The 57,441-nt window shown below is 37.0% G+C and carries 57 protein-coding genes and 1 pseudogene; 55 read left to right on the top strand and 3 right to left on the bottom strand.

What is annotated here, in order from left to right; translation table 11 throughout:
* Positions 1–133: pseudogene (locus HMPREF9969_RS13125) on the bottom strand (Arm DNA-binding domain-containing protein); the annotation flags it as partial.
* Positions 134–856: 723 nt separating this feature from the next.
* On the opposite strand from HMPREF9969_RS13125, the gene HMPREF9969_RS02505 reads away from it, so the two are divergent.
* The 36 genes from HMPREF9969_RS02505 to HMPREF9969_RS02330 all read left to right on the top strand — a co-directional run bounded on the left by HMPREF9969_RS02505 (position 857) and on the right by HMPREF9969_RS02330 (position 28,385).
* Complete coding sequence (locus HMPREF9969_RS02505; RefSeq protein WP_036894727.1) at positions 857–2,167, top strand: site-specific integrase; 1,311 nt, start codon at positions 857–859, stop codon at positions 2,165–2,167.
* A gap of 177 nt (positions 2,168–2,344) precedes the next feature.
* Positions 2,345–2,650: a DUF3853 family protein gene (locus tag HMPREF9969_RS02500; protein ID WP_009434293.1), complete on the top strand. Its 306-nt coding sequence runs from the start codon at positions 2,345–2,347 to the stop codon at positions 2,648–2,650.
* Between the two features lie 222 nt (positions 2,651–2,872).
* A complete protein-coding gene (locus HMPREF9969_RS02495; RefSeq protein ID WP_018911217.1) occupies positions 2,873–3,109 on the top strand; it encodes a hypothetical protein in 237 nt (78 codons plus the stop codon).
* Between the two features lie 106 nt (positions 3,110–3,215).
* Positions 3,216–3,503, top strand: a complete 288-nt coding sequence (locus tag HMPREF9969_RS02490) for a hypothetical protein (protein ID WP_232212640.1) — start codon at positions 3,216–3,218, stop codon at positions 3,501–3,503.
* Between the two features lie 27 nt (positions 3,504–3,530).
* On the top strand, positions 3,531–3,842 hold the full coding sequence (locus HMPREF9969_RS02485; protein ID WP_036894719.1) for an HNH endonuclease: 312 nt from the start codon (positions 3,531–3,533) through the stop codon (positions 3,840–3,842).
* Positions 3,843–3,847: 5 nt separating this feature from the next.
* Positions 3,848–4,141, top strand: coding sequence for a hypothetical protein (locus HMPREF9969_RS02480; protein ID WP_036894717.1), 294 nt, complete (start codon positions 3,848–3,850; stop codon positions 4,139–4,141).
* Between the two features lie 124 nt (positions 4,142–4,265).
* Entirely contained in the window at positions 4,266–4,607 is a 342-nt protein-coding gene (locus HMPREF9969_RS02470; RefSeq protein WP_018911214.1) for a hypothetical protein, read from the top strand.
* A 3-nt stretch (positions 4,608–4,610) separates the two neighbouring features.
* Positions 4,611–6,206, top strand: coding sequence for a DNA cytosine methyltransferase (locus HMPREF9969_RS02465; RefSeq protein WP_009434248.1), 1,596 nt, complete (start codon positions 4,611–4,613; stop codon positions 6,204–6,206).
* 25 nt (positions 6,207–6,231) lie between these two features.
* On the top strand, positions 6,232–6,399 hold the full coding sequence (locus HMPREF9969_RS12980) for a hypothetical protein (RefSeq protein ID WP_004377534.1): 168 nt from the start codon (positions 6,232–6,234) through the stop codon (positions 6,397–6,399).
* A 253-nt stretch (positions 6,400–6,652) separates the two neighbouring features.
* Positions 6,653–6,886 carry a hypothetical protein gene (locus tag HMPREF9969_RS02460; protein WP_009434270.1) on the top strand — a complete coding sequence of 78 codons (234 nt, stop codon included), beginning with the start codon at positions 6,653–6,655 and terminating at the stop codon, positions 6,884–6,886.
* A gap of 109 nt (positions 6,887–6,995) precedes the next feature.
* Complete coding sequence (locus HMPREF9969_RS02455; protein WP_156787932.1) at positions 6,996–7,625, top strand: hypothetical protein; 630 nt, start codon at positions 6,996–6,998, stop codon at positions 7,623–7,625.
* Positions 7,626–7,690: 65 nt separating this feature from the next.
* Positions 7,691–8,008, top strand: a complete 318-nt coding sequence (locus HMPREF9969_RS02450; RefSeq protein WP_009434262.1) for a helix-turn-helix domain-containing protein — start codon at positions 7,691–7,693, stop codon at positions 8,006–8,008.
* 3 nt (positions 8,009–8,011) lie between these two features.
* Complete coding sequence (locus tag HMPREF9969_RS02445) at positions 8,012–9,286, top strand: type II toxin-antitoxin system HipA family toxin (RefSeq protein ID WP_009434280.1); 1,275 nt, start codon at positions 8,012–8,014, stop codon at positions 9,284–9,286.
* Positions 9,287–9,799: 513 nt separating this feature from the next.
* Positions 9,800–10,303 (top strand): hypothetical protein, encoded by a 504-nt coding sequence (locus tag HMPREF9969_RS02440; RefSeq protein WP_232212639.1) that lies wholly within the window; start codon positions 9,800–9,802, stop codon positions 10,301–10,303.
* A gap of 11 nt (positions 10,304–10,314) precedes the next feature.
* Positions 10,315–11,019 (top strand): ParA family protein, encoded by a 705-nt coding sequence (locus HMPREF9969_RS02435; RefSeq protein ID WP_009434249.1) that lies wholly within the window; start codon positions 10,315–10,317, stop codon positions 11,017–11,019.
* Positions 11,012–11,473, top strand: coding sequence for a hypothetical protein (locus tag HMPREF9969_RS02430; RefSeq protein WP_009434260.1), 462 nt, complete (start codon positions 11,012–11,014; stop codon positions 11,471–11,473). Before HMPREF9969_RS02435 ends, HMPREF9969_RS02430 begins: the two co-directional genes overlap by 8 nt.
* 11 nt (positions 11,474–11,484) lie before the next feature.
* Entirely contained in the window at positions 11,485–11,739 is a 255-nt protein-coding gene (locus HMPREF9969_RS02425; RefSeq protein WP_018911205.1) for a hypothetical protein, read from the top strand.
* Positions 11,736–12,395: a hypothetical protein gene (locus HMPREF9969_RS02420; protein WP_009434267.1), complete on the top strand. Its 660-nt coding sequence runs from the start codon at positions 11,736–11,738 to the stop codon at positions 12,393–12,395. The genes HMPREF9969_RS02425 and HMPREF9969_RS02420 overlap by 4 nt, the downstream gene beginning before the upstream one ends.
* Before the next feature lie 33 nt (positions 12,396–12,428).
* Positions 12,429–12,707 carry a DUF3127 domain-containing protein gene (locus tag HMPREF9969_RS02415; protein ID WP_009434258.1) on the top strand — a complete coding sequence of 93 codons (279 nt, stop codon included), beginning with the start codon at positions 12,429–12,431 and terminating at the stop codon, positions 12,705–12,707.
* A 255-nt stretch (positions 12,708–12,962) separates the two neighbouring features.
* On the top strand, positions 12,963–13,376 hold the full coding sequence (locus HMPREF9969_RS02410) for a hypothetical protein (RefSeq protein WP_009434251.1): 414 nt from the start codon (positions 12,963–12,965) through the stop codon (positions 13,374–13,376).
* A 122-nt stretch (positions 13,377–13,498) separates the two neighbouring features.
* Positions 13,499–13,858, top strand: coding sequence for a DUF4134 domain-containing protein (locus tag HMPREF9969_RS02405; RefSeq protein WP_009434294.1), 360 nt, complete (start codon positions 13,499–13,501; stop codon positions 13,856–13,858).
* 80 nt (positions 13,859–13,938) lie between these two features.
* Positions 13,939–14,223 carry a hypothetical protein gene (locus tag HMPREF9969_RS02400; RefSeq protein WP_009434256.1) on the top strand — a complete coding sequence of 95 codons (285 nt, stop codon included), beginning with the start codon at positions 13,939–13,941 and terminating at the stop codon, positions 14,221–14,223.
* A 2-nt stretch (positions 14,224–14,225) separates the two neighbouring features.
* On the top strand, positions 14,226–17,144 hold the full coding sequence (locus HMPREF9969_RS02395) for a TraG family conjugative transposon ATPase (protein ID WP_009434252.1): 2,919 nt from the start codon (positions 14,226–14,228) through the stop codon (positions 17,142–17,144).
* A gap of 62 nt (positions 17,145–17,206) precedes the next feature.
* Complete coding sequence (locus tag HMPREF9969_RS02390; protein ID WP_232212638.1) at positions 17,207–17,911, top strand: hypothetical protein; 705 nt, start codon at positions 17,207–17,209, stop codon at positions 17,909–17,911.
* Between the two features lie 34 nt (positions 17,912–17,945).
* Entirely contained in the window at positions 17,946–18,635 is a 690-nt protein-coding gene (locus HMPREF9969_RS02385) for a hypothetical protein (protein ID WP_036894711.1), read from the top strand.
* Positions 18,632–19,303 (top strand): DUF5045 domain-containing protein, encoded by a 672-nt coding sequence (locus HMPREF9969_RS02380; RefSeq protein WP_009434269.1) that lies wholly within the window; start codon positions 18,632–18,634, stop codon positions 19,301–19,303. Before HMPREF9969_RS02385 ends, HMPREF9969_RS02380 begins: the two co-directional genes overlap by 4 nt.
* Positions 19,304–19,321: 18 nt before the next feature.
* Positions 19,322–20,635, top strand: coding sequence for a membrane protein (locus HMPREF9969_RS02375; RefSeq protein ID WP_009434288.1), 1,314 nt, complete (start codon positions 19,322–19,324; stop codon positions 20,633–20,635).
* Between the two features lie 6 nt (positions 20,636–20,641).
* The gene (gene traK, locus HMPREF9969_RS02370; protein WP_009434292.1) at positions 20,642–21,238 is read left to right on the top strand and encodes a conjugative transposon protein TraK; all 597 of its coding nucleotides are present in this window, start codon (positions 20,642–20,644) and stop codon (positions 21,236–21,238) included.
* Entirely contained in the window at positions 21,228–21,737 is a 510-nt protein-coding gene (locus HMPREF9969_RS02365) for a hypothetical protein (RefSeq protein WP_009434291.1), read from the top strand. The genes traK and HMPREF9969_RS02365 overlap by 11 nt, the downstream gene beginning before the upstream one ends.
* A complete protein-coding gene (traM, locus tag HMPREF9969_RS02360; protein ID WP_009434295.1) occupies positions 21,737–22,990 on the top strand; it encodes a conjugative transposon protein TraM in 1,254 nt (417 codons plus the stop codon). Before HMPREF9969_RS02365 ends, traM begins: the two co-directional genes overlap by 1 nt.
* A gap of 19 nt (positions 22,991–23,009) precedes the next feature.
* On the top strand, positions 23,010–23,936 hold the full coding sequence (gene traN / locus HMPREF9969_RS02355) for a conjugative transposon protein TraN (RefSeq protein WP_009434298.1): 927 nt from the start codon (positions 23,010–23,012) through the stop codon (positions 23,934–23,936).
* A gap of 22 nt (positions 23,937–23,958) precedes the next feature.
* Entirely contained in the window at positions 23,959–24,459 is a 501-nt protein-coding gene (locus tag HMPREF9969_RS02350; protein WP_024985821.1) for a hypothetical protein, read from the top strand.
* A 5-nt stretch (positions 24,460–24,464) separates the two neighbouring features.
* Entirely contained in the window at positions 24,465–24,974 is a 510-nt protein-coding gene (locus HMPREF9969_RS02345; RefSeq protein WP_156787929.1) for a hypothetical protein, read from the top strand.
* Positions 24,971–25,618, top strand: coding sequence for a hypothetical protein (locus HMPREF9969_RS02340; RefSeq protein ID WP_156787928.1), 648 nt, complete (start codon positions 24,971–24,973; stop codon positions 25,616–25,618). The genes HMPREF9969_RS02345 and HMPREF9969_RS02340 overlap by 4 nt, the downstream gene beginning before the upstream one ends.
* 20 nt (positions 25,619–25,638) lie before the next feature.
* A complete protein-coding gene (locus HMPREF9969_RS02335; protein ID WP_009434275.1) occupies positions 25,639–27,987 on the top strand; it encodes a type IV secretory system conjugative DNA transfer family protein in 2,349 nt (782 codons plus the stop codon).
* The gene (locus tag HMPREF9969_RS02330; protein WP_018911191.1) at positions 27,987–28,385 is read left to right on the top strand and encodes a helix-turn-helix domain-containing protein; all 399 of its coding nucleotides are present in this window, start codon (positions 27,987–27,989) and stop codon (positions 28,383–28,385) included. The genes HMPREF9969_RS02335 and HMPREF9969_RS02330 overlap by 1 nt, the downstream gene beginning before the upstream one ends.
* 488 nt (positions 28,386–28,873) lie before the next feature.
* Here the strand turns inward: HMPREF9969_RS02330 and HMPREF9969_RS02320 are convergent, their stop codons facing one another.
* Positions 28,874–29,980 (bottom strand): peptidoglycan DD-metalloendopeptidase family protein, encoded by a 1,107-nt coding sequence (locus HMPREF9969_RS02320; protein WP_009434274.1) that lies wholly within the window; start codon positions 29,978–29,980, stop codon positions 28,874–28,876.
* Positions 29,981–30,032: 52 nt separating this feature from the next.
* Between HMPREF9969_RS02320 and HMPREF9969_RS02315 the strand changes: the two genes are divergently transcribed.
* From HMPREF9969_RS02315 to HMPREF9969_RS02255, 13 genes are all read left to right on the top strand, one after another.
* Positions 30,033–30,803 (top strand): DUF4099 domain-containing protein, encoded by a 771-nt coding sequence (locus tag HMPREF9969_RS02315; protein WP_232212637.1) that lies wholly within the window; start codon positions 30,033–30,035, stop codon positions 30,801–30,803.
* Between the two features lie 191 nt (positions 30,804–30,994).
* A complete protein-coding gene (locus HMPREF9969_RS02310) occupies positions 30,995–31,495 on the top strand; it encodes a hypothetical protein (protein ID WP_009434259.1) in 501 nt (166 codons plus the stop codon).
* On the top strand, positions 31,480–33,321 hold the full coding sequence (locus HMPREF9969_RS02305) for a DNA mismatch repair protein MutS (protein WP_036894704.1): 1,842 nt from the start codon (positions 31,480–31,482) through the stop codon (positions 33,319–33,321). The genes HMPREF9969_RS02310 and HMPREF9969_RS02305 overlap by 16 nt, the downstream gene beginning before the upstream one ends.
* 91 nt (positions 33,322–33,412) lie before the next feature.
* Positions 33,413–33,619 carry a hypothetical protein gene (locus HMPREF9969_RS02300; protein ID WP_009434277.1) on the top strand — a complete coding sequence of 69 codons (207 nt, stop codon included), beginning with the start codon at positions 33,413–33,415 and terminating at the stop codon, positions 33,617–33,619.
* Positions 33,620–33,624: 5 nt separating this feature from the next.
* Positions 33,625–35,325, top strand: coding sequence for an ArdC family protein (locus tag HMPREF9969_RS02295; RefSeq protein WP_009434278.1), 1,701 nt, complete (start codon positions 33,625–33,627; stop codon positions 35,323–35,325).
* 7 nt (positions 35,326–35,332) lie between these two features.
* Positions 35,333–36,532 (top strand): DUF3991 domain-containing protein, encoded by a 1,200-nt coding sequence (locus tag HMPREF9969_RS02290; RefSeq protein WP_009434289.1) that lies wholly within the window; start codon positions 35,333–35,335, stop codon positions 36,530–36,532.
* A gap of 7 nt (positions 36,533–36,539) precedes the next feature.
* A complete protein-coding gene (locus HMPREF9969_RS02285; RefSeq protein ID WP_024985819.1) occupies positions 36,540–37,019 on the top strand; it encodes a PH domain-containing protein in 480 nt (159 codons plus the stop codon).
* Complete coding sequence (locus HMPREF9969_RS02280) at positions 37,000–37,773, top strand: hypothetical protein (RefSeq protein ID WP_009434285.1); 774 nt, start codon at positions 37,000–37,002, stop codon at positions 37,771–37,773. Before HMPREF9969_RS02285 ends, HMPREF9969_RS02280 begins: the two co-directional genes overlap by 20 nt.
* 25 nt (positions 37,774–37,798) lie before the next feature.
* Positions 37,799–38,626: a topoisomerase gene (locus tag HMPREF9969_RS02275; RefSeq protein ID WP_036894701.1), complete on the top strand. Its 828-nt coding sequence runs from the start codon at positions 37,799–37,801 to the stop codon at positions 38,624–38,626.
* Positions 38,627–38,635: 9 nt separating this feature from the next.
* The gene (locus HMPREF9969_RS02270) at positions 38,636–38,932 is read left to right on the top strand and encodes an HU family DNA-binding protein (RefSeq protein ID WP_009434266.1); all 297 of its coding nucleotides are present in this window, start codon (positions 38,636–38,638) and stop codon (positions 38,930–38,932) included.
* A 5-nt stretch (positions 38,933–38,937) separates the two neighbouring features.
* Positions 38,938–39,441, top strand: a complete 504-nt coding sequence (locus tag HMPREF9969_RS02265; protein WP_009434257.1) for a hypothetical protein — start codon at positions 38,938–38,940, stop codon at positions 39,439–39,441.
* A complete protein-coding gene (locus HMPREF9969_RS02260; RefSeq protein WP_009434271.1) occupies positions 39,441–40,604 on the top strand; it encodes a hypothetical protein in 1,164 nt (387 codons plus the stop codon). The genes HMPREF9969_RS02265 and HMPREF9969_RS02260 overlap by 1 nt, the downstream gene beginning before the upstream one ends.
* Before the next feature lie 215 nt (positions 40,605–40,819).
* Positions 40,820–41,617, top strand: a complete 798-nt coding sequence (locus HMPREF9969_RS02255; protein WP_232212636.1) for a hypothetical protein — start codon at positions 40,820–40,822, stop codon at positions 41,615–41,617.
* 4 nt (positions 41,618–41,621) lie between these two features.
* On the opposite strand, the gene HMPREF9969_RS02250 is transcribed toward HMPREF9969_RS02255, so the two are convergent.
* Positions 41,622–43,223, bottom strand: coding sequence for a relaxase/mobilization nuclease domain-containing protein (locus HMPREF9969_RS02250; protein WP_009434297.1), 1,602 nt, complete (start codon positions 43,221–43,223; stop codon positions 41,622–41,624).
* Positions 43,224–43,408: 185 nt separating this feature from the next.
* On the opposite strand from HMPREF9969_RS02250, the gene HMPREF9969_RS02245 reads away from it, so the two are divergent.
* From HMPREF9969_RS02245 to HMPREF9969_RS02215, 6 genes are all read left to right on the top strand, one after another.
* Positions 43,409–43,798, top strand: a complete 390-nt coding sequence (locus HMPREF9969_RS02245; RefSeq protein WP_018911175.1) for a plasmid mobilization relaxosome protein MobC — start codon at positions 43,409–43,411, stop codon at positions 43,796–43,798.
* A 1,264-nt stretch (positions 43,799–45,062) separates the two neighbouring features.
* Complete coding sequence (locus tag HMPREF9969_RS02235; protein WP_009434250.1) at positions 45,063–46,319, top strand: replication initiation protein; 1,257 nt, start codon at positions 45,063–45,065, stop codon at positions 46,317–46,319.
* A gap of 288 nt (positions 46,320–46,607) precedes the next feature.
* Positions 46,608–47,330, top strand: coding sequence for an outer membrane beta-barrel protein (locus tag HMPREF9969_RS02230; protein ID WP_009434263.1), 723 nt, complete (start codon positions 46,608–46,610; stop codon positions 47,328–47,330).
* 99 nt (positions 47,331–47,429) lie between these two features.
* On the top strand, positions 47,430–48,536 hold the full coding sequence (locus HMPREF9969_RS02225) for a PorT family protein (RefSeq protein WP_232212635.1): 1,107 nt from the start codon (positions 47,430–47,432) through the stop codon (positions 48,534–48,536).
* Positions 48,537–48,572: 36 nt separating this feature from the next.
* Positions 48,573–50,132, top strand: a complete 1,560-nt coding sequence (locus tag HMPREF9969_RS02220; protein WP_009434299.1) for a T9SS type A sorting domain-containing protein — start codon at positions 48,573–48,575, stop codon at positions 50,130–50,132.
* Positions 50,133–50,214: 82 nt separating this feature from the next.
* Positions 50,215–57,441 (top strand): SpvB/TcaC N-terminal domain-containing protein (locus tag HMPREF9969_RS02215; protein ID WP_009434255.1); only part of this gene is annotated, 7,227 nt, incomplete at its 3' end.

The raw sequence follows: 57,441 nt of genomic DNA, 5'->3' as shown, positions 1-57,441 counted from the left end.
GAACGGCAATGCCTGTTGATCCAATGGAAAGTCGTTCGTTGTTGAGATAGATTCTCAACATCACGGGTGTTTTACCCTCCTTGTTCACATAGTTGCTTCTTAAATAGAAGACTGCTCTGAAAATGGTTTTCATTTGCGCTGCTGTTGTTTAATTGTAGCCATGGCAAGGAAAGTTGTAGCCAAAATTCAATAATTGTAGCCAGCTTCTGATAGAATTGTAGCCAAAAGATTGAATTGTTAGCGAGATAAACTTCTGTAACCACGCTGCAAAGTTCGACATATTTATTTGAATAACAGCAATTTGCGTGTACTCTATGCGTACTCTGTACGAACTCTTGGCTACAATTTTTATTTTGCCTCAAAAAGTGTAGCCAGATTGTAGCCATTGTAGAGTATTTTGGGAGTATTTACCCCCTCTGTACGTACTCTGAGAAGAAGAATGGATATAAAAGAAAAGTATCATAACTACTTGTAGCTATGATACTTACGTTTTTGTTAGGATTTCTCTGTTGGTCTGTTCAGAGCACCTAAAGCGGAGAGAGAGGGAAGTGGACTTCTATACAAAATCATTAAAGATTTATATCAAATAATATCAAAAATCACTGAGTAACAAAAAGTTGCTGATATTATTTGAAATGATATTTTATATTTTGATAATTATAGTTCAAATACTCCGTGAAGAAAAGAGGGGCAAAAAGTGGGGCAACTTTGGGGCAATATAAAGGGGGTTCAAAAATACCAATAAAAAACAGTTCTTCGCCAGCAAAGTGTTTTTATTTTACAAATGGGAAATATTGGGGCAAAAAGTGGGGCAAAACTGTATATTTGATTAACTTTGAAATAAAGATTATCAAATATGATTATAAAAAGAACTATAAAATTTTCAATACGTAATTATAGAAACGCTGGTTACAGGATTCGTATGCGTGTATCATATGATGGGAATCGACTGGATTTCCAGACAGGACTTGTAATTCAAAAAGAGAATTGGGACGATAGGCAACAGCGTATAATGTCCCTAAATAGCAATACAACTGTGACTAACGAGTTTAATGAGCATTTGTCCCAGATGAGAGCATGTATGGTTACTGTTTTTCGTGAATTTGAGTTACGACAGGTCATACCATCGCCTAAAGAATTGCGTAATGCCTTTCATGTTAAGACCAATCCACAGCCTCTAACCACGGAAGAATCATTTAAAAAAGATAGTACTATAAATGTGCACCAAGTGGATATTAATAAACCTAAAAAGAAGAAAAACGATTTTTGGAAGTGTTTTGATGAGTTTGTGAAAGTTAATGGCAAACTCAATGATTGGACTCCAGCGACCTATGAAAAATTTGCAGCTTTACGTAACCATTTACAAGACTTTAATAAAAAATTGAACTTTGAAGATTTTAATGAAGACGGTATCGCTGACTTCATAAACTATATGGGAAAGAAAGGTATGAAGAATAGCACGATTAATAAACAGCTTGGATTCTTACGTTGGTATCTTCGTTGGTGTTATGAGAAAGACTACCATACTAATCATACTTTTGAACACTTCAAGCCTAAATTGAAGAGTGCAAGTAAGCGTGTCATATTCTTAACACAAGAGGAATTGGAGAAAGTAGAAAACCTTAAAATCCCAGAGAAATATACATCACTTGAAGCAGTGCGTGATGTATTTCTATTCTGCTGTTATACAGGATTAAGATATTCTGATGTCAATAATCTGACATGGGAAGACATTCACAATAGAAAGATTGAAATTGTTACTGTAAAAACAGCAGATAGAATAATCATAGAGATAAATAGTAAATCACAAGCTATCTTAGACAAGTATTCTGATATTCATTTCCCTGATAAAAAAGTACTGCCTATTATAAGTAATCAGAAGATGAATAAGAGGCTTCATACATTATGCAAATTAGCAGGAATAGATGAACCTATAAAAAGCACCCATTATGAAGGTAACAAGCGAATAGATGAGGTAAAGCCTAAATATGAACTTGTAGGAACTCACTGCGGTCGTCGTACATTTATATGTACTGCTCTTGCAAAAGGAATTCCTCCCAGTGTTGTTATGAAGTGGACAGGACATAGTGATTACAAAGCTATGAAACCTTATATTGATATAGCTGATGAAGTGAAGTCTTCTTATATGAAGCAATTTGATGAGTAAAAAGTAAGGAGTATGAAATAGATTTTATTATCTTTGTATCGTCGTTTCGAGACACTTTAATACAATTATTGGTTTATCAGACAGTAGTCTCTCCAATATCCTTTAATACAATTATCAAGGCGACAGAGATTTGGCTTTTTGCCAGGTATTATTAATTTATGTATTAAAGTGAAGAATATGGAATTAACACAAAGTTTGTTAGAGACTCCACTGGCACAGTTGTCAGTGAAGGATTTTGTTGAGCTTATGAACACATATAATAAAAGCTATGAAGGTAATACTTCTAATGAGCTTTTTGACGAAGATAGCTGGTTATCAGGCTATAAATCTCTTGCAAATTTTCTAAAATGTAGTGTACCTACGGTGTGTCGTATTGTAAAGAGTGGCAAAATTGATAGTGCCATGAGAAAGGTTGGTGGAACGTATTGGTTTAATAAGAATATGGTAGGAACCTTATTAAAGGTAAATGCCAAGTCTGAGTAATACTCGAATAGAGCCATAAGGCTAAGACATATTAGACTATGAACAAATCTTTGGGACGAAGAGCTAATTTACTCTATAGTCTAAGAAAGAAAGGAATAAGATGTTTGACCAAAGAAAGAATGATATTCTTCCCATATGGTGATCAAGATCCATTACTGGTTAAACAGATTTCAGCTTTATGCAATGATTATAATTTTCATGTACAATTAATACTTCAATAAGATGGAAAAAAGATTATTAAACTATGTGAGTACTTCTGGAAGTGTAACGATTCAAGATGCTGTAGGAATAATTTCTTTACTCTTAATTGGTATATCATTATTAATCATCCTCTATAATATTTTGAAATGGCTAATTAGAGTTGAAAATAAAATTGACATACTAATGCTTGACGCAGATAGAAAAAATGAAGAGAAAAACAAACATATTCGACAAGATGGAAACATAGAAGAAAAATAGACCCTTGAAAAAGGGAATATTTTTATAGAACAATTAGTTAGATAATACTCGGTAAATAATATTTGATATGAAAGAAAATACAGATTTGTCAAACCAATTTGATATAATGGTTAGTCAATGTCAAAGAATGAATGCTGGTAAATTTAGTATGTCATTCAAACGAGAGGATGGCTATACTATTGAGGTAACAGCACGACAGACTGAGGCTAAATTTGATGATGAGTTTAGTGATAAGGAACTAAAATACATCAAAAAGTCAATGATAGAAAAAATTGGCAGCGAGTCTAGTAAAGAAGCTGCTGACATGGCTTTTGATATAATCAATGTGTGCCAGGAACTATTAGGCGAGCAACAGTTTGAGTCTGTAGACCAGATTGTAAGTTCTAATCTGTAAAATTAGTAATAACGAAAGGACAATAGTATGCCGATTAAACCAGAAAATAAAGCACGATATCCAAAGAATTGGAAACAAATCAGAATTTCAATTCTTGAACGAGCGAATAATTGTTGTGAGTTCTGTGGAGTTGAGAACCATACATATCGGACAAATGGACTTACTGGGAAGTTAGCATATATTGTTCTGACAATAGCACATTTTGATCATACTCCAGAACATTGCGATCCCGATAATCTGCGTGCCTTGTGTCAACGATGTCACAATCGTTATGATGCAGAACATCGGAAAGAAACGAGATTAAGTAATAAGAACAATAGCAAAATTAAGAATAGCTGAAAAAGATGAAAGATTCATTTCCATTTACAAGCGCAGCGGTCATCACATATCTGTCTGCATCACTGACGACACTGGATTTCGCATGGTTTATGAATGCAGATTTTAGGATATGGATAGCAGTAATACCGTTATATGTTTTCTTAAGTTTCATTCTTTTTCTGATTTTCGGTATTGAGAAGACAGGTAACGAGGAAAACCAGTATGTAACCAAGGACAAAGCTCGGGAAATAGCAGAAGATGTCTGTAAAGAAATATTAAATACAAAAGAAAACAAATATGATAAAAAGTCCATTCCTTGATATCTGTTGCGGAGGTAAGATGTTTTACCTCGACAAGCATGATAACAGGATTCTGTTTCAGGGTATAAGAAAATTGGAGACAACATTATGTGACGGAAGTTATCTTGAATTGAAAAAGTAAATTATGAAAGCAAAACTTAGAAAGACAGGTGAGGTGGTAGAGCTAAAGCAATACTACAGTGATGGTACAGCAATGGATATTAATGGGAAGCTATATCATCAAGGTGATATATCTAAATTGTTTGAAGACACCAATTCTAAAGGATTAGAATACGAGTTTGAGCAATTAGGTAGGACAAAGAAATGTGAGTTTATATCACAACACGTAGACTTAGCCTCTCCTGAAGCTATTGCGAAGTATGTAAAAGGTTATCTTTTTGACGTACTTAAAGATGTTGACGATGATGAGTATATTGCTACATATCTTCGGAATAAAGGTTACAAGGTAGAAGGTAATATAGAATAGCAAATGGAAAACATCAAATTACTCTATATAGACTTGTTCTGCGGAGCCGGTGGAACATCCACCGGTATTGAACATGCAAAGTTAGATGGAACAAAGTGTGCGAGGGTGGTCGCCTGTGTCAACCATGATGCGAATGCAATCGCATCGCATCAGGCAAACCACCCTAACACATTACACTTCACCGAGGATATTCGCACACTTGACCTTATCGGTCTTACAGCTCACTTAAATCGAATGAGAATGAAATATCCATCAGCTTTAGTTGTCTTATGGGCTTCCCTTGAATGTACCAACTTCAGTAAAGCCAAAGGCGGTCAACCACGCGATGCAGACAGTCGGACGCTTGCAGAACATCTTTTCCGTTATATCGAGCAGCTAAACCCTGACTACATACAGATTGAAAATGTGGAAGAGTTTATGAGCTGGGGGGACATGGACGATAAAGGACACCCTATCTCGAAGTTAAAAGGATGCAGCTATATTCGTTGGACAAATAAAGTTATCTCTTACGGCTATCATTATGACTGGCGTTTGCTGAATGCCGCCGATTTCGGCGCATATACCTCACGCAAGAGGTTTTTCGGTCAATTTGCGAAGAAAGGACTTCCCATAGCATTTCCTGTACCTACCTTTTCTAAGAATGGTGATAGTGGCATGTTTCATACCTACAAGAAATGGAAGCCTGTTCGAGAAGTGCTTGACATGGATGATTCAGGTCAAAGTATCTTTGACAGGAAGAAGCCACTATGCGAGAAAACCTTAAAGCGAATTTACGCAGGGCTAATCAAATTCGTCGCCGGTGGAAAGGAAACCTTTCTTGTTAAGTATAATTCAATGAACCAGACAGGAAAATACACCGCTCCTGGAATTGACGAGCCTTGCCCAACTGTTGCTTGCCAAAATCGTCTGGGTATTGCCAATGTCAGCTTCATGTCCAAAGCATTCAGTGGAGATCCGTATTCTAAGAACCAATCGATAGACATTCCTGCCGGAACTGTCACCACTAAGGATCACCATTTCTTTGTTACTGCTTACTATGGCAATGGAGGGAACCATTCTGCTGAATCGCCATGCCCTACGCTTACCACAAAAGACAGGCTGGGATTGGTATCAAGTCGTTTCTTGGCAAATGAATACTCCGCTGGTGGTCAACTTTCCAGCATTGATGCACCTTGCCCTGCAGTATTGACAACACCGAAGCAAAAAGTAGTTGACTGTTTCTTGATGAACCCACAGTTCAACTCTGCAGGTGGAGATATCAATAAGCCGTGCTTCACTTTGATTGCCCGGATGGATAAGATGCCCCCTTACCTTATCTCCACAGAAGAAGGTATCGGTATAAGGATATTTGAAACGGACAGTGAAATGACTTGCAAGATAAAGGAGTTCATGGCCATGTACGGAATCATAGACATCAAGATGCGCATGTTGAATATAAATGAGCTGAAACGCATCATGGGTTTCCCTGACAATTATATCCTTGTGGGAACCCAGGCCGAACAGAAGAAGTATATCGGTAATGCCGTTGAAGTGAACATGAGCAGGGTACTCTGCGAGTCGCTTTGCGCAGCTCTTATTTCCAAAGCAATAGCAATATAGAAATCAATATAAAAATCACAAGACAATGACAAAAGTTGAAATAACAGAATGGGGTGAACTTGCTATTGTTGAGAAACTCTTATCTGACTATACCCAACATACATCTGATAGGAAAGACCCACGTGTCGAACACGCAAGAAATTTATTGGAGCGTATCCGTCCGGCACTGGTTGAAGCAACAGAACAATTATAAAGATGAATCTAAGGTTGGTGGAACGTATTGGTTTAATAAGAATATGGTACGTAATCTAATGAAGGTGTGAGTTATGGTTACATTTCTTAAAAAACAACAGATTTAGTAAAATGGCATCAGAGTAGAAGAAAAAGAAAGTATTGGTTTCAGGCTACTAAATGCAAAATAAACTATTGGCATCAGTTTTCAGAGGCTATATCAAAATTAGCTATTGTTGCTGGTATTATACTATCATTACAAAAGGAATAAACAAATGAAAACGAAGATTAGTGATATAGCCTATGCTTTAGCGGCTATATTCACATCAGACCGTAACAACGATCTGTCACTGGAACATCACAATGAAATACAACATGTCTTTCAAAAAGTTTCGGAAATATTGTCAGAAGAGGATTTAAAAACTCTTTTATATGTTAATCCCGAATTAGTTAATCAAGCCATTGAAGAGAAACATTTGTTGGACAACATATTTAAGAAGAAACCGTAACAGATGTATGATGGAACATTCTATTATAAAGTTAGATCGTCCTTACCCAATAGTCCTATACCAGGGTAGCCTTTATTTGCAAGTTGGTAGCTTGTTTATTATTACAGACATGAAAGACGGTATAAACGCTTCCTGCCGTAAGTGTCAGATACCCGTGCAAAATGTATATCCAGTAATATCAGATGAAGGAGGACAGTTCGGAATGAAAACGTGTGAGCAAACTATGGAAGATACCATTTTTCTTTGCAGAGAGAAGGAAGGTGTTCCGTTTAACAAGCTAGCCCTATGGCTTTCATGGGATTTCATAGATACTTATGGTGATCCAGACTTGGAGACAGTTAAAAAATGCCCTACAATCCCAATGAACTACAGGCTCATTGAGGAGGTAACAAAGTATGGATGTAAGATAACAAAAGTAGATTTTCCTCAACATGGATTTGTCATTGATCTGCATCTTGAAAAGGATAATGTAGGTAACTATTACTTTAAGACATGGGAAGATAGTCAATTCTTCTTTTACGCAAAATATTTTGACTCGGTAAAAAAGGTTGCAGAATATCTATTACCAGGAATTGAGATTTATAGCAAATACATTATGCCAGTGGATTTTGAATGGAACTTTACCATAGATGACAAAGACTTTCAGCTACTATTCAATGAATTGAACAAATATATTAAGGAGCAACTTTCAGATGGCATAGACCAGTGGAGAAAACGGTGGTATGAAGAAATATTATAAGAAAAACAAATAAAGTATTATAAACTAAACATTTTATTGTATCTTTGCACCACAAAAGATACATTATGACAAAATTCACCAAAGCCAACTGGATGACCAGAGCACTGCAAGAGAAACTGAATGTAGTGGGAGAGCAATTCCGCCTTGCCCGATTACGAAGAGATCTGACAATGGATCAGGTTGCACAACGTGCGCAATGCACAAGGCTTACTCTCTCACGTTTAGAAAAAGGAGAGCCTACGGTTTCTCTTGGTGTTGTTATGAGAGTACTCAATGCTCTGCAGCTTGAAGAGGATATACTCCATTTGGCTAAAGACGATAAGCTGGGGCACATGGTACAGGACCTAGGTATTAAGAATAAGAAACGAGCTTCAAAAAGGTAACACATGGAAAAAATAGATGTGATTGCCAGTTTCGACTGGATGGATAAGGAAGAGAAGGTAGGCACTCTTGGTCATGAATACCTAAGAGGCTCTGACGTATTTTCTTTTGAATTTAATAAAAACTGGCTCAAAGCCTTTCCTAAAATTAACTTTGGGCAAGACCTCCGTCCATATACAGGGGTACAATATAGCCGAGACAATCACATCTTCGGTTGTTTTTCTGATGCACTCCCTGACAGATGGGGGCGACGACTGATAGACTTGCGTACTTCGCTGGATACAGAAGGGAAAGCAAGCCATACCTTATCTGATTGGGACTATCTCAAAGGTGTGGAAGATGAGCTGCGCATGGGTGGTTTTCGCTTTCAGGATTCAAATAGCGGAGCGTTTATCAGTTCTACACCTGGTTATAGTGTTCCGCCTGCCATACACATTGATGAACTTTTACAAGCTGCTAAGGAGATTGAGAAAAGTGAGTATAAGCATTTAGAGCCTGAAAAGAAATGGGTACAAAGGCTTTTTCAACCTGGTTCCTCAATGGGGGGAGCACGTCCAAAGGCTTGTGTGCAAAGTGGCAGTCATCTTTATCTTGCCAAATTCCCTTCCATCAATGACAACATCAATGTATCTCGATGGGAACACTTCGCCCATCTGATGGCTAAGGAATGTGGTATCAATGTTGCCGAAACACAGATAATTAGGGCAGGGAATGGTCAAGATATACTTCTCTCAAAGAGATTTGATAGAACAGAAGACAACAAGAGAATCCACATGGCTTCTTCTCTTACCATCCTTGGCTTCACTGATGGCGACGGACAAAGAACAGGAAAAGGCTATTTGGATATTGTGGATTTTATCATTTCAAGAGGTGGCAACCATATAGAGGCTAATTTAGAAGAACTATACAAGCGAGTTGCCTTCAATATCTGTATTGGTAATACCGACGATCACTTTAGAAATCATTCGTTCCTACTTGGAAGGGAGGGTTGGGAATTGTCTCCTGCATACGACATGAACCCTACGAATAGTATATTTCAAGCATTGCTTATTGATGCCAATTCGAACGATAGTTCTCTCAATAGTCTTTATAATGCCCATGAGTTTTATATGTTGGATGAAACGACAGCAAGAGGTATTATCAAGGATGTAACAAGAAACATGAAGTACTGGGAGAATATGGCAGAGGACATAGGACTTCCCCGACGAGAGATCACACACTTTACGAATCGTTTTGAACAAGGTATGGAATTTCAATATGGGTCAGGACTTCATCGATGAGGTAAAACTAATAGGTCAGTTACTTCTTGCAAAGCTTAAAGAAAACGATTACAGTATTGTGGAAGGAAATGAGCAACAGACAAAAGAAGACCTTAATACTGGCAGAGTTGGCTTTAAAAGATAGTAGAAATTACAATCATCATCAAGTCATAAACAATTATAATATGCCTTGATGATGTTATAATAATATGACAGTATAATAGAATAATCATAAAAACATAATAATTTAATTCAATCATAAAATAATCGTGTAATCTCTTGCAGGTCTCATATATTATACCTATATTTGCAGTATCATATTTCATTGCTGACCCCTATTGTTAAGGTGTAAAGGCAGACTTGTACTGTTGTCAGCGAATTACATGTTATGGGGTCCCGCTCCTCTGAACATTTGTTCAAGTGACCTACCAAACTATGGAGATTGTTGTTTTAGCAGGTTTTTCATTAAAACCGTAACAATCAAGTTCTTTAAGAACTCATAGTAAAGTAATGTGTATTTTAAATATGATAAAAATGAAGAAATCTTATTTTATTATTGCAGTGTTGGTAGTATGTACATCTTTGCCAATAGCTCTAACATCGTGTAGTTCAAAATCAGACGATGAGCAGGAAGTTATCAACAACAGCAATTCTGTCATGAAAATGGAATTGTCTTTATCGGGCGACTATGCTAAGTTTAATCCAGTTCTTGAGTTTCATGTATGGGACTTAAAGGGGAAAGGCATGACTATGCACACCTCTACTGGACAGGACGTGAATATGATTTGGAAGCAAGTCTATGAGAACACTCCTTTTTCGTATGCATCAGCTCAAATAAAGGGTGCGTATTCATCATTCTCAGCAGCACTTGTTCTCACTAATTCAATGGAAGAAAGTGGAGAGGTATCTGTTCATGCAAAGGTTTTCAAGGATGATAAGTTAATCCGAAACGAAAATCTTAGCATTAGTATAAAGCCAACAAATAATATCGTTAGTGTCAGCTTTATCCCAGAGAATGGCTTTACAAAAGTAAAATAGGAGGAATTGATATGGAAGTAGACAATTCTAATCAAATCAGAGATAATAAGATTATCCTCTTTGCCAATCAAAAAGGCGGAGTTGGTAAGACTACTATATGTGGTTTGTTTTCTAATTATCTATCAGACACACGCAACGTGTCTCTACTTGTCATTGATGCAGATCCCCAGCAAACTTTTGCCAATCGTCGTAAAGATGATAGTCGTAGACAGAAAGATATACCTTATAAAGTACAGTCTGTTACGATAAAAGACCCTTCCAGCACACGAAACATCATGCTAACTTTAAGAGGATTAGCAGGAACAACTATCATAGACACCCCAGGAAGTTTGACACAGGAGGGAATGAAAGAATTACTTGCTAATGCGGATTATATTGTTTGTCCTTATCACTATGACTTGAATACGATAGATTCAACACGTGCATTTATTCTTGCAGTCTTGCGTTTAAAACAAGCTTATCCACAGATTAAAGCACAATTTATCTTTGTATGCAATAAGTATGATGTACGAGTAGGTAAAGGAAGTGAATTACAAGCATGGAAGATTGTAGATGAGTTTTTCAAAAAATATGGTATTCTTGCTCCTCGCATTGGTAATTATGCCGATTTGGAACGCTACAATACTATCAGTAATAGTGATAAAGCTGATAAACTCACAAAACAGTGCTTTGATTTTATCTTTAAAACCATTTATAAAGTAAACGACAATGACTAAGTATAAAACAGATATCGCAGCAGCAGCATCTTCAATGATGGAACTTCCGGGAACACTCGAGGGAATGTTACATGACATTCATGGTCAAGTAGAAGTATCACCAGCAGCAGTTCCTTCTATTGCATCATCAACATCCCCTACAGAAGCTAAAAAAAAGAACAGTTCCAAGACATCAGCCAAGGTGCTTGAGCAACCAAAAATAGTTAATGGTGATGCCTTATGGACAGCCTTTTGGGAACAATGTGCCACAGAGAGCCAACAGCCTAAAACTGTAGGGAAAGATGGAAATGTAAGTTTCTGCAAAGTAGACAAAGATATTCTTGCAACTTTCAAGAAGTACGTAGTTGGAGGCTATACTACTCAGACAGTAGTTAATGCTATTCTTCGAAGTTTTATACTTCATTATAAGAAGAATTTTAACGAGTATAGGAAGTCTGAAAAATCATTGCTATAAATGTACGTTCTATGATTAAGAACTATTTTCAAAAATATGGAACAAAGATAGTATCAAAAATGGCAAAATACATTTTAGTACTATTAATTGCTGGTGTGACATGGGTTGTAGCCATTTCACCGTCTATGTACAAAAGAGGAGAGCAACTTTATGAACAAGGAAAGCTATTCTATAATGAGGAAAAAGCTCCAAGTCCTTCTACCATGTTTTATCAAGAGAATAGTGACAGTTCTATCATAAACATAATTGAGAAAGAAGAAAAATGAGCAAGACTACAACAATATGGAATGAAGAGAAGGAGCAGTTCTTGAAAGAGAACTATGCTTTTAAAACTAATGGAAATTTAGCAAATCACCTCGGTATTTCAGTTCCCTCGGTGAAAAAGAAGGCTTACGAGTTAGGATTAAAGAAAGTGTGTGCCAAACGCAAGATACATTCTGCTTTGGAAGCAAATGTACTTAAAATGTCTGAACTAAACTCTTATAGATCCATTGCAGATAAATTGGATATATCATTGTCATCAGTAAAGAGTATTATTAACAAAGCGACCAGTAAGGGCTATAAGAAACGTAGCAAGGAAGCAACAAAAAAAATAATGTCAGAAGCTCGTATTCGTCTTATCAAGAAGGAACGTGCTCGTGCAATCTTTGGTTTAAACCCTAAGACAAATTTAAAAGTAATCCCTAATAAACAGAAATATCGTATGCGTGACCGCTTAAAGCGATGTAGATATGATGTAGAAAGAAATGATATCAATGTCTATATAGATGACGAAACACGTCGCCACGATAACATTGAAAATGAAGCTCAAAAGCTGGGTTTCAATATCATTACTCCAATCAAAGAATACTATCCTATAGATTTTGTTTTTGAGAATGGAGAGGCTGAAAATCAAATAGCAGAAGAGCTTATAAGGAACTAACTTTATCAATAAACACTTTAAATATAGAAAATTATGTCACAATGTAATGGAAAGGTAATTGCCATTGGTGAAGTAAAAACAGGTGAGAGTCAGAGAGGGAAATGGTCTTCTCAACAATGGGTTGTTGAAGAACAGGGGCAACAGTATCCCGAGCATTGGGTACTTGAAACCTTTGGAGAAGAAAATATTAGTAAGTTCGACGTACATGTTGGTGATGTCGTGACTGTAAAATATACAGCGCGTTCTACAGAAAAGAGTGGTAACTATTATCCCTCTAATCGTCCATGGGAAGTTGTCAAGGAGCAGCAATAACCAGATGGTTAATTAATTTAAGCGGACTACTGAAAGGTAGTCCGTTTTTCTTTTGTATCTATAAGTAGTTATTATTGCATTCTAAACTATGTAAAATGTTATTTTATAGCTAATTCATTTCCCTCATTGTTGTATTTTTCATTGGGAAACGTGTAGTTGTAAATTAAGCTATACTTTTGTGAAAGTTTCTGCAAAGCACTTCACCTGAACTTTAAAATTTTGTAGAAAACGAAGAAATTTAAAAGATTTAAATTTATGTTTGGTACATCCATGACCATTATCATAATTGGCTATATTGGCTATTATGGTTACAATATCGTTTATGACCTCTACTTCGACAAGTCAGGTGAAGTGGTGACCACTGCTGCTGTTGATGAGCAGGAAGTAGATATTAAAGATGAATTAGGAGACTTCACCCAGTTTAATGCTGATGAAGACAGGAGTGAAGAAGATAAGTCTGTATTGACTTCTCCTTCAAATGTCATTCAGGGTAAGACTGTAGAACAAGCTACAGAAAATTCTAATAATGATGAAGGTGGGACTACCTTTGCAATGTCAGGAGGTATTAAAGCTGACACCCTCTCTACTCTGATAACTTCGTTAGAAAACAAAGAGGAAGGCTCTAACTTTGATATTGTAGTAAAAGCTATGACACCCTCCTCTATATAATATCTTCATTTAAAATACACAATAGGTTCTAAGCCGTCCAGACGATTTATCACTATGCGGTAATTGTTAAAAGGCTTCTTTTATCGGTACTTTAATTCGAAATATCAAAAAATATAATTTAAATGTTTCAATTAAAGCATTATTTTAACTCTGCCAAGAAGATGGCAGGAAAATCAAAGAGTTCTCTCAATCGTGGAATCGCCCTTTTCATGCTCGGCTTCATGGGCGGTGTACAAGCTTTTGCACAGAGTAGAGGTGCTGGTGGTTTTACGTCAGCTACTACTGAGATCAGCAGCTACGCTGACCCTGTGAAAAAACTGATGTATGCCATCGCTGCTGTCATTGTTTTGGTAGGTGCATTTAATGTCTACTTTAAGATGCAGAATGGTGACCAAGATGTGAAGAAGACCATTATGATGACTATTGGAGGTTGTGTTGCTATGGTAGCTATGGCTACAGCACTCCCAATGTTCTTCAAATAGGTTGAGCTGGATATACCCGATATAGCTTAACGATAGCTATATCGGTGTATATCTCATCAATCTATATTTATTTGTTTGATATGGAAGAGTTCAATAGTTATCCTGTCTTTAAGGGGCTACAAAAGCCATTAGAGTTGATGGGAATTCGTGGAAAGTTTATTTATTATGCTGCTGGTACATTCTTATTAGGTTTTATTGGCTTTCTTGTATTTAACATTATAATTAATTTCTTTGCCGGTGCTATTGCCCTTGCAGTTATTGCTGGTACTGGAATTATCATCATCTTTATCAAGCAAAAACTTGGATTACACGCAAAGAAACGTTATAAAGGAATTGTACATTACACAGGGTTATTTGATTATTAGCTATGGCAAAGAAAAAAGAGAGACCATTTGATAAGTTGTATGCAGAACTTGAAGAAATCAAGGATGCACGTGGAGAGGTCATGAATACCGTTCTTTTTTCAAAGAATGGTAATTGGTCTGTTATTATCGAGATAGAGAACCCCATCCAACAATATTGTACGGATGCTGAGCTTTATTATAGCTATGCTGATATATTAAGCAACATAATCCAAACATTAGGAGAAGGCTATTGTATACAAAAGCAAGATGTTTTTTGCAAACAGGGGTACAACCATACTATCACTGATGACATGAGCTTTCTCTATAAATCATACTTCAATTACTTCAAGGGACGTGAATATACTAATATTCGCACATTCCTAATCATTACACAGGAATTCAAGCAGAGTTCCTTCGTGAAGTACGACCCTAAAGCATGGCTTGATTTTCATTCAAAAGTCGGTAAGGTCATTAATATCTTATCCGAAAAAAACATACCACATTACAAACTCAATAAAAAGGAGGTCGCAGAATATGTACACCGTTTTCTTGCTTTCGATTTTAAACCACAGCCTTTCTCTTTGAACAATATGAATGTAACTGATGAATATATTAAATCAGGAGAAAGAGCCATCAAATCTTTTTCTTTGGTTAATATAGATACCATAGATTTACCTACATTCATTCGTCCGTTTAATACAATGCCTGTCAATGGCTTTAATATAGCAACTGACCTACTATCATTTCTTGCAGATATACCATCTACTGACTGTGTTATCTATAATCAGGTTATACAGATACCCCAACAGCGTCCACTAATGCGCAAGTTACAAAGTAAGGCAAAACGTCATGATTCGATGCCTGACCCAAGTAACAAGATTGCAAAAGCAGATATAGACCTCGTTCTTGACCTACTTGCTAAAGAAAGCAAGCTGCTTGTATATTGTAACTTTAATATTATAACATCTTGTCCGCTTGCCAAAATAAACGACGTAAGTTCATTTTTAGAGACAAAACTATATGATTGTGGTATTATGCCATCAAAGGCTTGTTATAACCAGTTAGAGTTGTTTACCAACTCTTTCCCTGGCATGTCCTATTCTCTCAATAAGGAGTATGATTTATTTCTTACCCTTGCAGATGCAGCAATATGTTTGTTCTATAAAGAACATATGAAACATAGCGAAGAATCTCGGCTGAATGTCTATTATACAGATAGACAAGGAATACCTGTTTCTATAGATATAACAGGAAAGGAAGGAAAGATTAAGATGACAGACAATGCTAACTTTTTCTGCCTGGGTCCGAGTGGAAGTGGAAAGAGTTTCCATATGAATTCAGTTGTAGCACAGCTTCTCATGCAAGATACTGATGTCGTTATGATTGATACTGGAGATAGTTATGAGGGGATAAGCCATTATTTCCACGGTACTTATATCACTTATAGTAAAGAGAGACCAATATCAATGAACCCATTCAGTATTACAACTGATGAGTATAATCTAAATTTTTGTGAGAAAAAGCAGTTCTTAAAATCTCTAATATTCCTTATATTCAAAGGAAACGAAGAACCAATAAAGATTGAAGATAAAATCATCAATCAAACTCTTGTAGAGTATTATGAAGAATACTTTCACCCATTTGAAAAGTTCTCTGAGAAAGACAGGGAACGTCTTCGTGAACGTCTTTTGCTTGAGGAAAAAAAGAATGGCGAATATGAAAAGTATGAGCAGAAATTAGAGGAAAAGTACGGTGATGATTATCGTATTGATGAGCTGGAGGGAAATATAGACGATGTGGACAATGATAATATTTCAGAAGAAACTAATTCTGAAAATAACGCTGATGACTTTGACTTTACTACGGAAGAAAAGAATCATCACGCAAAAGTAGAACGTCAAGTTAATAAGCTGCGCAATATAGTTAATGATAAGGCTGCATCTGATGGTGAAAAGCAGAATGCTAATAGACAACTAATTCGCCTAATGCCAGAGCTTATCGAGGGAAAATATCTGATGCGTATTGAAAAGAAGATTGATAGAATGGAAAAGAAACGTCGTAAACTACACGTAACCAACCTATCATTCAATACATATTATGAATTTGCTTTAGAGCGTATACCTCAAATAATGGCTGAAAAGAAAATAGACTTCGATATAGATGACTTTGCAGCTATTTTGGAGCAATTCTATAAAGGTGGAGAATTGGAGCATACTCTAAATAATGACCTTGATAAGTCTCTTTTTGATGAAAAGTTTATTGTCTTTGAGATAGATAAGATAAAAGATGACCCTATTCTTTTCCCTATTGTCGTCTTGATTATTATGGATGTATTTTTACAGAAAATGCGTCTAAAAAAAGGTCGAAAGGCTCTTGTCATAGAAGAAGCGTGGAAAGCTATATCTTCCCCTACGATGGCAGGATATATTAAGTATCTCTACAAAACAGTTCGTAAGTTCAATGGTATTGCAGGTGTCGTTACACAGGAACTTAATGACGTGATAGACTCTCCTATTGTTAAGGAGGCAATCATCAATAACTCTGATATAAAAATACTTTTGGATCAAAGTAAATTTAAGGATAGATATGAGGATATTTCAGCAATCCTTGGATTAACAGATGTCCAACGACAACAGATTTTTACTGTTAATGCTTTACCTCCAAAAGAAGGTATCCCTTATCATAAAGAAGTATGGATAAGCCGTGGACAATACTCTGATGTGTACTCTGTAGAAGTCCCTCCAGAATGGTACTGGGCTTTTACCACAGAACGTGTTGAGAAAGAGGCTTTAAAAGTCTATGAAAGAGCTTTCAATGATGATATTGAGCAAGCAATTGCCCATATAGAGGCTGACAGGAAAGCTATGAAAATTAGTAGGTACTTTGACTTTGCAGTCCTCGTTAATAAACATCAAAATATTATGAGCTTATGGAATCAATAAAAAAAATATTATTGAGTTTAATTGTCTTATTGTTATACTGCATTTCAAGTAATGCTACTGTAGTGCGATTAGTAATTGATAAGAAAAGTGTAGCAGCAGTAACGGCTAATACTGCTATTCAGAGTTCCATAGAAATTATCCATAATAAGACATTGGAGGAAATACGTAAGAAGCAAGAAAAGATTATGTCCTATACAGCTTCGATGGAGTCCATAAAAGAACTTTATCGCATGTCAATGCAGAATATTAGCGGATTTGGAGAGGAATCAGCCTATTATAGACAAATGGTTGACAACTTCTTACAAGTACCTGGTAACACTGCAAGAGCTGTAAAGGCTATTAATCGTTGTCCTGGTATTAACTACGTCAATAGTTTAAATGAAATAGTTAATATTCAGACAGATGTTGTAGGTTTAGTAGAAAAATTTGTAGACATAGTAAATAATGGTAAAGTTGATTTTTCCGCATTTACAAGTGGGAAAAGTAACGACAAGATATCCACCCTGTTACAAAATGCTCACTTAGGGAAAGGAGATGGATATAACTTCCTTGATCGGTATCAACGCCTTACATTAGCTAATGAATTGTTAGCTCATATCGTTGATATTAACACACGGCTTAACCAAATCGTCTACATATGCGAATATTGTCGTACATTCAGTAATTTCATGTACAATATAGACCCTTTGACTTGGGCTACATATTTCCAGGGAGCAAACATGGTTCAAGGTGTTATCAATGATTGGAAGTATGAAATGCAAGGTTAATAAAGTTTATCACTCTCATTTTATCCTGTAAAGAATGAAAAAGATTCTGCTTATACTACTTTTTATAGTTGGCTCCTTTACATATAGTCATGCTGGAATCGAGTTTCCTGCTGATATGCCTACAATAACAGCACTTATAAATCTACATAAGAAAATGGCTAAAGCCGAGGATGCTTCTGTAAATCAAGTGAACACAAGTTATATAGAACAGCAACTTGTAACAGATAATGCTACTAAGTTTAATGGTGTTAGAACCACCCTAAATACAAAGCTCAATAATGCACATCAATGGATAGTTCTTGCTGCTGCTATGTCAAAGACAACACTTGATGTAGGAAGTACAGTAAAGGAATATATACAATTCACAAAATTAATGGGAAAGAATCTACTACGTAAACCACAGGTAGCATGGTATTTTGCAGAGGCGAACTACAATGTAAGTAAGAGAGTGTCGCTCTTAAAAAAATCTGTAGCTTTACTCGTTGCTTCTGAAACAAACATTCTTAAAGCATCAATGGATGAGCGTATGGAGATTATCTTTAATATTCAGGAGCAGGTAGCAATCATACGTGGTATTATCAACCAAGCACTTTTTTGGAGTCGTTGTGTTGCCATTGGAGGATTTAAATACGATTATATATGGGACATTCTCAACAGCGAAGTCTATACAGGCATAGCAAACGATATAATAAACTCATGGAATAAAAATCTTACAGAGATATGAAAAGAATACTTTTCTTTATAATCTTCTTAACTGTGACTTTAACTGTAACAGCTCAGCAGCCTGTTCACGATTCACAGAAAGAGCATCAGATTCGCTCTATGGAACAAGGACATTGGGATTTCTCTCCCGATTGGTGGTACCTTCTTTTCCATAAAAATTATAGTGGCGCAAGCAAAAAATGGGAATGGAGAGGCTTTAAATCAGGCTGGCGTGTTGTCTTCAAGGAAAGTGATTCTAACGTTAAAACTGTTGCCCCACGTCGAGAAAAGCAGGTCGCTGTTCAAGCTTTAAAACAACAAATTATAGAAAAAGAACGTAAAAAGATAGAAGAACTCAATAATGAAGAAATAGCACGTGCAGCTGACCGAAACTCTGACCTGGTATATGGGAAATATAAGGAGTTATTCACGGACATGCAATCGTCCATTACAGAAGGATTGACTTATTGTATGATAAAAAGTAAAGGTAAGATGGCTGGAAGTATTAAAGAACTCACAGATAGAAATGAAGTGATAACTTCAAACATAGCCTACCTTCGCAAAACAGGAGTTGGATATGAACTTGAGAATGCAAAGAGAGAAAGAGGATTTGCTAAAGCAAAGAAAGATATGGAAGAACTTGTAAAGAAGGTAACTACTCTTGCACGTCTCGCAAAAGCTTTTTATTAATTCATAAGAATGATGATTATGATAGACCAATTATTGAGCATAAATATGATGATGACAGCCTTTGTTAATCAACTTTTAACAATGGGCTTACCTGTCATAGATGAAAGTTTGGCTGAACTTATGAGTGTTATGAAGTCGGCTCCGACAAATGGATTGTTTGGAGAAATGCAAAGTATGGCAAGAGGCTTAGGAATAACTCTTGCTTTGTGCGTTGGCTCATACGAATGCTGGGTGATGATTCTTGGAAGACGTGCTATGGACGTACTAAAGATACTCCGTATTTTAGGTCTTGCTATTTGTATTCAATTTTCTCCTTTGATTTGTAGTGCTTTAGATGTCCCAGGCAATTGGCTTGAAAGTAGAACGCAAGGAATGGCAAAAGCTGCAAATAAGCAGGTTGCAACTTTAGAAAGAGCTGTTGCAACAAAACAACAAGAATACATGGATTCTCTTCGAAGTCAAATGTCAAAGCAAGAGGAGCAAAAGGCTGCCCAAGATGCTGCAACAGAAGATGGGATTTGGGATAAAATTCAGCATGGAGTAGAAAATATTGGTATAAGCATACAGAACTTTGCAAAACAAGCTGCTGTATTACTTGAAACGAAGATAAGCGAGTGGGCAAATGACATCATCCGTTTTATAGGAGAAATAATATTCCAAATGACTTACTATGGAATGTTGGTTGGACAACGTATATTTCTAAGTGTATTAAAACTCTTCTGCCCTGTTATGTTTGCGCTTTCAATAGTCCCACCCTGGAGAAGTGCATGGTCACAATGGATTTCAAAGTATCTAACAATTTCTCTATGGGGATTTCTTGTTTATTTGATAGTCTATTATATAGACTTCCTAATAATGTACTATTTAAAGTCAGATTTAACAGCGTATAATCAACTTCTTCATAACGCAGCTGGCTGGAATAATATAGGTGCACTTGGTATGCAAGCGATTGGAACGACTTGCATGTATGTTGTCGGAATGTTAGCAGGTGCAAAGATTCTAAGTATGGTACCTGAGGTATGTTCTTGGCTCATTCCTGGAGGTGTTTCTTCTGGTGCTGGTTCTATGGCTGCCGGTACATCAGGTGGAGCTGCTGGTGCTGCTGGTGCAGCAGTCGGTGTCGCTGTTGGAGCTGCAACAGGTGGTGCAAGTACTGCTGCAAGTGTTGCTGGAGCCTATAACCAAAGCCGTTCAAGTGGCGGTTCTGTTACTGGTTCTCTTGTCAATAGTGCAATTAGTAATTCAAGTATTGGTAAGAGTTTCATATCAGGATCAGAACGAGCAGAAAAACTTAATAATAGTGGAAAGAAAAATAGAATTGTAGATTATTAATTGAATATGTTAATACAAAGTTTAGAAAAGAAGACAAAACTTGCCTTGATGACAGTGTTGCTGACTATTGTCGGCAACGTAGTTATCTGCGCTATGCTTATTATATATGGAGCTAAGGTCTTGTCAGATGAACGTAATCAAGTATATGTGCTTGATGGCGATATACCATTCCTTGCTGAACGTAGTAAACAGGAAGCTAATTTCGTTATGGAAGCAAAAGCCCATATACAGCTCTTTCACCAATATTTCTTCACGCTCCCCCCTGATGATGACTACATCAAATGGACATTAGGGAAAGCGATGTATATGGCTGATGGCACAGCTATGAAGCAGAAGCAAGCTATGGAAGAAAATGGTTTCTTCTCTGATATTGTATCTTCCTCTGCGACCTGTACAATTATGTGTGATAGTATAAAATTGGATGAAAGAACACGAAGATTCACATATTATGGGACCCAAAATATCAAGAGACGTACAAAGAGTATAAGACGTTCGCTCATTACTACAGGTGATATAGAAACTGTACCACGCACTCAGAATAATCCACATGGACTACTCATAACACATTGGAGAACTTTAAAGAATACAGATCTTGAATATTAAAGCTATGACAGGAAAAGAAAACGAAAAGAATATGCCAAGATACAAACGTCAGCTGCGGTATCTTTGCAGGCAAGCGTCCAATGGCTGGAAACTACGAGATAGAATAGACCAAGGCAACCAATGGGCATTAGAAAATCGAAAGACTTTCTTTGCCTTAGTTGTAGGTACTCTTAGTTTTGCTTTTGTGACAACTGCTATTTCTATTGTCTATGATATGACAAGAGATAAGTCTTCTGATAATATAGAGATGAAAATGAGTAAGCAAGAGAACTCTATCGAAGATATATCTCCTATGATGAATGGGCTTAGACAGATTGAAGAAACAAAGAAGACAACCAAATTAGAGTTTAAGCAAGTTACTGATAAAGGAGTATCTATTCATCGAGAACTTGACTCTCTTTTGGTGATTAAAGATAAAAGTCATGAAGATTCTATACGTATAGTACAGGATTATCGTCAATTACAACGTATTGTCAATTTTTTAAAGAAAGGAAAATAATGAGAAAGCTAAATTTAAAACAGCCTAAGTATATTTTTCCTCTGGTAATATTTCTCCCTTTAACGTTCTCTGCCTATGAGATTTCATCAGTATTTGATGGAGGAAATACAACAACAGGGAAAGTAGCTACCGATTCTCTGAACATGGCTCTTCCTGATGCAGAGAATAGTGAGATGAAAAATAAAATGGCAGGTATGGAAGATTTAAATATGGGTGCCGATGGCTATTCCGCGATTGGAGGATTTGGAGAAGATGTAGAGCAGAAAGATTCTCTTGGCAATGCCTATTCTGAGGACGAAATGAATCAGATAGACAAAGATAATGCTGAACGACAAGCACAACAGAAGGCTCAGGAGGAAATGGAGCGAAGTCTTGCTGAATCCCGTAAGCATATTAACTCTTATGCTAACGGAGGGTATAATAGTTATAATGGAGGAGGAAGAGTATCAAGCAGGAATAGCACTCGTAGTCGTCAAGACGAATTAGATGATTATGCAAAGGAACTTGAATATATTCAGAAACGAAGTCGTGCTGCACAGAAAGCCGTAGAGGATAACTTTAGAGAAGATAATGGTTATAATGGAGGTAGCTATGATGATTATGATGTTCCAAGCTATGGATATAGAAATGGGCAATCACAACGTCCTTCACATTCCTCAAAGAATAAAAAGACTAAGAAAGAGGAAAAACCACAAACGGTAGAAAAGGTACAGAGTCAAAATGCAGATAAGTTCAATACTGTTACTGCAAACAAAAGTATTGATTCCCCTCTAATCAAAGCAATGATAGATAAGACTACTAAAGCACATGAGGGAACTCGATTACGTTTCAAACTCCTTGATGATGTAACGATTAATAAAATCCTTTTAAAAAAAGGTACATATTTGTATGGACTTGTTACAGGCTTTGGTCAGCAACGTGTACTTGCAAGCATCACAAGTGTTCTTGTAGGTAATAAATTCATTAAAGTGAATTTATCAGTATATGACAATGATGGTATGGAGGGATTTTATGTTCCTGAGTCTGCTTTTAGAGACATGATGAAAGAAGCTGGTGCGCAGGCTATTCAACAGAATATGCAATTTGGCAATAATACAGGAAGTACTGTAAATGGAGAATCTGTAGCTTTACAAGCCCTACAGAATATTTATCAGTCGGCAAGCAGTGCTCTTTCTTCCAATATGCGTAAGAACAAAGCACGTATTAAGTACAATACTATCGTTTATCTTATCAATACATCAAATGAAGAATAACTTAATAAAAGAAAAAGTAATGAGAAAAATAATGCTATTATCATTAGTGTGCCTTAGTACAATAACAGTATGGGCGCAAAAGAGATATAAAGAAATTGTACCTGATACTGCAAAGGTGCATTATATCCAACGTGGGAGTGTAGAAGATGCTTATATCTTTGATAGCGATCTTCGCAAAAATACTGTATATGTAAATGAGCAAGTTACGACTCACATTATCATGCCCGAAAATATTAAGCTCGTAGATATATCAACAAATAATATTATTGGCAACCAATGTGCAGATAATATTGTAAGAATTAAACCTGCAGGGAAAATGTATAACTATGAACTTGCAGGTACAATGACTGTTATTGGAGAACGCCATATAGCACAATTAAATATTGTCTATGTGAAAGGTCCGGCACTTGCAAATTCTATCTATAATATAGATTTATATGATACTAAACGCTACACTAATCCCGATGTGATGATGCCAGAGGCTGATATGGCACGTCTTGCATGGGCTATCTATGGGACATCTGCTCGTTTCCATAATATCCATTATAAAAAATATGGGATAAAGGCTGTTGTTAATAATATCTACTCTATAGATGATTATTTCTTCATAGACTTCTCTTTGTATAATAACACTAACATTAAGTTTGATATTGATGAGATAAGAGTTAAGCTAACAGATAAGAAAGAAAGTAAAGCTACTAATACTCAAACTTTAGAGCTAACTCCTGTATATGAACTTAACAAAGCAACTTCTTTCAAAAAAGGGTATCGTAATGTTATTGTGTTGAACAAGCTAACTTTCCCTGATGAAAAGATACTCAATTTGGAAATTTCTGAAAATCAAATATCAGGGCGTGTATTGTATATTCCAATAGAATATTCAGATATATTACATGCTGATGGGTTTGACGAACATCTAATGAAGAGTCTTTCACGTAATAGATAATTTAAGAGAAAAATATATGAACATGAAAAAAATACTATTACCCCTAATGTTACTACTCACCGTAACATTAAATACCTATGCAGGTGATGGAGACCAGTTCTTTACATTAAACACTGGTATTATGTTTAGAAACACTCTGAACGCCAGTTTTGGCTATGAAAAAGAATTGAGTTATGACAACGCCTTCGAGATATTTGGTGAAGCTGGAAACCGTTGGGAACGGGACCCCGAATGTGGTAAGGTGTGTAGTAAGTCTTTTTGGAAAAACTACTACTGGAATGGTGGCATAGTTTATAAGAAAAGTCTCGTCCGTTGGCGTAATTCAACATTGCGTCTCAATGTCGGTCCCATAGCAGGAGCTGTACGTGGTGATTATTTCTTTGGTGCAGAAGGTAGTTTTGAATATAGCTATACTTTACGTAGTGGAGTAAAACTCGTTCTCAAACAGAAAAACAATGTATGCTTCATGCATGGAGATACCTTCCGAAATGGACTAACTGTAGGAATTAAAATTCCTTTGTAAGAAAGATGAGTATGATTATCGAACCTCTATCAGATTACCCTTTGGGAGAAAATCTTAGTTCTTTTGAAGCCTATCTATTTATTACAAGAGAGGGCTTCATTAGACTCCATCATCATATACCTGATTATAAATTCAATATTCTTATTAGGAATGAAATCCTACAATATGAATTTTCTTCTATTGATGATAGAAAAAAGGCACTATATCTTTTCATAGGTAGAATGAAAGATATAACTGGTAGGGAACCTCGAGGAGAAGATGTTAGTACATTTATCCTTTATCTTAAAGCGGAATCAACCTTTGAGTATGACATTGCAGGTTTCTTTAATGTATATAATCAGATAGCAGATATTGTAAGCAAATTCTGTACAGAGCAAGAACGTCTGATTGCCATGTTACCTCATTTTACACAAAGGAACAGTGTACCTCATATTCACTTCCTTTGTCAGCGAAAAGATGGAGATAGTAATGTATTACAAAAGTATATTATCGATAAAATTAGAAAAAGAGTATGAAAACAAAATCAATGATATGGCTTGTAGTTGCAATGCTACTAACCTTTCAATTATCTTCATGTTCAGAACATATAGATGATGAATGGCATGGTAACATAACATCTGGTTGTATTTTATTATCAAACAATCAGATTATTTCAGAAAAGTCCTTCGATACAACAAAAATGAATGCTGTAGGTGTTGTTATCGGAACAAGACAAGATACAGTATGGGTTGTCAATACTAAGGAATTAGGACGATTTTCTTATCTTGATACATTAAGTACAGTCTCTGATGTTTCTTCAAATGAAACGCTTTTGTGTGGTTTAGAGAACACTGCTGCAATCCTTAAGTCAGGAAGAAAAAGCCCTGCTGTTAATGTAGTAATGTCTTATTCTTCTACTGTTACAGGATGGTCGTTACCATCTATCGGTGAACTTAAAATGTTATCAGCTAATTTAGAGACTATTAGAAAATCTATGCAGACTATCAAAGGAGATGTTTTCTCAACTTCTCCTTATTTAAGTTCTACACCAGACGGATCTTCTTCGCAGACAGAAGAATTATACGCAAAGTGTATAACACTTCAATCAGGTTATGTTTCGTCTATCCTTAAAACAGATGCGGCACAAATACGTCCTATGTTGAGAATAAAAGTAAGATAAATAAACACACACTTTAACCTATGGCAATAGAAGAAACTAAGGAACAGCAGCAGATATACAATATTTTTAGAAGTTGTATCTATATTATCCTTATCCTTGAACTTGTTATGAATTTACCAATTCTTACAGGTGATCCGATAACAAAATTTCTTTTATCCTTCTTATACAAGCTAAAGCTCTTTAATAGTGTTATTGGCTGTAAGTTTATGGAATTGGTATGCATAGCAGTTACGTGTACAGGAACAAGGGCAAAGAAGGAGTTGAAATTCAATATGAAGACAATGGTAGTCATACCATTAGGTATTGGCTTTTATCTCCTTCTAACAAGTGTATTGGTACATAAGGATAACTGGGGTGGAACAATGTTAGGTTTACCTACCAATAGGATAATATATGCCTTTTGTTCTGTCATTGGTATCATGCTTGTTCATCAGGGATTGGATGCTATAAGTAAGTACTTCAATCACAAACTTGGAGATGACCGTTTCAACTTTGAAAATGAGAGCTTTCAACAGATGGAGAATAAGGTTGATAATCCATATTCTGTAAACATACCAATGATTTTCTACTTTAAGAAGCGTATGCGCCATGGTTGGATAAATATTATTAACCCCTTTCGTGCAACTCTTGTATTAGGAACTCCTGGATCAGGTAAGTCATTTGGAATCATAGACCCCTTTATTCGTCAACATTCAGCTAAAGGGTTTACAATGATGGTATATGATTTCAAATTTCCAACTCTTGCAAAGAACCTACTATATCAGTACTGTAAGAACAAGAAGTATGGTCATTTACCTGAGAATTGTGGATTTTGCATCATCAATTTTGCAAATGTAAGATATTCAAATCGTATCAATCCTATTCAAAAGAAATACATACCTGATATTGCAGCAGCATCAGAAACAGCAGCAACGCTTTTAGAGTCTCTCAACAAAGGAGGTGGAGATAAAAAAGGTGGTTCAGAGGCTTTCTTTAAGAATGCTTCTGAAAACTTTCTTGCAGCTATCATATACTTCTTTGTTAATTTTCATCCTACAGGTTATCTGAAAGGAAAAAAGCTAAAACGATTCTTCCACTATACACGAATAATCAATATTGACCAAGTTGAAGAAGGTACATTGCAACTTGTGTATAAACAATGGACGGATTATGCTGGTATTAACGAAAAGGGAGAAGTTATACTTGATTTTAACAATGAAGATTTTGTCAATATGTCATTAGACAAAGATGGAATCTTCGTAGAACTCGAGGGATTCTCTTACAAAGACAGTGATAATTGTCTTGTTACCATTACCGAAGCATGGTATGAAGATAGTAAAGGGAATAGAGTCACGCCTGACACTATAACAGGAGAATATTCTGATATGGCTCACGTGCTTCAATTCCTTAACAAATCGTATGATAGTGTTTTCAAGATATTAATGAGTGATAAAGCTATTAAGCCTCTCATGGCTCCTTTTGAATCTGCTTTTAAGAACAAGGCTATGGATCAGTTGGAAGGTATGGTGGGAACACTTCGTGTTGCTGCAGGTCGCCTTGCCACAGAGGAAGCCTACTGGGTTTTTACAGGTGATGACTTTGACTTAAAAATATCAGATAAGACAAATCCAAGTTATCTTGTCATTGCTAATGACTCTGAAAAGGAACAGGTTATAGGCTCATTAAATGCTTTAATTCTAAACCGCCTTGTGGTTAAGATTAATAGTAAGAACAACTATCCCTGTAGTCTGATAATAGATGAGTTGCCAACACTTTATTTTCATAAGATAGATCGATTAATAGGTACAGCACGAAGTAACAAAGTATCTGTCACACTTGGTTTCCAGGAACTACCTCAACTTGAAGCAGATTATGGAAAGAATGGTATGCAAACTATCATAGCTACATGTGGTAATGTATTTATGGGTGCTGCACGCAACAAAGAAACGCTTGAATGGGCACAGAATGATGTGTTTGGAAAAGTGAAACAGACAAGCAAATCAATTTCTATCAATGACCAAAAGGTTTCTACCTCTATATCTGAAAAAATGGATCACCTACTTCCTGCTGCAAAAATAGCAGATATGGCTACTGGGTGGTTGGCAGGGCAAGTTGCTCGAGATTTTACCCCTACTCCTAATGGAGCTATGAACACTTTTGAGATAGAAAACTCAGAAGAGTTTAAAACTTCAAAGTATTTCTGTAAGACAGACTTCGACATGGAGAGGATAAAGACAGAGGAAGAAAAATATGAGGAGATTCCACCTATTTATGACTTTGGATCTGACCGAAATATGAAAGTTATACTTAGTCGCAACTTTAATAGAATAGAGTCTGAAATAGAAAACATGATTAATGAACTTTTACCGCCTGGTAAACCTGTAAAATAATGAAGAAACATATGACACAAAATGTAAGTGATTTGCTGCAAGAGAAATTAGGTAATCGTTTAAAGAATGTGCGCAGGTATTTAATGATGACGCAGCAGGAAGTTGCTGAACAAACTGATATATCTGTTATCACAATATCTAAGATAGAACACGATAAGGTAGTTAATTCAGACTCATTCCTGCGTTTACTACTTTTTTACTCTAATTACATATCAGCGGATTTCCTATTTGCAAAAGATTTCAATGTTGCAGATGCTGATAATTATACTAAATCTTTTTCCTTAAACACTATTGTTAAAGCAAAAATAGAAGTGATAAGAGAAGAATTTGAAAAGGAATTATCTAAGTTAAAGTCTGAATATATACAGAAGCTCACAGAAACAGCTAATTTACTTTAAGGGGAAACAGTAGTATTTACTGAAATATATTTGTATATTTGATATACAAATATATCACATCTTGGCTCTAAAAGCCAATCGTTGCACTTAAAAAAAGAATATTATGATAGTTCTTCTTGCTTGTATAGTTGGTTTTTGTCTTGGTAAATTCATCGTCCAAGTCATTGTTTTTATGATACTATTGTTAGTTTCTATAGCAAAAATGCTATTAAAAAGCGTTTTGGCTATAAGTAAGATTGCTTTTCGTATAATAAGATTTATATATAGTAAGGTTTACGAATACTATCAGAAAAATAAGATTAGAGCAAATGAAGTTAGATCTTTTAGCCCTCAATAATATGGTAGTTTAAAAAGGTCAATAAGTAGATATTGTTATAATCAAGTTCATTTTGTGGACATGATAGGTATATTTTTTTAAGGTAAAAAAGATGGGAAGTAGCATAAAAAACGACTTCCCATCACTTATTTATGACAACAACTAAAACCTCTTATAATGAGTTACTGATACTTCTTACTTTAGACAAATAATTTGGGTCAGAAGCATAGCCTATTCTATTAAGAAAACCGAAGTAATCTCCACCCTTATATTTATACTGAACATAATCCCTATATGCTTTTACAGATTCTTCCCAGTTATTAAATCTATAATAAGAGCCATCTGATGGGCGACGTAAACCAAACAAGTTATTATAATTAAGACATACATTAGAAGTAAAGTACCCTGTTTCAAGTAAAGCCTGTGCTACTACAATCTTCGGATATAGGATGCCATATTTATCTAATATCTGATATAAATTATTGATATTGAGTTCTTTAGGTGGATTTGTTCCAAATCTAACATATGCAATTTTATCACGTAAACTTGTAATATATTTATTTAAATATGCTATGAAAGGAGCAGGATTAAGGCTTTTACCATTAGAGGAAATCTTAATATGTAAATGAGGTCCCGTAGAGCGTCCTGTACTTCCTGATATTCCTACAATAGTTCCTGCATATACTTCGTCTCCCTGTCTTACCGCTATTACAGATAGATGCCCATAGAGGCATTGTATATGTCCATAATCAAGGATAACGTGATTACCATATCCTTTTTTACTATACACAACCTTTAAAACTCTACCAGGAAGCATTGAATAAACATGTTTCATATTACATTCAAGGTCTATTCCATCGTGGAAGGCAGAACACTTTTTAAAAGGGTCTTTTCTATAGCCATATTTAGACGTAACACTAATAAAATCTAAAGGAAGACAGACGTCCATACGTTGCTTTATCAAACCAAATAATAGGCTATCTTTAACATTGACAAATACTGGAACATCTTTTTCTATAGAGATTTCATGCCCTTCTGTAGTCGAAAAGAAGTCGATTAGATAATCATCTTCTTTCGTAGATGCTTTTACTGATTTCATAGAGTCTTGATAAGCATAGAAATACTCTTCATGACTACCACGTACAGCTTTCTTTTTCGTAGCAGTGTTATTAGTAATTTTAATTTCTTTTTCCCTCATGATAGTGTAGAATTGTGCTTTCATTGTTAATGGAAATAGCACTAAAGAGGTCGTACCAATTATCAACGATTTTACTTTCATCTTACAATGTTTTTTTTTAATTTTGAATCAAAATTAATACAAATATATGGATATGGCAATGGTAAATCGTTTTTTGGAAAAAGACATTCCATACGGCAAATTAGCCAATCTTGGTATTGATAGAGAAAAGACTTTATCTATGCCAAAAGATTTATTAGAGAGTTTGATGAGTGGTAAAGTTACTCCCCTCGTTCAAGCTCATGTTCGTTCAGAAAGTGGAATAACTTATGAAGTTCCACTTAAACTGCAACTTATAAGAGATCGAGAGGGAAAGATAGATTTGATGACTTACCCTGTCAGAAAGAGTTTAATGAGTGATATTTCTCTTTCTGAAAATGAGAGAGAGAGACTGCAACAGGGTGATACCATTCGCAAGGAGATAAAGGAGAATGGAGTTCGTCGAATGCAATTCATTCAAATGGATAATGAGACAAAATCCCTTATTAAACGGAATGTGAGTAATTTACGCCTTCCTGAGCAGATTGCACAAATGGAGAAGATTAATGATATTCAGCTTGGTCAGAATCAGAAAAATGCCATTAAAGAGGGGAAGCCTATCGAACTGGAGATTGGTTATGAGAAAGTCTCCGTTGGTGTCGATTTGAAAGAACCACAAGGTTTCAAAATTGTAAAAGGAGACATGACGGAATGGGAACGCCAACAAAAGATTAAATACGATATGGCGAATGAGGGCTTTATGGGTTATGTTCTCACCGATCAAAACCGATGGGAATATCAAAAGGTTGTTGATAAACTCCAACATAAAGAAAATAAGTTGGAAATCAAAGAAGGACAAAAAAAGCCAGCAGGTATTAAGATTTAGCACTAAATATCCTGTTACTAACACAAGTATAGTCCTATATTTTATTAAGGATTAAGATAATAATTAATTCACCCTTGATAGGGACACTTTAATACAATTACCGAATTAGCTGACAGTAGTCTTCTCGGTAGTCTTTAATATATTTCCCCAGTTTTAAAGACTGTTGTTCAAGGAGCATAAGATTTTGTTTTATGCCCAGAGAAGACTTATCTCCTGTCGCAGGGGAACAATCATTATATAAATTAAAGTCTTATCAGAAGTTTAAAGGTATTTCTGATAAGCAAGAATATATCTATACCCTTATGGCACGTCCATATGGTAGAGATACACAGCCCGAATTTGGTTTCGTACGTCATCAAGACTCAGGAACTATATTTGGGCAAGTCGTTTTTGATCATTTACTTTCTCCTGCACAGTGCCGTAATTATAAGTTAAGACCTGATAGTGGTTTACAAGCACTTGTTGGTAATTTGTATGCTAATGTAAATATTCAAAACGGCAACTATTTGCTTTCTATTGAAAGCTATGATTCTAATACTGGGCTTTTCAAAATTTCAAAGAAACAGAATGGGAAGAATATGTCCACATCGTGGCTGAACTGGCAGGATATGATAGATATACTTGTGCGCTGCGAATGGAGGATTCTTTCAACTACACATAATAAACAATCATTCTTATGGAAGAAAAAGTAAAACCGTTGGTGGAGCAGGAAAAAGCCGTTCGGAGAGATTCAGAGAGCCTTTCTGATAAAAAGACTGCAAAGAAATCAGAAGTCTTTTATTTCTCGGTTGTACATCTACAAGCTGGAGAGGATGCGAAGGACATCAGTGCAATGCACAAAAGAGGTCATTTAAACAAACTGCTTACTACAGTTACAAGTTATGACCAAGGCAATGCCATAACATTAGATAACATCTTTAAGTCTCCATTACAGAAAAAAGGAGACGAGCTTTTGCGTGAAAATAAAAAATATGCAGTTGTGTACAACAACACAGAAGGAGGTTCTTATGAGGTTTTCCGAAAAGTTCAAGAACAGGAAGTAAAGAAAAACATAGAACGTCATGGATTGCCCGAAAACGCAACCAATGATGTAAAACTACTCTATCAGTCAAATGAACATCATGCACAAAAGCTATCTGATAACGCCTCGGTGTCACCTATCATAAAGCAGTATAATTCATTGAAAGAGCAACACCCAGACGCTTTACTTCTTTTCCGAGTTGGTGATTTTTATGAATCATACAAAGAAGATGCAGTGAAAGCTTCGAAATACCTTGGCATTGACTTAACAATGCAGAAAAATGGAACACAAGTAATCGGCTTCCCTAACAATGCCCTCGATAAATATCTTCCAATGTTGATTAAAGCTGGTGAACGTGTTGCAATTGTCGATCATTTAGAAATGGTACAGAGAAAGCAAGAAAATCCAAGTAAAAGACATGAGGAAGATATAAAGCTTGATAGACAACAAAGTTCTCAAAAAGTATCAGATACAATAAGTGTGACATCGGCTCAGCAACAAAAATTTATAGATGATATTAAAGCTGCCATGGGCACCACAAGAATGGTGGTTCTTCCTGATTTTGGAACTCAAAAGGGTGTTGTTGCAGGTACTGGAGAAGATAAGGGTATATCTCTAAGTCGTGTATATGCTTGGAATGACAACATTTCTTTTGCAGGTTCAGTTCCAGGTGATGATGCTCAAAAGCGTAGATACTATCATCCCGAAAATATACGTCCTGAATTTTATGACTATCTTGTTAACGAAGTAAAGAAAGCTACTGCTCCACAGCTTATTACAGAGAATGGTCAGAAAGTTACATCTGCAAATCTTTATGAATCACCGAAACAGGAAGGCAAATACTTCTTCTATGCTCGCCTTGATGGTGTTGGTTTACATCCAAAAGCAGTTAAGTCACAGGATGTAGAAGCCTTTATGAAGCAAGAACTATCTGTAAAGGATATGTTTGAAAAATATTATCCAACTAAGATGGCAAAGCAGTTGAGTAAAGAAGACTTTGATAGTCTCAGACTTTCCGATGGGAACGAACTAACAAAGGTCAGAGTATATAAACAACTTGATAAAAATAAATCGCATTTCGGAAAATATCTCTTGTATGCCGAAATGGGTAATAAGCGTTTCCATGCTACACCTTTAAGTCATGACCAATTAGATGCCTACTTTGATAGAACACAAAGTAAAGGACAAATAGCAGAAAAGGTAGTTGGTGAACAGCTTCATCTAAAGTCTGCGTATGAGAAATACAAATTACCAGAAAACATACCAGTACAAGAAGTTCGTGTTCGGAAAGTTCCTGAAGGCGACTGGCTAATTTCTGCCAGTTTAGGAGATAAAGGACAGACTCCTGAACGTAAAGTTTCAAGTAATGACCTCTACTCCCTCTTTAAGTCTAAGACAGCTACAAGAGAACAACTGGCGGCAAAGTATTTGACCGAGGATATTAAGGACTTGTCTCGAAGTAAGCCCTTAGAACGATCACAAGGCTTAAAAATATAAACGTAAGCAATCGCAAAGAAACTTAAAATCAAATTGCCACAACCTCACTACAAAGTGAGGTGTGACAAACTTCAAAATTACAATAAACAATATGGAAATAAAATCTTTTGAAGAGTTAGAACAGCTTAAGCAGGAAGGACGAATAGGATGGGTAGAGTTTCTCCTGCAAAGTGAGTATGGAGAGAGCTACAAGCTTTGGCTTAATGACAGAGGTGCAGAAGCTGATGAGGATAATGCAGAGTTATTCCTTGAACAAACAGATGCCTCTTTCTTTGATAATCAAGAATTTCTTATGTAAGGACTATGGCATACCAATACAATAAAAGCAATTCGCAAAGCTCCAGTGATAAGGCTGTAGAAGCATTTGCAGCAATGATTATCTCTCGTCTTGAAGAAGTTAAGGCAAGTGAATGGAAGAAAGGGTGGATTGGAGGAAATGGATACCAAGGAATGCCACAGAATATGAATGGTAGAACTTATTCGGGTACAAATTCTTTATTCCTATTCATGCACACCGCAATGAATAACTATGCAGCTCCTATATATCTTACTTTTCTACAGAAAGAAAAAGAAGGTTTGCGCCTTAATAAAGGTGCGAAAGCTATGCCTGTAGTGTATTGGGACTGGAATATCAAAGATGCAGAAGGGAAGAAAGTCTCTTTGACTGATTATAGAAGTATGTCGAAAGAAGAACGAGAGCACTGCGAAGCTCGTCCCTTCCTTCGCTCCTTCCGTGTCTACAATATTGACCAAACTAACATGAAAGAGGTCAATAAAGAAAAATACGATAAACTTGTCGCACAGTTCCAGTCCCCTAAAGTTGCAGACACACAAGGAATGTATAAGAATGCTGCACTTGATAGAATGTTTGAGCATCAGGAATGGTTATGTAAAATTCACTGCGATAAACCATCAGCTGGAGCTTTCTTTAACCCCACTCATGATTTTATTGTAATTCCACAAAAAGAGCAATTCAAGATAGGAAAAACAGAAAGTGATATTTACAAGGATGGTATGGAGTATTACTCTACTGCTTTGCATGAAATGACACACTCTACAGGAACAGCTGAGCGTCTGAATAGAAATATGGAAGGACGCTATGGAGATCCTAAATATGCAAAAGAAGAGCTTGTTGCAGAGCTGTCAGCGGCAATGGTTGGTAATACTATGGGCTTTGATAAACGAATTACTGATAATAGTGCAGCTTATATTGACGGTTGGCTTCATACACTTCGTGAAGAGCCTCGATTTATCATGTCTGTGATGGCAGACGTGAATAAGGCTTCAAATCTTATTCTTGAAAAAATTGATGAGCAAAAACTTGCCTTAGGCGAAAAACCTATATTGAATAATAAGCAAGAAGAAAAGCAGTTAGAGCAGGTTCCCACTGAATCCATAATTCCCAAGTGGAATATTATGGAAACAGATAGAGCATACACCGATAAAGACGTAAAAGCATATACTGAGCGTCTACATGAGGCTGCTTCTAAATTAACTTCCCACATTACTGATGCTCGCATATTAGAGGACGAAAATGGGTATCGTTTTCTTTTCAAGAATAATGATAAAATGAGCGAATTGAACCAAAAGGATATTCCTGCTACCTTGCAAACATGGTTAAGTAATGTTTCAACGGAAAAAGAAACTTTACGCAACAATGGTTATCCAAGTATACTGCATAAAGGTGAAAATGTTGATCTTATAGCTTCACTCGTCTATGCTGATATCAACTCACAGCATATAGATCGTAGCAATTCCGAAAAATCTTCAATTACAGCAGGGATATATAAGCAACCAGCAGGTAATTATGTCGTTCGTGCATCTGTAGATGGTCAAGAATTAGAGCCTAAGCCTATAGATAACAAAACAGCTGTTACCTACCTCAAAATCGATGATAATTCTCAAAAAGATAAGATGCTTTCTGATATTGTAAAAAAGCATTATGGAGAAGAATTATCCATGCCAAGAGTATCACAGCATGTTTCACAAGGATTAAAGATATGATAAGCTTATGAAGGAATATCAAGTAGACTTCAAAGCTTTGAAGTCAAAGGTTGGAATTGATGACGTAGCTTACAGCTTAGGTTATCAAGTGGATAGGAAGGCTGGACTCGGAAGATATGTAGAGTTTGTTCTTCCTGATGGTGCTGGCGGAAAGAAAGATACGATTATTGTTAGTCATTTAAATGACAAGGCACAACAAACATTCTTTCGTCGTAATGGGCAACGTGGCGATGTGATTAATTTCATTCAAGAGAATGCTGGTTCTTTTGGCATATCGGGACGTAACAACTGGGATTTAATCAGTAAAGTAATGGCAAAGTTTGCAAACGAGCCTATTGAAGAAAAAGTCCCTCGTCCTTATGCGCAATTAAGTAATGATAGTAAGAAATTTGACCCTAAACTTTATCAGACAGAACCTATCATGCAGAATCTTGATAAGACTCAATACATCTTCAAACAACGAAGTATAAAGCGAGAAACTGTTGAAACATTTGCTCCTTGGATTCAGCAGATTAAGGACAATCGAATTGAGAAGGATTTTTTCAATATAGGTTTTCCTTATAAACAACCAGGAAGTGATAAAATTGAAGGCTATGAGATACGTGGTTATGGGAGTTTCAAACGAAAAGCAACTGGAACAAACTCTACTACGGCTGCATGGATTGTTGATTTCTCCAAAAACAACAATCCACAAGATATAAAACACGTATTTTTCGCAGAAAGTGCTTATGATATCATGGCTTTCTATCAAGCAAACAAAGCAAAACTACAGGGCGAATTAGACAAGTCTGTCTTTGTATCTATTGGTGGAACATTCTCTAATCAACAGGTTGCAGGAATAATGAACTATTATTCACATGCCCGTGCTGTAGATTGCTTTGACAATGACATTCCTGGTCGTATTTATGGAATGCGAATGGTTGGTGTTGTTGAGAAAGTACCTCTTTCAATCAATCTGCATGATAAAATGATAGATGTAAACTATAATGGAGTAACTCATATCCTTGATGCAGAAACTGCCAACTTACATAGTTTGCGCTCTATTATTCCTTTTAAACGAGAATACGGAATAGAAAAGGCTCCTGCAGCCTTCAAAGACTGGAATGATGTTATTCAGAATAAGCCCTCCACTATAATACTTTCAAAAAACAAGTATGAGCGAGACGAAAATCTTCGTGAAAGAAGGACTGGAGGAATTAAGATGTAAATGTATTATGGATATATCAATAAAGCCAAACTATAGAGAGTTCCTTGCTGAAAACTTAGGGATATGCTGTCTTTTCTTCATAAGCATTGTTGCTATGCCTTTGTCAAGGGTAATAGATAGCCAATATATACAAATAGGTATTTCTTTTTGTTCTTTGATATTGGCAGTTGTTCTCATAGTCAGATACATTATGCTTACAGCTGTTATATGGATTGTTGGTAATTCTACTTTGAGCCGTATTCAAGGTGTTTTCTCACGACATACGGACTATATTGAACTTTACCGTGTTGTGGATTATAGAGAGTCACAAACTTTCTGGCAAAAGATATGGAAAGTTAAGACTATCAGCATAATCTCAACAGACAAAACTGATAGTTTAATGAGCATATATGGAGTAAAGACTACTCTCCCTTTGGTACAGATAATTCGTAATCGAGTAGAAAAATGTAAACAAGACAAAAGAATATATGAAATTACAAATCAATAAAGCAATAGCTATTATTGCTATTTTTCTATGTCTCAATAGAACAACTATATCTGCTTCTGTAATACAAGTAGATCCAGCTTTAACAAGTGCTATAACCCTTCAAATGACAACTCTTCAAAGTATTTATTCTAAACGTGATAAAACTCAAAAGAAGATTATAGCAGCAGAAGCAGCTGTGACAGTAGCATTAGACAAAATGCATAAGGTAGAAGATAAAGTACTTGGATATATGGCAAATGTACAAGGAGCTTTTCAAAACCTTTACCAAATCAAACGAGCTGGTGAATTAGTAGCAAAAGATATTCCTGCTAATATTGGGAATGTTCGTAAGGCTATTCGCATTGGTGGCTTTCAAGGAACTTTCCTTTCTACTGTGGTTGGTAGTGAACTTACTAACATGACAACAGAAATGATGAGTTTATATCCTTTCTTAGAGCAGCTCGTTACCAGTGGTACGTACAATACTAAAGAGTTTGATGAGAATGGAAATATAATAGATAAGAAACATAAGGTAAACCTACTTAACTCAGCAGAACGCTATTACATCTGTAATACTGTATTAAGCAAGTTAGAAAACATCAACACATCGCTATATCTTCTTGCATGGGAAATCCAAACTATGCGTTGGAGAGATTTGTTTTTCAAACTTGATCCAGAAGGATGGGCTGCTGTAATGTCAGGAAAAAACATTGTAGAAGGTGTCGTTTCTGACTGGAACTACAACTTACGAAAATATAATTTCAATTTAGAATAATCATATCCTATTTAGTGGTACTTTAATGGAAAAAATAGAAAGAGGTTTAGGATTGTGTCCTGTATGTGGTGAAGGACATATTATTAAGACTAACAAGGATTATGTGTGTACGAACAAACTAAAGCCATCAGGTAATGGGAAATCTTGTCGCTTTTCGCTGCCATTACATTTGCATGGTGTCGAAATTACAGATTCGATAATACACCAACTGATACAGAATGGTAGAACAGAGGAACTGACTTTATCTGATCAAAGAGGTTTTTCATATAGGGGACACCTTACTATTGTTAAGGATAAAGGATATAGTGTAGAAACAAAAAAGATAACACTCAATGCTATGTGTCCTGACTGTGGTGGTAAGATTGTATTAACTCGCTTTGGATATGCGTGTGAGAATAGTATTAATGTAAATTCGACTTGTACCTTTCATATTTCAAATTTCATCTGTAATAGATTTATATCTCCAGACGAAGCAGAAGCCTTCTGCAATGGAAGAGGAGACATACTTGATGGGTTTTATAATAAGCAAGGAAAGTGGTTTTGTGCCTATTTGTCGAGAGGCTCACATGGAGAGGTTGAACTGACATCATTTGTTGGCAAGTGTCCAGAATGTGGAGGTGATATTCTTGTTGGTACAACTGCTTTCAACTGTTCAAACTATAAACATGGTTGTAACTTCAAAATATGGAAGCATTATTATGGACACAAAGTTAATTTGCAAGATGCAAAAGAACTTCTCTCCAATGGTCACTTACAAAAGCCTTTCACAGCTTTTGATAAGTATGGTCACATACTTGCACTTAATTTACAGTTAGGAAGTCATAACGAAATACAAATAGTTTCAAATAAATAAAGATAGTATATGGAAAAAAGAACAATTACATTAAATGAACTTATTCGTCTTGCAAAGACTCGTTCTGGTTTATCACAAGAAACTTTACGAAAGAGTTTACAAGCTCTTTTGGGAGCAACAAGTGAAGCGTTAGATGAAGGTAAAAGAGTATCTTTAGATAACTTCGGTAGTTTTTGTGTAAGGACAATAGAGGAACGCACAGTTACTCCTCCACCACCACACAATACACCAGTTATTGTTCCAAAGCATCAAATTGTCCGTTTTAAGCCCTCTAAGAACATATTCCTGTATCATATAAAATATTAAATTCAATGAAGAAGTTACCAATATTAATTATCCTTTTGGCTGCAACTATGATAGTTTCATGTCGGTCTTCTAAGTCCGAAATGACACACAGAGCCAAAGAGAATCTTGAAGCATCACTTGATTATCCAAAGCAATTAAAGATAATTGCCCATTCACAACCTGACTCAGCTTTTGGAGTTACCTATTTCACTCGCAATGAAATCACTGGTATGTTGAAGGTTATGGCTGTTGTTACTAAACAACTCATGGCTAAGACAAAAGATATTAGTGATATTTCTAATAGCGATGCATATACTATTGGTTTGATGCGTCGTCAAATGAATGCTGCAACAGAAGTTCAAAACATGATTTTCAAAAATGTACCAAAAGGACAATGGTCAGGGTGGAAAGTCAAAATTGATTATGAATGCGTCGATAAAGACGGACTAAAATATCGTGCTGAACGATGGGTCTTTTTTGATAAAGATGGTAAGAATGTAATTAAAACTTTTGAAATACCTTTGCCATAATGGATTTAAAGAAAGATTTTACAAATCTTATTAAAAGCTTATACAAGTGTCATTCTAATCTGATTATAGAGCAGAAGGCACTTGTGCTTTTTAATATTGGTGTATGCTGTGTCGCTATCAATAATGAGGCTGACATGTTGTATATAAAGATGGGTTGGGAGTTAATTGACTTCGAGGACGATAATACTATATATTCCTTTATGATTATTAATCAGTATGGTATAAAGGTATTGGAGTCCATGAAATATAACATAGTGAAATATGATAGTATTATCTATCATAATGATATACTTTCAACAGTTGCCGAGTTACAACAATCGTTGGACTATTTGCGAATTAATTCCACAGAGAAGAGTATAGACTACCCTATTGTTGCTAAAAATCTTTCTGTGGAGGGCATGAGCTTTATAAGGACACTTCGCCTTTCTTCACTCCACATAGATAGGAATAATATTTCTGTATTAATAGATAACTATGAGACAGTCACCTTAGCGAATGAATATGAATGGAATTTTAGTAAAACTGAGAAAACTATATTGGAATCTTTAAAGGTTTTATTTCAAGAGCAATATACATATATTCTATATATGGTACAACATTATAATATTGCCGTGAAAACTCAGCAGTCAAAAAATTCAATATTGCATAATTTATTTTTAAAAAAGAAGTCTGAAATTCATAACGGGAATATAGTCTGCGTGAAATGCACGGATTATTACTTGACGTTCGATGATGATGCAATTGCTGTACATAACTTATTAAACAATGCCTATCTGTATGATATAAAGACATTAGGAGTGAGAGGAAATATATGTGTGATAATTAATCCAACACAAATTATCAAACTCTGTAAGCAACAAAATAATATTTCTATTATCTCTTATTCGGAAGGCGTTCCATTGTATAGTCTGGGACTTAAAGAAAGTTTTCTAAATATTAGATATAAGAAAGAAATATCGTATATAGATACTATAATACGCAAACATATGAATGGGGATTTTACAATTTCAGCTGTTTTTAATGGTTATTCACTTCCTGAACAACAAATATCAAGTGTTGTTGGTGGCTATTATTTCAGATTGCCTTCTTGTGAAGAAAAAGAAGCAGTTTTATCTGCTATCGTTCATCAAACATATGATGATATAATATATCAACTTACTTAAAGAGTAGATGAAAAGACTATATTTATTTGGACTAATTTGTCTATATTGCATGTTTATACTAATATGTATAATTTCTATTTATACAGGATACAAAAGTAATAGTAGTACAAAGGTAGACTAAGTGTATCGTAAATAAAATAGTGAAATAATTGATAGTGGGTAATAAAATGTTTATCATACCGTTATTATTAAATAAACCATAAAATATAAAGAATATGCGTTGTCTATTAATAGTATTCTCATTATTTATTACCTTATCTGTACATTCTCAGGAAACAGATACTCTCCTCTCTCAATATCCGATTTTAGGATATTATAGGTTAGATATGACCTATGAAGAACACTATAATCAGGCAAGCAAGATGAAAGAAGAGTGTTCCATGAAAGACTCTATTGGAATTGTTCGACACTTAATATTGATTAATGGTATTAAGTTCAATATGGATTGTACAGATGTTTCATCTTGTCATGATGTACGTGCAATGGATTTCGAGCAATACAGCAGTAACAGTTCACCTGTGTTTTTTACAGGAGATTCATACTTCCTTGATGGTAAACTGATGTCTATAACTATCAACTCTCTCCCATCGGATGAGAGTATGATGTGTTATATGCCTAATTTCCTTTCTACTATGGATTTACCTAAAAATCGTGCTGTGTTTGATATATCAAATGTAGCCCTTCACAATAAGCTCATAAATCAAGCAAACAATTTGTTTATATATCTCTCTGAGAAATATGGGAAACCAATCGAAGAATATGAAATTAAGAAACTCTCTCAAAAGCAAAATAATACGTCTCAAAAGTATAATGCACAATGGTACTCCTTGTGCAATTCAGGCGCTTCCCTTCCAAGAGCAAAATGGCAATCAAATGGTATGGAAATAGTTCTGGGTATATCAAGTAATGGTACAGTATCTATCTCTTTTCTTAATGAAAAGGAGTTGTCATATTCAAATTTAGAAAAATACTTCAAACCGACAGAGAGAGAACAAAAAATCACCACATGGTGATAACTTATTGACGCAATTTTCTTTCATCATCTATATCGTCCCAATTATCAGAGCCACCAACTTCCCACTCTCTATTAGAATGATGTCCAGTATCTTTAGAGTTTAACAAGCTCTCAACTTTCGCTATCTGCGTTTGCCCACTGTCTCTATTTGTTATAATGCCAACAGAAGCATTTACTCCAACAGAACTATGCCGTTTAAGATTAGTTATATCAATATCTGTTTCATTTAGATTTACGATAGTAGAAGCTCCTATATCAATTGCGTGTAAAGTATCTTCTTTTCTAATAATAACTATCTTTGTCCTATTAAGTTCCTTGTATATAGAATCTGTTTTCTCTGAATCTACGATACTCTTGATATGGTTAATTGTTGAGTTTATCTTATCCACATCATTATTTTCCTTTATTAGAATGTCATTTACATCTTCAATATGCCCAAACTTACATAGAATAGCTCGTTCTTCCTCGGTTGAAGGATTAAACGACTGAATCCATTGTACTTTAAAATTATATCTTAAAGTTTCAAAGTCCTTAGCATTTACTTGTGAAACCATCTTGTAATGTCTATCTCGCACAAAACCATCATGATAAACATTAACTTTATATTTTCTCCATAATTTCTCATTCAGCTCAGCTATTGTTTGCCTCTTGTTTTCCTCCAGAAGATTATGTATGAAAGTTGCTATTTCGTCCTTATTTTCTTCTGTTACAGCCTCTTTCTTAAAGCGAAGTAAATCCTTTATACCTAATACGTCTTTACCCTTATAGGTGGCTTTTTCTTTATGATCTACTATGATATATCCATAAGGTGTATCCTTCTTCCCCATGAAAACTAAACTAACACCAAACTTCTTTTTAAGAACAGCATTGAGTTCTTCCTTATTTGATGTAATATCTCTATATTTAAGCAATATAGCTTTTAATTGCATACGTCTCTTTTGCGTTTCCTCTTTAGAACGTTTCTGCGTATGTTTTTCTATCTTTGCAATCAATATATTTTCGATTACAGTTCCTCCCTTCTTTATATTCAGATTGTCTCCCTCTGTATAGCTCTCGTATCCATTCGATTCAAGAATTGCCTGAAACTGTCCTAGGTTCTCGTATGAGTAACCTAAAGACCGTTGTACTATGCTTTTTACATCTTGCTTGGGCTTAACCCCCATTATTTTATTTATAACAGCTTGTGACCTTAATCTTTCATTATCATGATCTATCTTCTTTCCTTGGGGATTAATTCTACTTGTCACAATGTGGATATGGTGATTACTTGTATCATAATGTGCATAGATTAAAAGAGGTTGCCCCTCTTCACCATAACCCATTTCTTTGAGATATTGGTGTGCAATCCTAACCAACTCATCATAATCACATTCATCTTTCTTACATGATATTGCAAGATGAAATTGTGGCTTTTTTATGTTGTCGTTTTGCGAAGAATAATTAATAAGATATTCCTGTAAATTAGAAGCTGTTACATTACCTGTATTTTGAAGAAGATCGAAATTCTTAATTTCAATAAGCTCTGCCACTCCCTTTGAGACTTTTGCCTCATTATATTCTACTGCATTAAAACTTGAACTTGACCTTAAAATAGTTGCAATCATAATTACCCTTTGATTATACTTATACTCACTTAAAGACATATGTTAAAAGGTACTGTGAAGACTACTGTCAGCAATATCAGCAATTATATTAAAGCCTCTTGAAGTGATGATACAAAGGTAAAGAAAATAATTTAATTTGGATGGAATTTTGTATCTTTACTTATGTAATTATCAAAGAAATAACAATGAAGAAAGATAAAAGAATTAACAGAGTTCCTCTCAATCTAAATGATAGTGAGTTAGAATTATTTAAGAAGAAAGCCACTAATTATAGCAATATGTCTGCAATGATTAGAGCTGCCGTATCTCAATTAGATGACACAAAAACAAAAGGATGGATTAAATCTTTGACCGAATTATCTATACTTATATCCAAATTTTCTACTGAACTTTCTAAGCAAGGAGGTAACTTAAATCAAATAACTAAGCGTGCAAATGAACTTATTTATATTGGCGAATTAGACAAGGATTATTATGAAAATGTATTTCTCCCTCAAGTAAAAGTATTGCAGGAGCTAACAAATGATGTGAAAAAACAGCAATCAGCAATCTTTAAAAAATTGCTCAAACTATAAAATTCTTATTCCTCTTTGTTCTTATACTGGAGTTGCGACAGTATATTTTCCCACTTCTGTGGGCAAGTAACCTTTATGCTCCAATTTGAAAAATAGGTGCATAAAGGTACAACTTGCTTCCGATTGAAATCAACACTTTTACCAAGTATAAACCATACTAATAAACCATTTAAATGATTTTTCTTTTCTATTTAACATCATGATAATAATATTTATTATCAGTATAATTGTATTACATTATACTAATATACTAAAATGATAAGTAGTTTATGATTATAATGTGATAATAATAAACTATGCTAATATTATTATATAGCTTTATTCTATTATTACTTTATACCTATTATCCGATATTCTATAAATAGCTATATTACACTTTTATAATATACCTTTATGAATTTATTCCTTTATCACACTATTAAAATATGACAATAATAAAATACATCTATAAAGTAAGCATATTTTATGCTTTCATAACACAATTATATAATTACTATAATATACAATAACTATAATAAAATATGATGTTATTTCTTTATTATAGATATAACAAAACATTATAGGGGAAAAAGGATGATATTCATGTAACCTTTTGAGAAAAACTAAAGGGGAAGTCATAGTTATGCCTTCCGTGTGCAGAAATTCAACCAGAAACGATATAGAAAATGTGTTGTAATATTAAAGTGTCAATATATGGATAAAAGATAAAAAGGTAAGAGATGGTAGAGCAAATCTTATTATTAAGAATGTCTCAAATTCTTATTTTATCAGGTTCATCTTTGTTTTTGCTCGATATACATAGATAAAGGAAATGTAAACCTTAATGTTCTTGTCCCTTTAGTTAAAGTTTCCTTGCGCACGCACATTATAAGCTTTATTTATATATTTTATTTATAAGCTTTATTTTAGAGGCATGTAACTCCCTGATTATCATTTTGTTTATCTGTTATTATGTAACCTTTTGAGAACCATTATGTAATCTTTTGAGAATGAATAAGTAACCTTTTGAGAACCATTATGTAACCTTTTGAGAATGAATAACACCTTCTTTTTGCTTGTTAGTACAACTTAGATTTCACTATGAAAAGATGAAGTTTCTTTGCGTATATGAAAGAAAATAAATATCTTTGTATTGTCGTTTCGAGACACTTTAATACAATTGCTGGTATAGTAGACAGTTGTCGCCTCCAGTACCCTTTAATATATTTTTCGCTTCGACCTTATAAGGATTTATCCAAAAGAAAAGTTATTAAAGGGTTTAAAAATGACAAAGCGGATTTTTACTTTGATTGAGAATGGAGGAACGAAAGGAAGTCCTTTCAGTTTCAGCAATCTATTGATGCGTTCTCCATTACGCTATACCATGATGGAACGACGATTTCTTTATAAGTTGTCAGAAGCAATCAAAATGCGCTATGAGGAAATGGGTTTGAAAATGCGTGAAAACTGGGAAAATCTTGTCTTTAATATGACAGATAAGGATTTATCATCGATAGGAGGCAATACCAATGTTGTTAGAACTTATAAAACCGTTCGTTCACTTGCTCAAAAAGCAATCATTCAATTTCATAATAATGAGAACGATCAACTTGTCATTGACTATTTTCATTGGATAGATGCCTTTCGTTGGAATACAGCAACTAATGACTATACTGTGCGTGTTTCACCAGAGCTATATGATTATGTTATCTGCCTAACTAAATCATTTACAGTTCTAAATCTTCACACTGCCATCTTACTCGAATCAAAGTATTCACAGAAATTCTATGAGTTCTGTTGTCAGTACTCAGGTGATTTTCGTTTTGTAGACCCATCTACCCCGAACGAAACATATAAAAAACGAGTTTTCAAGATGTCTGTTGAAGCATTTCGTTTTACTTTTGGACTTTCCGAGCTGCATGACCCAAAAACTGGTGAGTTGCTGGAGAAAGAGAAATATACTCGATTTAAAACGATGGTCGAGAAGGTTATTATTCCTGCACAACAGGAACTTTATAAGTTATATAGAGAAAAACGTTCAGATGTATGGTTTGATTATGAGGTTGCAGAACGCTATGGACGTGGGCGTAATGGCTCTCCAAAGTCTTTACGCTTTTATATCTACACACGTGAACACCCTAAATCTAAAGACCCAGAATTAGACCGTCCATGCAAAGATGGGGAGTATCTTTTTCCCTATGAAGAAAATAAAATTAAACGTCCTGCTAAAAGAAAACAAATCAAGCAAACCAACTGGCTTCAACTTGATGAAACTTTTCAAAGAGATACCATATTACAACAACTTAACAGCTATTTAGATAAAGATGAAGTAGATTATTACATGGAAAAAATAGATAAAGAACAGCTACGATGTAAGGAAAGTTACTCTCAGGTAATCCAGGTTATTTATGAGAAGCAAAAACAACCTAAGTTTAAAAATGCAAATAAATCATATCAACGCAAATGTCTTATTAACTTTGTCTTTACTAAAAATCTGCAGGAATATGGATGGGATATAAAAGCATATTCTCAAGATGGTTAGAACTATAAAAAGGGAAACTTATCCCTCTTCATTTTAATGATAATTATTCCGCAATAGCAGAACATGTAACTAATCATTTACTATTGTCATATTCCTAAAGATAAGTTTTTTACGGCTATCCTCACACTTGACAGCATACAGTAGATAATCAGGAAATTATAAGCCAACAAGTTGCTGAATCTTTGCGTAATTTCCTTGCTCCCCCTGCTCATAAAAGTTAAATTAGTGTAAATATTATGCGATCGTTTAATTTTTATGTATTTTTGCTCACATAAAATAACTATTGCAATGAATATGATTTCTAAAAACGCTATTCTAGCTATTATACTCTTAGTAAGTACTCATCTCCCAGCACAAAACACCTCTTTTAGACTTGGAATTCGTTTGGGGTATGGCGTATCTGTGAATAAGGGCATGGATAAGATTCTTGTACCAGAAGGCTATTATTCCAATTATGCTTTCAAAGACAAGTGGCAGATGACTCCAACAGTTGGTGTATTTACTCAGTATCATATCGATGGTTCCATCATTGGGGTTGAAGGTGGATTTAGCTATTGGCAGCAGGCATCACAGCTTGTCTATAATGATAATAAGGAGTTAAACTATAAGGTTACACCTCGTTATAATTACATTGGCGTATCTGCTCTGCTGAAGATCTATCCTTGGCGCAAAGGCTTCAATATCTCAATTGGTGGACGTGCGGGAGCTAACCTTAATGGCAAGGGCATATCCTACGAGAGTAATCAAGAAGACAGTAAGTTTGCAAACTATCATTTTGCCACAGTCGCTGAGACGGAACGTCTAATGAAAGAGAAGCTGACAGGACAGCCAGACATTGCTGTTGGAGGTGGCTTCGGGTATGAAATAGACCATCATTGGGCTGTGGACCTACGTTATTTTTATGGTTTAAACTCTACTATCAAGACAGAGCATAATGACTATAACTGGACAGAGCACGCAACTCACAGTCAGAATATAGAACTCAGTGTGAGTTATCTTTTCAATCTGTAAATCATTGTAATGCCTTATGAATAACAGATTTAACAAACGAAACTACCATCTTTTTAATATCATATTTGTTATATTTGCAATTGCTTTCGTTGCAATGGGTTGCAAAATGACAAACCAGAACAGGTACAGGATGTTCAGCAACCCATTAAAAGTAACCATTCTACGCCCTTACCTCCACCTATTATCAAAGATGATCAACCTCTTTTATCTGAACAGAATGTCTCCAGCCATACCTATAATAAGGTAAAGAGTCGGACACATTATACCATGAAGAAAAATACGAAAAGAAGTTATAAACGTCATTCACTGCGAAAAACAAAGTATACTAAAACGATATCACGTACTAAGGAACAAAGTGTTTCTTCATCAGTTCCTGCATCAGACGGAACAAATAATATAAACAATCAGCAAAATAAAAAAACTGAATCAGCCCAACAATCTGTGATTAAGGGAGAGGATAATATTGCCAGAGACAAAACAGAAAGCAATATTTCAACGAGTTCTTCCAATACAGAACAAAATCTTTCGAACGCCCAAAGATATTCTTATCCTTACACACACTTGTTTCGCATAGGACTTCGTACGGGCATCGGTTACTCAAAGATAACAGGATTAAGCAGTATTATTGAAAACTATGATATACGCCCTACTTTCACAATGAGTGAACGTGGTGGTATAAATCCTCGTATTGGAATCTTTGGCACATGGCAATATCGTAGATTAGGTGCTGAGCTTGGCATTGATTACACCCGTATTCTCAGCAAGCTGACAGAGCATAAGATACCTGAAAATGTAACCGAGACTACACGATTTCATTATAATTTTATTACTCCACAAGTCCTACTTCGTTTCTATGCTTTCCCAAAGTTTTATATGGGAGCAGGAATTAGTGCCGCTATTCCGTTTGGTAGCCGTAATATCGACTTCACCAATGACCGCATTGGAGAGGTATACCGACAGCAGGCTGAACGTACTCAGGATCATCTGAGAGAATCTGTCAAAGCACGAGTGACATTCATTCCTACTATAAAAATTGGCTATGTTGATATAAAGAACGGTCTTGAGGCAGTACTGGAATACGGTTTCGGATTTAATGATATGCTCCGCACCAGTGCCAATGACTATGGCTATCAGGAGCGTATGAATAATCTTCAGACTGTCAGCCTTACCATTGGTTACAGTCTTCCTATTGGCAAAGCTAAATAAGCAGCATAACTACAATCATATTAAAACGGTCTTTAAATGAAACATAAATACCTCACAGCAGTTTTCTTCTTTCTATCCACCCTTTCTGCTACAGCTCAGACCCCTGGTGGTGTAGATAAGCCAATGGTATGGTCACACGATTCCACCTCTGTCCGTGTCTCTGCTGGTGCTGGACTTACCTATATAGGCGTAAGTAAGGTATACGGCGAAAAGGAGCAGGCAATATGGTCTCTTGGAAGTGGAAAAGCTATTACCCGTATACAGACAACTGAACGTGCTGCTAACCTTGGCGATGGTACTTTCATGAATTATGCCAAGGACTCATTGCCTGAAATGCGACTTTATAGCTATACGACCTCTTCCAATATGGGTAATGGTCAGACTTTGCATATCGGTCGGAATGGGAACGCTAAGTTGCCTGTAAAGAACCTTGATGGTAGAACTGTTGAATATACTGTCTTCGATCGCCGCCTTTCTGATACAGAACGGTGTCGTGTGGAAAGCTATCTTGCTTTGAAATATGACGTGAGCCTTCGCAGCAGTTACCTTAATTCAAGAAGTGAGGTTATTTGGAATGGTTATACCAACAAGGACTATAGCCACCGTATAGCTGGTCTTATCTCAGACAAAGCCTCTGCCCTGCATAAGACAAGAGCCAAGAGCTGTGAGGAAGATGGTTTCCTTACAATCAGTATGAGCAAGCCTCTTGAAGATGGTGAGAGCCTTCTTTGGGGTGACAACAATGGCAAACTTTCTTTCCGCCAGAGTAAGGCCTACGGTAAGTGGCTAGGTAGACGATGGATGAATGCAGCAACACGGGTTGACAAGCCTAATGTTGATATTGTAGCTGATGGTAAGCAGCTACGCCAGATACAGCCTCTTGCAGAAGGTGAGAGCTACTATCTTGCCGTTGACCCTACAGGAACGGGTAGCTTTCCTGTCAAAACTCTAAGCTATCATAAGGCAAATACGACTGTTGGTGACAGTATTGTCTTTAAGAATATACCGTTAGGCAAACGTGATGTGTTCACGCTACGAGCTGCCAAAGATATGTTTACGACAATAGAAGTAAAGCAACCAACGGAGAAGAGCGGTAGTACAGGAACACTTTCTGTCAGGGTAACAGGTGGTATCGCCCCTTACAAGATGACCCTACAGAGAGAACACATGTCTGTTTTTAATCGTACCACAAGTGACAGCATACAGTCTGCTGACGGACTCATAGAAGGGAAATACCTCCTTACAACGACAGATCATGTGGGCAATAAGTCTGAGAATGAGTTTCAGATATCTAAGACGGGTATCACAGAAATTTCTTCCATGAATCCTTCCGATGGAAATAGTGACTTCTTTGCGAATGTAAGTGTAAGTCCTAATCCAACGGCAAATGGATATGTCGGTGTCCAGGTGGAACTGAGCGAAGCAGCTCCATTGGACATGGCACTCTATACGACGGGTGGAGCTCTTGTCAGTCGTCAGACCAATATGCCTGATACATATTTCTCCACTAAAGTCTATCTTCCACAGCCGGGTGTTTACCTATTGACACTGCAAAGTGGTAGCAAAGAAAGGACATTTAAACTGGTGAGAAAGTAATTCTTTTTCTATCCTTTATAAATTTTCCAACGCAAGTATATATACTGAGGACCTTTAGGCCTGAAACAAAATAGCAAGAATAATGAAGTATTCTACACATTCACTCCTCCTTCCGTTCCTGTTGCTAGCAGGAATCATACTAAACTCCTGTAATGGTGGAAGTAATCGTTCTGCTAAAGAAACTGTAACCAGTGACTCTCTATCCAGTGATACAGTCTCTTCTGTACTAAAAGATAGCACTTCCCAAAAGGCTACTTCCTTACGAAAACAAATTAAGGACAGTGTACAGAACTCTTCTGTGAAGAGATTCTCCAAAGAAGTTATAAGAAATCAAAAGGGGAATCGTGTAGATACTCACAAGCCGAACAGGAAATCTGCAAGACTTTTTGCAGACTTAGGCAAACGTACCGTCAGTAAGTTCTTTGCCAATTCCGACAGCGATACGCTCAATGTTGGGCGTGCCCAGCTTGCCGTTCCACGTGAGGCTATGGAAAAGGGTAAAGTTCTCAGTATTACTCCACTTAGAAAGGGTGAATTACCAACCTTGCCTACGGGTATGGTGAATGTTACAGGTGGCTGTGACACCTTAATGGCAAGAACAGATACGGTATCAGGTTATCGTTTCTTACCTCATGGTAATCACTTCGTCCATCATCTGGCAAGTATTTCTGTCCCCTACGACAGCACGTTGATACCGAAAGGCTATACTGTAGATGATATCCACACCTATTATTATGATGAACTGCACCAACGCTGGACAAAGCTCCAGTCAAAAGGTATTGATACCAAGCGTGAGGTGGCAATGGCAGAGACTTCACACTTTACGGATGTCATCAATGGTATCATCAAAGTTCCAGAGAGTCCCGAAACACAGAACTATGTCCCTACAGGGATCAGTGAACTGAAGGCTGCTGACCCAGCAGCGGGTATTCAGCAGATTGAGGCCCCATCAGCTAATCAGAATGGTACGGCGTCACTGTCCTATCCTTTCGAAGTTCCTGCAGGGCGTAATGATATTGGTGTAAGTGCCGGCTTACAGTACAGCAGTGAGGGAGGCAGTAGCTTTGTTGGCTATGGATGGAGCCTTCCTGTACAGAGCATTGACATAGAGACCCGATGGGGTGTACCACGTTTTGATGATAAGTCAGAGAGTGAGAGTTATCTTCTCATGGGACAGCAACTCAGTGACCGACTCTATCGAAGGACTGATTCTCTGGCAAGACAAGCTGACAAGCAGTTCTATCCAATGACAGAAGGCGGTTTCAGTAGGATTATCCGAAAGGGTAACAGCCCGAAGAATTATTACTGGGAAGTGACGGGCAAGGATGGTACAGTCTACAGTTATGGTGGTCATAGTGGTCATGTCAGTGATGCTACTTCCCTTACCGACACCAAGGGTAACCGTATCAAATGGGCACTTGACCGTGTTACCGATGTTCACGGAAACTTTGCTGCTTTCCATTACATGAAGTCTGGGAATAACCTTTATCCGGAACGCTATACATGGACAGGATTCGGGGAGACGGAAGGACTGTATAGCCTTGAGTTTGAGCTTGATTCTACTGCCGCAGAGCGTAAAGACGTAACGAGCAGTGGGCGCCTTGGTATTATGCAAAGTGACCGCAGCTTGCTTCGTAAGGTCACGGTGAAAAACAACGGACAACAGCACCGCAGCTACACCTTAAACTATGAAGAGGGTTCTTTTGGCAAGACTCTGTTAAAGAGTATCGACCAAAACGACAGCAAGGACAGCAAGGTAGCCACACAGACATTCGACTATTACAATGACCTCAAGAATGGGCTTTTCTCATCAAAGGCAGAACTCTGGACAGCGTCCTCTACTGATTATGAATCCCTATTGCCGCACAGAGTTCGTGGCTGTGATGATAACTTAAGTATGCTTGGCGGTGGTTTTTCAGATGGTTCAACGGCAGGTTTAGGAAGTCTCTTTGGTTTTGGGCTGGCAATAGGTACGCTCAATGTTGGTGTAACAGGTACCTATAGCTCAAGTGATAACGCCGGTAAGATTGCCTTTGTGGACATAGATGGCGATGGATTACCCGATAAGTTGTTCCAGCAGAACGGTCGTCTTTTCTATCGTAAGAACCTTAATGCAAGTTCAATGACACACGCCTTTAGTGCGCCAATAGCACTAGAGGGCGTTAATCGATTCTCAGAGAGTAAAAGCTCAAGCTTTACTTTTAGTGCAGAAGTGGCAGCTGAGATAGGTAAGGCTACTAGTAAGGCAAAGGGTTCTGTTGGCATCAGCTATCTACATACAACGAGTAAAGACAAGACAAAAACCTACCTCTATGATTTTAATAGCGATGGACTCACTGATATAGCCGTCAATGGACGAGTATATTTCAATCATATCGTAGATGGTAAACCCGTCTTTACGGCAGAAAGTGGTGTAACAGCTAACCCGCTGATAGGCTCTGGTGCTGCCATCAACAACCGCTTTATTCCAGACTATAGTGCTATCCGTGACTCTTTAGAGAAGATACATCCTCTTCATGATGTGGTGCGTCAGTGGCGCGCTCCTTTTGCAGGAGTAATCACCATTGAAAGCACGATTGAGAAACTAAATAGCCAAGGTGATGGTATCATCTATAGCATACAGCATGAGGGAGATGGTTTTATGGTGCGTGATTCCTTGTTACAAGCTGGCAGCAAAACCAATCATCTTACTTGTAATGTAAAGGCAGGCGACCGCATCTTCTTCCGTCTTCAATCTCGCTATGGTGGTGATGATGACGCCGTTGTTTGGCATCCCACGATTACTTATAGTTCCTTGCCTATAGGTAAAGAACATTACCTGCAGGAAGATTTAAAGCGCTATAACAGTAAGAGTGATTACCTGGAAGGCGATAATAATGTAGCTATCTTGAATCGCACAGGCAGGGTAATGCTCTATTCCTCTTATAGAAAAGACAAGACCACGGACGATGTTACGCTCATTGTTAGTCGAGAGGATAATCACGGTGAGACGATTTTAAAGCGTATAAAGCTCGCCGCAGATAGCGTAGTTGATGGTGTTTATGACTATATCAGCGATGTAAAAGAAGAGGATTCTGCCTCTATCAGTCTCACTCTTACAAGTACATCCCCTTTGGATTGGACGAAAGTAAAGTGGGACGGAAGCTATCGATATGATGGTGATGAGGAAGCTGTGCGCCTTGTTGCCTCTCGTAGTATGTTTAATAAGCCTATCTGTATTGCAGAACGTAAAATCTTAAAACAGGATGTAGCAGCATTGAGTAGGAAATATCGTCCAACACTTTATATCGTTCCAACACTCTTTACGACACGTGAAGATAAGAAAAATGACACAGATACAGCTAGTGTTTATCTTACGTTACATGATAAGACAGGAGCCCCTGTGCTGCATCATACCTGCCAGCTGAATAGCTCTAACACGCTTCGCCCAGATACGCTTGCGGTTACAGATACCACACTGATTAGGCGGTTATGCACTGGTGAGATAACAGCCACATTTGCTCTAGCCAATGAACTATCAGCCGTGACGCAAGCAAAGGTTAGTTTCTTGCGTGACAGCCTCTCTTACCAGAGTGCAACATCAATGGTAGTAACAGGCGAGCGGCGCATACTTGTTGACACATTGCAGGCTTGTGTTTTCTCTGATTATAACTCCGTTGATTGCGGTAGACTCTATCGTGGTTGGGGACAATTTGCCTACAACGGCACTAAAGCCTATGCCGCACAGCCAATCGATATAACAGCCCTAGCGATAGACAAGGAGAAATATAGAAATATCGCCGAGCATTATGAGACGACCCACGATGCTCGTAGGCTCTCTGAAAGTGTTACTCCTGTCAATGAACAACGTTTCTTTGTGATGGGCTATAATGCAAATCGAAGAGCCTTCGTGGGTGGTTCTGCGCATGCTTTCTTAGCCGTTGATACGATGAGTAGTTCTCGCCTAGGTTCAGATGTCATCAATGTGGATAGTGTTCATTACACTGAAAAGGCTGGCGAGTTGTCAGCTCCTATCCTTATGAGCGGTTCTAAGAGTGATGGCTATGGTGTGAGTGGTGGCTATTCATTTATGGGTGCAAATGGTAGTAAGAGTAGCCAAACCTCTTATAGTAGGGTGGCACTGATGGACATCAATGGCAATGGTTACCCTGATTGGCTTTCTGATGCTGATGGCAGCATCACCACCCAGTTTACTCGTTCAACAGGAACGCTTAGTGATGAAGAAATGCTTTTGCCCATTGGGCAACCCAAATTTAAGTCTAGCTCATGGACTATCGGTGCTAGTGTTTCAGGTGAACCGGAATTAAAAGAAGCTAAGAAGAAAGGAATAAATGCTGACGGTTCTACTGCCGTAGCGATAAACGCTCAACCCGAGAAAAACCAGTCGGAAAATGGTGGCAATGCAGACACCAGTGGCAAGAATGCTGCTAATGGAAACAAGGTGTCAAGTGTTTCGGTGAGTGCTAGTGGTGATTTTAGCTCTGGCAAAGCCCACACAGAAAGAGATTGGGTGGACTTAAATGGCGATGGATTGCCTGATATGCTCTATGATGGTAAGGTTCAATATGGTCTTGGTTATGATTTTACGACTGCAAGAAATAGTGGTGCCAGTGTGATAGAATCCTCCGAGAACACAACCTGGGGAGCAGGACTGGGTACGAGTATAAATGTTTTGGGTAGTGCCAATATCTCCTTTGGTTTTAATGGTACACGTACGACAACGAAGAACAATAACAGCTTTGTAGACATCAATGGTGATGGACTTCCTGATATGGTTACTCGTAAGGGTGAGAACCTAAGCATAGACTTTAATACAGGTGCTGGTTTCCTATCGGAGGGAGAAGCCATAAAGGGACAGGTAAATGGGTCTTTAGCAACATCAGTTTCTAAGTATGGTAACTTCTCTGTAAGTATCCCCATCAGACTAGCCTTCCTTAAATTCCGTCTCACCATAAAGACTGTTGCGTCTAGCTCTGATGGTGTTAGCTATACCGAAGCAGCCTTGAGAGATATTGATGGTGACGGACGTCCCGATCTTATCATATCTGACGGGGCAAAGCAGCTTATCGTCTACCGCAACCTTACGGGAAGAACAAACATGCTCCGCTCTGTGACGCTTCCTTTCGGCGGACATATTAATATCAACTATGAGCAGACAACTCCAAGTTACGACTTGCCAGGACGTCGCTGGGTGATGTCATCTGTTGAGACTACGGGTGGATACAAGGAGAACGGAGCAATACGAAGCAGGAACACCTTCGAATACAGCGGTGGCTATCGTGACCGTCGTGAGCGTGACTTCTATGGTTTCAAGCAGGTACGTACCAATCAGATAGACACAGAGAATGGTGACAGACTCTATCGTTACTCCGTACAGACCTATGGTAAGAATAGGGATTACTATGCGCATGGTCTTGTTACGAGCGAGTATCTCTATACGGCTGATGGAAAGAAACTGCAGGGGTCTCTATATGACTACGACCTGAAGACACTCGCCGTTGGTCATAATACGGCTGACGCTGTTGTCTTCCCTGCCCTAAAGACGCTTGTTCAGAGTAACTTTGATGTAAATAGTGGGGACAGTCTGGCGGTTGCTGTCAATAATACTTACGATGACTATGGTAACCTACAGGGATATAAGGAGACGACAACGGGCTATAGCTTAGAGGCAAACATCAACTATCATAAGATAGCCGACAAGTATATCGTCGGTGTTCCGAGCCATATCACTGTCAGCAGTGGTGGTAAGACTTACCGTGAACGCAGCACGAAGGTGGACGGAAACGGTGAGATAACGGAGATCATGCTCCATAACGGTGACAAGCCTTCTGTCTATAACATGACTTACGATGGCTATGGTAACATCACACGGATGACAAAGCCGGAGAACTACAATCATCAGCGTATGTTCTATGCTTATACGTATGATGACCGCTATCACAGTCTTGTGACAAGTGTCAAGGATGCATACGGCTATAGCTCCAGCACGGCTTATGATGGTCTTTGGAATGCTCCGTCTGTAACGACCGACCTTAACGGGCAGAAGATGGAATACACCTACGATGCCTTAGGACGTCAGCAGACTATCCGTGCTCCGTATGAGATAGAAAGCGGTCAGCCGTTTACTATCCGTTTTGAGTACTTCCCTGCAGAGCGCAAGGCACATACCATCCATTATTCTAAGGATGGAAACATTGATACCTATACCTTTGCCGACTCGCTGATGCGTGCTGTCCAAACGAAGCAGACGGGTGTGGTGTGGTCTGGTGGAAGCAATCAAAAGGTCTCTATTGTCAGTGGAAGGGCTGTCATCGATGCCTTCGGACGTAACATTACAGCTTATTACCCAATGACGGAGAGCTATGGTAACATCGGAACTTACAACCATGCTACGGGTGATCTACAGGCAAAAACGGAGTATGATACACACGACCGTACCACGAGTGTGACGCTTGCTGACGGTAGTGTGACACGTACGGCTTACTCTATCGGCAGCTATGACGGTGAACCGATACTCCAGACAACGGTCACGGATGCACTGGGACGACATGCGGAGAGCTATACCGATGCCAAGGGACGCAACCGGGAGACGGTGCAGCATGCCCGTGGTGAGGATATCACGGTGAAGTACAGCTATGACCCTGTCGGACAGGTGATGACGGTTCAGCATCCTAACGGCAGGGAGACGAAGTATGCCTACGACTTGCTTGGTCGGAAACTGATGGTGAATCATCCTGATGCAGGTGAGACGGATATGACTTATGATGCAGCGGGTAACCTCCTGACGAAGCTCACGGCAGAGCTTAGGAAGTCGATATCTGACAAGGGTTATATCTCTTACACCTACGACTTCGAACGATTGCACGAGGTGCTTTATCCTGAAAATCTCTTCAACCGTGTTACCTATACCTATGGTAAGGCTGGCGATAAGTATAACCGTGCCGGTCGTCTTGCCCTTGTAGAGGATGCTTCGGGCGGTGAAGCCTATTACTATGGTCGTCAGGGTGAGGTGACAAAGACTGTCCGTACGGTGATGGCGAGCGTGGCGGATATCAGGACTTATGTCTATGGTGCTACGTATGATAGTTGGAACCGTGTGCAGACGATGACTTATCCTGATGGTGAAGTGGTTACCTACCATTACAATGCTGCAGGACAGGTTGAGAGTCTTACGAGCAATAAACAGGGACGTCAGAGCGTTATTGTTGACAGGATAGGTTACGACAAGGAGGGTCATACGGTCTATACGAAACTCGGTAATGGCACGGAGACAACCTATACATATGACAAGCAGCGTGAACGTCTGCAG

The organism is Prevotella sp. oral taxon 306 str. F0472, from assembly GCF_000257925.1.
In the GTDB taxonomy this organism is placed as follows: Bacteria; Bacteroidota; Bacteroidia; order Bacteroidales; family Bacteroidaceae; genus Prevotella; species Prevotella vespertina.
Note: the sequence above shows the minus strand (reverse complement) of the source record. Positions and strands in the feature narration are given on the sequence as shown.

Coding starts and splice junctions, on each gene's coding strand:
- HMPREF9969_RS02500 (WP_009434293.1), top strand. CDS start 2,345: ATGGAATTAACACAAAGTTTGTTAGAGACTCCACTGGCACAGTTGTCA.
- traN (WP_009434298.1), top strand. CDS start 23,010: ATGAGAAAAATAATGCTATTATCATTAGTGTGCCTTAGTACAATAACA.
- HMPREF9969_RS02235 (WP_009434250.1), top strand. CDS start 45,063: ATGACAAAGCGGATTTTTACTTTGATTGAGAATGGAGGAACGAAAGGA.
- HMPREF9969_RS02455 (WP_156787932.1), top strand. CDS start 6,996: ATGAAAGACGGTATAAACGCTTCCTGCCGTAAGTGTCAGATACCCGTG.
- HMPREF9969_RS02385 (WP_036894711.1), top strand. CDS start 17,946: ATGAAAAAGATTCTGCTTATACTACTTTTTATAGTTGGCTCCTTTACA.
- HMPREF9969_RS02265 (WP_009434257.1), top strand. CDS start 38,938: ATGAAGAAGTTACCAATATTAATTATCCTTTTGGCTGCAACTATGATA.
- HMPREF9969_RS02505 (WP_036894727.1), top strand. CDS start 857: ATGATTATAAAAAGAACTATAAAATTTTCAATACGTAATTATAGAAAC.
- HMPREF9969_RS02420 (WP_009434267.1), top strand. CDS start 11,736: ATGAGCAAGACTACAACAATATGGAATGAAGAGAAGGAGCAGTTCTTG.
- HMPREF9969_RS02440 (WP_232212639.1), top strand. CDS start 9,800: ATGAAGAAATCTTATTTTATTATTGCAGTGTTGGTAGTATGTACATCT.
- HMPREF9969_RS02450 (WP_009434262.1), top strand. CDS start 7,691: ATGACAAAATTCACCAAAGCCAACTGGATGACCAGAGCACTGCAAGAG.
- HMPREF9969_RS02405 (WP_009434294.1), top strand. CDS start 13,499: ATGTTTCAATTAAAGCATTATTTTAACTCTGCCAAGAAGATGGCAGGA.
- HMPREF9969_RS02495 (WP_018911217.1), top strand. CDS start 2,873: ATGGAAAAAAGATTATTAAACTATGTGAGTACTTCTGGAAGTGTAACG.
- HMPREF9969_RS02245 (WP_018911175.1), top strand. CDS start 43,409: ATGAAGAAAGATAAAAGAATTAACAGAGTTCCTCTCAATCTAAATGAT.
- HMPREF9969_RS02285 (WP_024985819.1), top strand. CDS start 36,540: ATGGATATATCAATAAAGCCAAACTATAGAGAGTTCCTTGCTGAAAAC.
- traM (WP_009434295.1), top strand. CDS start 21,737: ATGAGAAAGCTAAATTTAAAACAGCCTAAGTATATTTTTCCTCTGGTA.
- HMPREF9969_RS02275 (WP_036894701.1), top strand. CDS start 37,799: ATGGAAAAAATAGAAAGAGGTTTAGGATTGTGTCCTGTATGTGGTGAA.
- HMPREF9969_RS02340 (WP_156787928.1), top strand. CDS start 24,971: ATGAAAACAAAATCAATGATATGGCTTGTAGTTGCAATGCTACTAACC.
- HMPREF9969_RS02335 (WP_009434275.1), top strand. CDS start 25,639: ATGGCAATAGAAGAAACTAAGGAACAGCAGCAGATATACAATATTTTT.
- HMPREF9969_RS02250 (WP_009434297.1), bottom strand. CDS start 43,223: ATGATTGCAACTATTTTAAGGTCAAGTTCAAGTTTTAATGCAGTAGAA.
- HMPREF9969_RS02310 (WP_009434259.1), top strand. CDS start 30,995: ATGCCCAGAGAAGACTTATCTCCTGTCGCAGGGGAACAATCATTATAT.
- HMPREF9969_RS02220 (WP_009434299.1), top strand. CDS start 48,573: ATGAAACATAAATACCTCACAGCAGTTTTCTTCTTTCTATCCACCCTT.
- HMPREF9969_RS02465 (WP_009434248.1), top strand. CDS start 4,611: ATGGAAAACATCAAATTACTCTATATAGACTTGTTCTGCGGAGCCGGT.
- HMPREF9969_RS02260 (WP_009434271.1), top strand. CDS start 39,441: ATGGATTTAAAGAAAGATTTTACAAATCTTATTAAAAGCTTATACAAG.
- HMPREF9969_RS02320 (WP_009434274.1), bottom strand. CDS start 29,980: ATGAAAGTAAAATCGTTGATAATTGGTACGACCTCTTTAGTGCTATTT.
- HMPREF9969_RS02330 (WP_018911191.1), top strand. CDS start 27,987: ATGAAGAAACATATGACACAAAATGTAAGTGATTTGCTGCAAGAGAAA.
- HMPREF9969_RS02295 (WP_009434278.1), top strand. CDS start 33,625: ATGGCATACCAATACAATAAAAGCAATTCGCAAAGCTCCAGTGATAAG.
- HMPREF9969_RS02395 (WP_009434252.1), top strand. CDS start 14,226: ATGGCAAAGAAAAAAGAGAGACCATTTGATAAGTTGTATGCAGAACTT.
- traK (WP_009434292.1), top strand. CDS start 20,642: ATGTTAATACAAAGTTTAGAAAAGAAGACAAAACTTGCCTTGATGACA.
- HMPREF9969_RS02270 (WP_009434266.1), top strand. CDS start 38,636: ATGGAAAAAAGAACAATTACATTAAATGAACTTATTCGTCTTGCAAAG.
- HMPREF9969_RS02300 (WP_009434277.1), top strand. CDS start 33,413: ATGGAAATAAAATCTTTTGAAGAGTTAGAACAGCTTAAGCAGGAAGGA.
- HMPREF9969_RS02375 (WP_009434288.1), top strand. CDS start 19,322: ATGATAGACCAATTATTGAGCATAAATATGATGATGACAGCCTTTGTT.
- HMPREF9969_RS02255 (WP_232212636.1), top strand. CDS start 40,820: ATGCGTTGTCTATTAATAGTATTCTCATTATTTATTACCTTATCTGTA.
- HMPREF9969_RS02305 (WP_036894704.1), top strand. CDS start 31,480: ATGGAAGAAAAAGTAAAACCGTTGGTGGAGCAGGAAAAAGCCGTTCGG.
- HMPREF9969_RS02480 (WP_036894717.1), top strand. CDS start 3,848: ATGAAAGATTCATTTCCATTTACAAGCGCAGCGGTCATCACATATCTG.
- HMPREF9969_RS02400 (WP_009434256.1), top strand. CDS start 13,939: ATGGAAGAGTTCAATAGTTATCCTGTCTTTAAGGGGCTACAAAAGCCA.
- HMPREF9969_RS02230 (WP_009434263.1), top strand. CDS start 46,608: ATGAATATGATTTCTAAAAACGCTATTCTAGCTATTATACTCTTAGTA.
- HMPREF9969_RS02445 (WP_009434280.1), top strand. CDS start 8,012: ATGGAAAAAATAGATGTGATTGCCAGTTTCGACTGGATGGATAAGGAA.
- HMPREF9969_RS02430 (WP_009434260.1), top strand. CDS start 11,012: ATGACTAAGTATAAAACAGATATCGCAGCAGCAGCATCTTCAATGATG.
- HMPREF9969_RS12980 (WP_004377534.1), top strand. CDS start 6,232: ATGACAAAAGTTGAAATAACAGAATGGGGTGAACTTGCTATTGTTGAG.
- HMPREF9969_RS02425 (WP_018911205.1), top strand. CDS start 11,485: ATGATTAAGAACTATTTTCAAAAATATGGAACAAAGATAGTATCAAAA.
- HMPREF9969_RS02485 (WP_036894719.1), top strand. CDS start 3,531: ATGCCGATTAAACCAGAAAATAAAGCACGATATCCAAAGAATTGGAAA.
- HMPREF9969_RS02345 (WP_156787929.1), top strand. CDS start 24,465: ATGAGTATGATTATCGAACCTCTATCAGATTACCCTTTGGGAGAAAAT.
- HMPREF9969_RS02280 (WP_009434285.1), top strand. CDS start 37,000: ATGAAATTACAAATCAATAAAGCAATAGCTATTATTGCTATTTTTCTA.
- HMPREF9969_RS02350 (WP_024985821.1), top strand. CDS start 23,959: ATGAAAAAAATACTATTACCCCTAATGTTACTACTCACCGTAACATTA.
- HMPREF9969_RS02460 (WP_009434270.1), top strand. CDS start 6,653: ATGAAAACGAAGATTAGTGATATAGCCTATGCTTTAGCGGCTATATTC.
- HMPREF9969_RS02470 (WP_018911214.1), top strand. CDS start 4,266: ATGAAAGCAAAACTTAGAAAGACAGGTGAGGTGGTAGAGCTAAAGCAA.
- HMPREF9969_RS02415 (WP_009434258.1), top strand. CDS start 12,429: ATGTCACAATGTAATGGAAAGGTAATTGCCATTGGTGAAGTAAAAACA.
- HMPREF9969_RS02435 (WP_009434249.1), top strand. CDS start 10,315: ATGGAAGTAGACAATTCTAATCAAATCAGAGATAATAAGATTATCCTC.
- HMPREF9969_RS02290 (WP_009434289.1), top strand. CDS start 35,333: ATGAAGGAATATCAAGTAGACTTCAAAGCTTTGAAGTCAAAGGTTGGA.
- HMPREF9969_RS02380 (WP_009434269.1), top strand. CDS start 18,632: ATGAAAAGAATACTTTTCTTTATAATCTTCTTAACTGTGACTTTAACT.
- HMPREF9969_RS02315 (WP_232212637.1), top strand. CDS start 30,033: ATGGCAATGGTAAATCGTTTTTTGGAAAAAGACATTCCATACGGCAAA.
- HMPREF9969_RS02490 (WP_232212640.1), top strand. CDS start 3,216: ATGGTTAGTCAATGTCAAAGAATGAATGCTGGTAAATTTAGTATGTCA.
- HMPREF9969_RS02410 (WP_009434251.1), top strand. CDS start 12,963: ATGTTTGGTACATCCATGACCATTATCATAATTGGCTATATTGGCTAT.